We start from the raw sequence: 56670 nt of genomic DNA, 5'->3' as shown, positions 1-56670 counted from the left end.
GGACCGGACCTGCTCGCGCCCTTCGCGCGGCACGCCGGCGCGGGCACCGTCCTGGCCGCCAACCTCCCCGTCGTCTCCGGCCTGGGCGGCCGTCCCGCCGCGTTGGCCCGGGACGCCGCACGCGCCCGCAGCCTCGGCGCCACCGAGCTGCGCCTCTACCACGCGGGACTGGCCTCGGACGCCGACCTGGAGGCGGTCGCGGCCGGGCTCGCCGCGCTGTGAAAGAGGCGGCGCCGCCCCGCCGGGCACCGATGAGTTCCGGCGCTCCGGGCGGTCTGCCTCCAGGAGAGATGCCCCACGCGATCCCAGGAGCAGACGATGACGACCGGCACCCTTCTCGACCTCGGCCCGCAGGCCCGCATCGTGGCGCGGCTCGCCCTGGACGTGCGCGACGACCAGCTCGCCGCCCCGACGCCCTGCCCCGACCTGGCCGTCCGCCATCTGCTGGGCCATCTGCTGGGCCTGTCCGCCGCCTTCTGCGACGCGGGCCGCAAGGAGCTGGGCCCGAGGACCGACACCCGCCCGGACAGCACCCGGCCCGACATCGGACCCGGCTGGCGCGAGGAACTGCCCCGGGTCCTGGGCGAACTGGCCGAGGTCTGGCGCGATCCGGCCGCCTGGACCGGCATGACCCGGGCGGGCGGCGTCGACCTGCCCGGCGAGGTGGCCGGTGCCGTCGTCGCGGACGAACTCGTCGTCCACGGCTGGGACCTGGCGCGCGCCACCGGCCGCCCCTACGAGCCGGATCCGGCCGCGCTGCGGGCGGCGTTCGGCTTCCTGTGCGCGGCGGCCGACGGCAGCCCGGAGGAGGGCAGCGGCATCTTCGGACCCGTCGTGCCCGTTCCGGGCCGGGCCCCGCTGCTGGACCGCACGGTGGGCCTGAGCGGGCGCGACCCGGGCTGGCGGCCCGGGTCCTGACCCGGCGCCGGCCGCCGCCGCGCGGGCCCGGGGACGGCGTCCGCGCGGCAGCGAGCGGCCCGCTCGCGCGGAACCGGTAGATATCGATCAGGCAACGGTGCTCGCGCTCACCGGGGTGACGCGCGTAGAAACCTGTCATGAATAAGCCACTGCGTCTCGCGGCGATCGCCGCCACCTGCGCCCTCACCGCCACCGTCGTCTACGGTGCCGGAGCGGCCACCGCCGGGCAGTCCACCGCCAACTCCACCCGTGAGCCGTACAACATCGGCCTGCTCACCAAGGACATCGACACCTACTACGGCACCACGCTCGACGCGCACGGCGTGTACCAGGCGTCCCCCGACAGCCAGTACGCCAAGGACCTGGCGCGCGTCGACGCCGCCGCCAAGCGGCAGATCGACAAGGCGGCGCGCGCGGCGCAGCACCACGGCCACCGGGGCAAGAAGCCGGCCGTCGTCTTCGACATCGACGACACGCTGCTGCTCAGCCTCGACTACGAGAAGAAGAACAACTACGGCTACAACGGCACCACCTGGGCCGCCTACGTCGACAAGGCCGACCGGCCGGAGGTCTTCGGCAGCCCGGACCTGGTGCGCTACGCCGCGAAGAAGGGCGTGGCCGTCTTCTACAACTCCGGTCTGAGCGAGGCCCAGCGCACCGCCGCCGTGCAGAACCTGAAGAAGGTCGGCGCCGACGTGAACCTGGACGCCGGGCACATGTTCCTCAAGGACGCCGCCAACCCGCCCGCCTATCTGCGCGACTGCGCGGCGCCGGGCGCCTGGAAGTGCACCACCGTGCAGTTCAAGGCGGGCACCCGCAAGCACATCGAGAGCCTCGGGTACGACATCGTCGCCAACTTCGGCGACCAGTACTCCGACCTGGAGGGCGGCTACGCGGACCGCACCTACAAGCTGCCCAACCCGACGTACTACGTCGCGTAGGGACGGACGGGCCACCGTCCGGGGTGCCCGGCGGCGCCCCGGGCGGGGCTCACTTCAGCGCGGCCTCGGTCATGGCACGGGCCACCGGCGCCGCGAGACCGTTGCCGCTGACCTCGGAGCGGGCCGCGTCCGACTGCTCGACCAGCACCGCGACCGCGACCTGCCGCCCGGTGCGCTGCGAGGTGCCGAACGAGGTGAACCAGGCATACGGCACCTGGCTGTTGTTCTCGCCGTGCTGCGCGGTGCCCGTCTTGCCGCCCACCGTGACCCCGTCGACGCGGGCGTTGGTGCCGGTGCCCTGCTCGACCACCGTGCGCATGGCCGATTGCAGCTGGGCGGCGGTGGCGGCGCTGACGATCCGCTTGCTGTCCGGATGGTCGTCATAGTCCCGCACCACATCGCCGTTGCCGTCCGTAGTGCGCGACACCATGTGCGGTGAGACGAGAGTGCCGCCGTTGGCTATAGCTGCCGACACCATGGCCATCTGGAGTGGTGTGGCCGTCACATCGAACTGCCCGATGCCGCTCAGCGCGGTCTGAGCCTTGTCCATCCCGGACGGGTACACACTCGGGTAGGCCCGTACGGGCACGTCCTGCGCGCTGTCGTCGAAGCCGAACCGGTCGGCCATCGCCCGCACCTTGTCCTGCCCGAGGTCGACGGCCAGCTTGGCGAAGACGTTGTTGCACGAGTAGCGCAGCGCGGTGCGGATCGTGGCGTTCTCGCAGGGCGCGGACGGATTCTCGTTGGCCAGGTCCCGGGTGGTGCCCGGCAGCCGGTACGGGTCGGGGCTGTCGGTGGGGGTGTCCACCGAGGCGTAGCGCCCGTCCTCCAGCGCCGCCGCCGCGACGACCAGCTTGAACGTCGAGCCCGGCGGCAGCGGCTGGCGCAGCGCCCGGTTCGTCATCGGCTTGTCCGGATCCTCGGTCAGCTTCTTCCAGGCGGCGCTGTCGCCCGTGCTGAGCACGGACGGGTCGTACGACGGTGTGGAGACCACCGCCAGGATCCGCCCGGTGGCCGGGTCGATCGCCACGGCCGCGCCCTTCTTGCCGCCGAGCGCCCGGTAACCGGCCTGCTGCACCTCGGGGTCGATCGTCGTGACCACGTCCCCGGGCGCGGCCCGCTTGCCGGTGAGGGTGTCCAGCGGGTCGCGCAGCCGGCTGTCGGAGCCGTTCAGCAGATCCTTGTAGACGCCCTCCAGCTGGGTCGTGCCGTAGACCTGCGAGCTGTAGCCCGTGACCGCCGCGTACAGCTTGCCGTCCTCGTAGGTCCGCCGGTAGGCGAGGTCACCGCTCGTGGTCCGCGCGGAGCCGGTGACGGCTCTGCCGCCCACGACGATGTTCCCCAGCGGCTGCGCGTACGTCGCGATCGCCCCGCGCCGGTTGTCCTTGTCGTCCGCGAGCGCCCTGCCGTCGTAGAACTGCACCCAGGTCGCCCTGACCAGCAGCGCGAACACCAGCAGCAGTGTGAAGACGGACGCCCGCCTGATCGTCTTGTTCATCCCGTTCATCGCGTTCATCCCGGTCAGGACGACGAACGGGAGGGGACGAATCGTTCCGGTCCGGCCCTTTTCTCATCGGACGCTCATGAAACCGGCCTCGAACGCGGCGATGACGGCCTGGGTGCGGTCCCGGGCGCCGGTCTTGGCGAGGACGGCCGCCACATGCGACTTCACGGTGGCGGGGCCGACGCCCATCCGCCGGGCGATCTCCGCGTTGGTCAGGCCCGCCGCCATCAGCCGCAGCACCTCGCCCTCGCGGCCGGTCAGCCGGGCCACCCAGGGCGCGGGAGCTCCCCGCGCGTGCTCGACGGCCAGCGCCCGCACCGCCGCCGGGAACAGCAGGGTGTCGCTGTGCGCGACCAGCCGCACCGCCCGCACCAGCGTGTCCGCGTCGGCCCGCTTGAGCAGGAAGCCGGAGGCCCCGGCGCGCAGGGCCGCGTACACGTGGGAGTCGTTCTCGAAGGTGGTGACGACGACGATGCGGGGCGGTTCGGGCAGGGCCGCCAGGATCCGCTCGGTGGCCCGGATGCCGTCGAGCTCGGGCATCCGGACGTCCATCAGCACCACGTCCGGCCGCTCCGCCAGCACCACGGACACCGCCTCGGCCCCGGTGGCGGCCTCACCGACGACCGCCAGATCCGGTTCGGCGCCGAGGATGGCGCGCAGCGCGGTGCGCACCATGCGCTCGTCGTCGGCGACCACGATGCGCAGGGGCGGGGAGCCGGGCGGTGCGGCGGTCATACGGGTCCTTCCAGCGGCAGCGGCAGCGGTAGGGGTGGGGCGTCGGGCGGGGGCCGTGCGGGCGGTTCGTCGGGTGGGTGTCGTGTGGGCGGGTTGTCCGGCGTGGGGCGTACCGGCGGTCCGTCAGGCGGCAGCGGTAGGGGTGGGGCGTCGGGCGGGGGCCGTACCGGCGGTTCGTCGGGCGGGAGTTGTGCGGGCGGTTCCTCCGACGGCGGCCGGGCGGCGGGTCCGTCCAGCGGGAGGCGTACGGACAGCCGCCACACCCCGCCGGCCGGGCCCGCGTGCGCGGAGCCGCCCAGCAACCGGGCCCGGTCCGCGACCCCGCGCAGCCCGTGCCCGCCACCGGGCCGGGCGGCGCCGGTGCGCCCGTCCGCCGGTACGAACGGGTTCTCCACGGTGATCTCCACCCGGCCGCCCGCCGTCACCACCCTGACCCGCACCGCGGCCTCCCCGCCCGCGTGCCGCAGCGCGTTGCTCAGGCCCTCCTGGACGATGCGGTACGCCTCGCGGGAGACGGCGGGCGGCAGCGCGCGGGGATCCGCCGGCACCTCGGCCGTGACCCGCAGGCCGCCCGCGCGGGTGCGGCGCAGCAGTCCGTCCAGATCGGCGGCGAGCGTGGGCGCGGGGGCCGTGTCCGGGGCGTCACCGCCGCGCAGCACGCCCAGCACGGCGTCGAGTTCGCCGACCGTGCGCCGGGTGGTCTCCTCGATCGCGGCCAGCGCCTCGCGTGCGAACTCCGGGTCGGTGTCGAGCACCCGGCGGGCCGCGCCCGCCTGGAGCGTGACGGCGCTCAGGGCATGGCCCACCGCGTCGTGCAGCTCGCGGGCGAGCCGGTTGCGGACCGCGAGGTCGGCGGCGCGGGCCTCGGCGGCGGCGAGCCGGTCCTCGGGGCCCGGCCCGAGCAGCAGGGGTGCCCAGCGGGCCAGCAGCCGTCCCGCGCCCGCCGCGCAGGCGGCCGGCGCGAGCAGCGTCAGCGCCCCCGTGACCGGCGCGAGCACCGGCCCCCAGGGGCGGTCGAAGGAACCGAGCACGGGGACCGGGGTGTCGCGCAGCCCCGGCACCAGCGGCAGCACGAGCAGCACCGCCCCGAACGGCGGCACCGCGAGGGACATCCCGGAGACGATGCCGCCGAGCGCCAGATGCAGGGTGAACCACAGGGCCGTACGCCCCCGCGCGGCCCGGGTTCGCGCGGGTCCCCCGGCCAGCGGCCCGGCCTCCGCTCCGCACAGCGCGCGCACCGCCGCCACCGACATCGGCCGGGTCGGCGGGAACAGCGACGTCACCGCAGCCAGCGGCAACCCGACGCCGAACGAGGCGAGTTGCAGCGGGAAGGAGGTCAGCACGTCGGAGGAGCCGCTGACCGGTCCGACGACGACCGCGCCGACCAGCACATAGGGCATGGCGAGGGCGCCGCCCAGGACCAGATGGATCCAGCGGCGGCGCGCCCGGCGCCCGAGCAGCGGCCGCAGGAGCCCCCTCATGCCCGCCGCCCGCGCGCCGCTGCCGGGCGCGGGCCGGGGAGACGGGCGCCCTGGGTACGGGGCACAGAGCCGACGGTCATCCGGTCAGCGTAGGCGGGCCGCGCCGGCCGCGCGGGCCGGCCGGCGGGTTCCGCCGCGCGGCCCGGTCCGCCCGGACGCCCGGGGAGGGGCGGCGTTCTCATGCGGCCAGGCTTCCGTGCCCGCGGCCCCGGCGCGTCCTGCCCGGTGACGATCCGCCTCCGCCGCGCGGCGGAGAGGACTCTCCTCCCGGACCGGGAGCGCGGCCGCGCGGGGTCAGCCGCGCAGGGTCAGGACGACCTCGTCGATCTCCTCGCCGCGCGCCTGCGCGTAGCCGCGGGCGGTGGCCGTCAGGCGGAAGCCGCACTTCTCCAGGACCCGGCGGGAGGCGGTGTTGTCCGCCGCGGCCCGTGCGTACAGGGGGCGTTCGGGGACCTCGGCCAGCAGGGCGCGCAGGGCGGCGGTCGCCACGCCGCGGCCCCAGTGGGCGCGGTCCACCCAGTAGGTGACCTCGCGCTCACCGGGCTCGCCGTACACCGCGGCGCTGCCGACCACGTCCCCGTCGGCCAGGATCGTGCGCTGTACGTCGGGGGAGGCGCGCAGCCTCGCCCAGTGGGCGGCGAAGGCGTCCGCGTCGGCCGGGTCCTTCGGGGTGAAGGCGGCCATCCGCAGCGCCTCGGGGTCGTTGAGCTGCCGGAAGAACACCGGCAGGTCGCTGTCGTGGACCTCGCGCAGGACGACGTGCATGGTTCAGAGCCTCCGGGTGGCGAGCGTCAGGCGGTCACGGGCGTCGAAGAGGGCGTCCTTCACCAGCTGCTCGTGCGCGGGCGTCAGGCGCGCCACCGGGATCGAGCAGCTGACCGCGTCCCGGGCCGGGGTGCGGTACGGGATGGCCACGCCGAAGCAGCGCAGGCCCAGCGTGTTCTCCTCGCGGTCCACGGCGAAGCCCTGCTCGCGGATCTGGTGCAGCTCCTCGATGAGCTTCTCGCGGTCGGTGAGGGTGTGCTCGGTCAGCGCGGGCAGCGTCTCGGGGAGCATCTTGCGCACCTGCTCGTCCGAGTACGTGCTCAGCAGCGCCTTGCCGAGCGAGGTGGAGTGGGCGGGCAGCCGGCGGCCGACACGGGTGAACGGCCGCAGGTAGTGCTGCGACTGGCGGGTGGCCAGGTACACGACGTTGGTGCCGTCCAGCCGGGCGAGGTGGATGGTCTCGGTGGTGTCGTCGGAGAGCCGGTCCAGGGTGGGGCGGGCCGCCGCGACCACCTCGTCGCCGTCGATGTAGGAGGTGCCGACCAGCAGGGCGCGCACCCCGATGCCGTACCGCGTGCCGGTCGCGTCGGTCTCCACCCAGCCCAGCTCGACCAGGGTGCGCAGCAGCATGTACAGACTGGACTTGGGGTAGCCGACGGCCTCCTGGACCGAGGCCAGGGAGTGCATGCCGGGCCGGCCGGCGAAGTACTCCAGCAGTTCCACGGTCCGCACGGCGGACTTGACCTGTGATCCGCTGCCTGTGTCGCCTGCCGGCATCGCCCTTGACCCCTTCGTTCGGCGGGAAATAGTCTCCTGGTCATTCATCATCAGAGACAGCGTTCAGTATATCGAACGACTCTGGCGGATGACCCACGGATGAGCGACGGACGACCTACGTCCTGCGGCGCGAGCGGCAGGCAGGTGGAGGGACCCGCGGTGGCAGCAGCACCAGTCTGGAGTGTCGATCCCCGAACCGGGAAGCAGCGCGAGCGGGTTGCGGCCGAGGCCACAGCCCAGGACGTGGACGCCGCCGTGCGCGCCGCCCGCGGCGCGCGCGGCGCGCTCGCCGACCGGGCCGTCCGGGCGGCCTTCCTGCGCACCGCGGCCGACCGCCTGGAGACGGCCCGGGACCGGCTGGTGGCGACCGCCGACGCCGAGTCCGCGCTCGGCCCGGCCCGGCTCACCGGGGAACTCGCCCGCACCTGCCACCAGTTGCGCTTCTTCGCGGACATCGCCGACGAGGGCGCCTTCCTCGACGTGATCATCGACCATCCGGACGACACGGCCACGCCGCCCGTCCCCGACCTGCGCCGCTACAAGGTGCCGCTCGGTGTGGTCGCCGTCTACGCCGCCTCCAACTTCCCCTTCGCCTTCTCCGTCGCCGGCGGCGACACCGCGAGCGCGCTCGGCGCCGGCTGCCCGGTCGTCGTCAAGGCACACCCGGACCACCCGGCGCTGTCCGAGCAGGTCGCCGAGGTGCTCCGCGGCGCGGCCGCCGAGCACGGCGTACCGGCGGGCGTGCTCGGCCTGGTCCACGGCTTCGAGGCGGGCCTGGACCTGATCCGGCACCCGCTGGTCGCTGCCGCGGGCTTCACCGGCTCCGTACGCGGCGGCCGGGCGCTGTTCGACGCCGCCGCGGCCCGCCCGGCGCCGATCCCCTTCCACGGCGAGCTGGGCTCCCTCAACCCGGTCCTGGTCACCGAGGCGGCCGCCGAGGAGCGGGCGGAGGCCGTGGGTACCGGACTCGCCGGTTCGGTGACCCTGGGCGCCGGGCAGTTCTGCGTCAAGCCCGGCCTGGTGCTCGTCCCGGCGGGCGCGGCCGGCGACCGCCTGGTCAAGGCCCTGGCGGACGGCGTCGGCGCCACCGCGCCCGGTGTCCTGCTCGACCACCGCATGCGCGACACCTTCGTCGCCGGGGTCGCCGAGCGCGCCGCGCTGCCCGGCGTCGAGGCGCCCCTCGCCCCGGGCGCGGCCGGCGAGCACACGGTGCGCGCGGGATTCCTCACCGTCCCGGCCGCGGAACTGACCGGCGGGGGCGCCCACGACCTGCTGCTGGAGGAGTGCTTCGGGCCGGTCACCGTGGTGGCCCGCTACAGCGGCGCGGACGAGGCGACGGCCGTGCTGTCCCGGCTCCCGGGCAACCTCACCGCCACCGTCCACCTCTCCGCCGACGAGGCGGCCGGGCGGGGCCGCGGCGCCGGGATCCTCGCCGAGCTGACCCCGCTCGCCGGACGCGTCCTGGTCGACGCCTGGCCCACCGGCGTGGCGGTGGCCCCGGCCCAGCACCACGGCGGCCCCTACCCGGCGACCACCTCCACCTCCACCTCGGTCGGCTCCACCGCCGTGGAACGCTGGATGCGCCCGGTCGCGTACCAGAACACCCCCGAGGCCCTGCTGCCCCCGGAACTGCGCGACGACAACCCGCTCGGCCTGCCGCGCCGCTGCGACGGGCGCCTGGAGCGCTGAGGGCCGGCCGCCGCGGGCCCCGTGGCGGCCGGGCGGAGCCGGGCTGCGAGACTGCGGCGATGGACGCCGAACCTCTCGCACTGCCCGGACTCCCCTTCGCGCTGCGCCCGTACGGGCCCGACGGCCGGTGGGTGTACGCGGACGGGACCCTCACCGGCCGGGCCGGTCCCCGGCAGGACCGTTTCGTGCCGCCCGCCGGGGAGTCCCTGGAGTCCGTCTCCGACGCGCCCCGGCTGCTCGGCGCGCCCCCGGAGGGCGACTTCCAGCTGATCGCCCACGTCACGGTCGGCTTCGGCGCGGCCTTCGACGCGGGTGTGCTCTATCTGCACGCGGGCGAGCGGACCTGGGCCAAGCTGTGCCTGGAGCTGTCCCCGGACGTGCCGACCGTGTGCACGGTGGTCACCCGCGGCCACTCCGACGACGCCAACTCCTTCACCGTGGACGGCGACGCGCTGTGGCTGCGGATCAGCCGCACCGGCCGCGCGTACGCCTTCCACGCCTCCCGCGACGGCGCGCGCTGGACCTTCGTCCGCGTCTTCAGCCTGGCCGGAGCCGAGCGGCCGGAGGAGACCCTGGTCGGCTTCCTGGCGCAGTCGCCGACGGGCGAGGGCTGCACGGTGACCTGGGACGGCATCGAGTTCCGGCCGTACGGGCTCACGGACCCGCGGGACGGCAGCTGAGGCGGGCCGGTCCGCCCGGCCCGGGGGACCGGTCCCTCCTGCCCGGGGAACCGGCCTGCCCGGTGAGCCGGTCCCTCCTGCCCGGTGATCCGGTCCCGGTCGCCGGGGCGCCCTGCGCCGTATGACCGGCGAACACGCGTACGACGCCCTGGTGATCCGCCCCGCGCTGCCCGCCGGGGCCGAGGCCGGGGCCGGGGCCATCGCCGAGCTGCCCGTCCGGGCCCGCTCCGCCTACTGGCGCGCGGGGTGGCGGCGGCCGGGGAATGAACCCGGCTGCTTGAACGTTCACACATGCGCGCGGAGAGTCCCTCCGCACCCGTACGACCGGAGAAGAGCCGAGAGCATGCGTGTCGAGATCTGGACGGACATCGCCTGTCCCTGGTGCTACGTGGGCAAGGCCCGCTTCGAGAAGGCGCTGGCCGCCTTCCCGCACCGCGACCAGGTCGAGGTGGTGCACCGCTCCTTCGAACTGGACCCGCACCGCGCCAAGGGCGACGTCGAGCCCGTGCTCACCATGCTCACCAGGAAGTACGGGATGAGCCAGGCGCAGGCAGAGGCGGGCGAGGACAACCTCGGCGCCCAGGCCGCCGCCGAAGGACTCGACTACCGCACCCGGGACCGCGACCACGGCAACACCTTCGACATGCACCGCCTGCTGCACCTCGCCAAGGAGCACGGCAGGCAGGACGCGCTGCTGGACGCGCTGTACCGGGCCAACTTCGCCGAGGAGCGCTCCGTGTTCGCCGAGGGCGACGAGCGGCTGGTCGACCTGGCCGTGGCGGCGGGCCTGGACGCCGGGGCCGTGCGCGCGGTGCTCGCCGACCCGGACGCCTACGCCGACGACGTGCGCGCCGACGAGCAGGAGGCCGCGCAGCTCGGCGCCTCCGGGGTGCCCTTCTTCGTCCTCGACCGCGCCTACGGGGTCTCGGGCGCCCAGCCCGCCGAGGTGTTCACCCAGGCCCTCACCCAGGCGTGGGGCGACCGCGCGCCGCTGACCCTGGTCCAGGACGGCTCCGCCGACGCGGCGGCCTGCGGCCCGGACGGCTGCGCGGTGCCGGGGGCCTGAGCCCCGGCGCGGACCTTCCCGGCGCTCACATAAGCGTTCCTTCGGGGAACCGCGCAGAACGACGCGATGGACTCCGACCCGGACCGGCCGCACAGTGGTCCCATGGAGACCTTCGAGAGCCGCGTCCGAGCCGAGTTCGCCCCGAAGAACACCTATCTGAACACCGCGAGCTGCGGGCTGCTGCCGGCCCGCACGGTGGAGGCGCTGCGCGTCGCCGTCGAGGCGGCGGCCGACGGCAGGCCCACCGACATGTTCGCCGACGTGGAGGCGGCCCGCGCGAGCTTCGCCCGGCTGGTGCGGGTGCCGGCGCACCGGGTGGCCGCCGGTGCCTCGGTCGCCGTCTACAGCGGGGTCGTCGCCGCCTCCCTGCCCGAGGGCGCGGAGGTCGTCACCGCCGAGGGCGACTTCAGCTCCGTGGTGAACCCCTTCCACCTGCGCGGCGACCTGAAGGTGCGCACCGTTCCGCTGGAGGGGGTCGCCGAGGCCGTACGGCCCGGCACCGCGCTGGTCGCGGTCAGCGCCGCGCAGTCCGCCGACGGCCGGATCGCCGATCTGCCCGCCGTCCGCGCGGCGGCCCGCGCCCACGGCGCCCGCACCTACATCGACGCCTCCCAGGCCGCGGGCTGGCTGGACCTCGACGCGGACGCCCACGACTACGTGGCCGCCGTCGCCTTCAAGTGGCTGATGTGCCCGCGGGGCGTGACCTTCCTGGTCGTCCCGGAGGACCTCGGTGACCTGCGCCCGCTGTTCGCCGGCTGGGTGGCGGGGGAGCATCCCTGGGACAGCTGCTACGGCCCGATCGCCGAACTCGCCCACTCCGCCCGCCGGTTCGACGAGAGCCCCGCGCTCTTCTCCTACGCGGGCGGCCGCCGCTCCCTGGAACTCGTCGAGGAACTGGGCGTGTCCGCCGTACGCGCCCACGACCTGGCCCTCGCCGACCGCTTCCGCGCCGGGCTGCGCTCCCTGGGCCACGAACCGGTCCCGGCGCCGGGCTCACCGATCGTCTCCGTGCCTGGACTCGGCGACCGGCAGGGCGAGTTGAGCGCCGCCGGGGTGGAAGTGTCCGCCCGCGCGGGCCGGCTGCGGGCCGCCTTCCACCTCTACAACACCGAGGCGGACGTGGACCGGCTGCTGGACGTCCTGGCGGGCTGACCGCCGGACGCGTCCCCGGGGAAGCGCGGACACGGGAAGGGGCCTCCCGTCCCACACGAGGAGGCCCCTTCCCGGCTCGGTGTCAGCGCACGGGCGTGAAGTCCCGCGCCCCGATGAAGTCCGGCCTGCGCACCGGCGCCGCGAACGGCTCCACCGCCGCGTTCTCCACGCTGTTGAACACGATGAAGACGTTGCTGCGCGGATACGGCGTGATGTTGTCGCCGGAGCCGTGCATGCAGTTGCAGTCGAACCAGGTGGCCGAGCCCGCCTTACCGGTGAACAGCTTGATGCCGTGCGCGTCGGCCAGCGCGGTCAGCGCCTCGTCGGACGGGGTGCCCGCGTCCTGCATCTGGAGCGACTTCTTGTAGTTGTCCTCGGGCGTGGCGCCCGCGCAGCCGAGGAACGTCCGGTGCGACCCCGGCATGATCATGAGGCCGCCGTTGGTGTCGAGGTTCTCGGTCAGCGCGATCGAGACGGACACCGTCCGCATGTTCGGCAGCCCGTCCTCGGCGTGCCAGGTCTCGAAGTCCGAGTGCCAGTAGAAGCCGCTGGCGCCGAACCCCGGCTTGACGTTGATCCGCGACTGGTGGACGTACACGTCCGAGCCGAGGATCTGCCGCGCCCGGCCGACCACTCGCTCGTCGCGCACCAGCCGGGCGAACACCTCGCTGATCCGGTGCACCTCGAAGACGGAGCGGATCTCCTGGGACTTCGGCTCCACGATGGAGCGCTCGTCGGCCCGGACCGCCGGATCGGCCACCAGCCGGTCCAGCTCGCGCCGGTAGACGGCGACCTCGTCGGGGCCGATCAGCTCCTCGACGGCGAGGAAGCCGTCGCGCTCGAACGACTGGAGGCCGGCGGACGTGATCGGGCCGGGCGTGTCCGGGGCGCCCCAGACGACCGGGTCCTGGCGCGGGACGGACACCTCGGTGGCGCCGCGGGTCGGGTAGAGGTCCTGCACGGTGGCGGTGGTCATGGGTTCCTCACACCTCCTCGGGCTCGGTGAGCAGGGGGTAGACGCCGTTCTCGTCGTGGTCCTCCCGCCCGGTGACCGGCGGGTTGAACACGCAGATGCAGCGGAAGTCCTCCTTGACCTTGAGCGTGTGCCGCTCGTGGCCGTTCAGGAGGTACATGGTGCCGGGCGTGATCGTGTACGTCTTCCCGGTCTCGCGGTCGGTCAGTTCGGCCTCGCCCTCGACGCAGACCACGGCCTCGATGTGGTTGGCGTACCACATCGACGTCTCCGTGCCCGCGTACAGGATCGTCTCGTGGACGGAGAAGCCGACCTTCTCCTTGGCCAGGACGATGCGCTTGCTCTCCCAGGTGCCGGACGCCGCCTTCACGTGCCGGTCGGTGCCTTCGATCTCCTTGAACGATCGGACGATCACGGTGGTACGTGCCTCCTTGCAGAGTGTTCGCGATGGGTCGGGGGACGACCCGGGTCAGGCGGTCTCGCGGACCGCGCGGGCGAGGGTGCTCATGCCCTCGTCCAGTTCCTCGGGGGTGGTGGTCAGGGCCGGCAGCAGCTTGACGACCTCGCTCTCGGGACCCGAGGTCTCGATGAGCAGGCCGAGGGCGAAGGCGCGCCGCGCCACCCGCTCGGCGCGGCCCTTGTCGTGGAACTCCAGGCCCCACACCAGGCCGCGGCCCCGGTACTCCTTGATGTCGGCGGCGTTCTCCTCGGCGATCGAGACGAGCCACTGCTCGACGCGCTCACCGCGGGCGCGGGTCTGCTTCTCCATCGCCGCCCCGTCCGCCCAGTACGCCTCAAGGGCGGCGGTCGCGGTGACGAAGGCCGGGTTGTTGCCGCGGAAGGTGCCGTTGTGCTCGCCCGGCTCCCACACGTCCAGCTCGGGCCGGAACAGGCACAGCGACATCGGCAGGCCGTAGCCGCTGATGGACTTGGACACCGTGACGATGTCGGGGACGATCCCGGACTCCTCGAAGGAGAAGAAGGCGCCGGTGCGCCCGCAGCCCATCTGGATGTCGTCGACGATCAGCAGCATGTCCTGGCGTTCGCACAGCTCCTTGAGCGCGCGCAGCCACTCGGGCCGGGCGACGTTGATGCCGCCCTCGCCCTGCACGGTCTCCACGATCACGGCGGCCGGCTTGTTCAGACCGGAGCCCTGGTCCTCCAGGAGCCGCTCGAACCAGAGGAAGTCGGGGACCGTGCCGTCGAAGTAGTTGTCGAACGGCATCGGCGTGCCGTGCACCAGCGGGACGCCGGCCCCGGCCCGCTTGAAGGCGTTGCCGGTCACGGCGAGCGAGCCGAGCGACATGCCGTGGAAGGCGTTGGTGAACGACACGATGGCCTCGCGTCCCTTCACCTTGCGCGCCAGCTTCAGCGCGGACTCCACGGCGTTGGTGCCGGTCGGGCCCGGGAACATCACCTTGTACGGCAGGTCGCGGGGGCGCAGCACCAGGTTCTGGAAGGTCTCCAGGAAGCGGCGCTTGGCGGCGGTGGACATGTCCAGTCCGTGGGTGACGCCGTCGCGTTCGAGGTAGTCGATCAACGCCCGTTTCAGCACGGGGTTGTTGTGGCCGTAGTTGAGGGAGCCGGCACCGGCGAAGAAGTCGAGGTACTCGTGGCCGTCCTCGTCGTACATCCGGCTGCCGCGCGCGTGGTCGAAGACGGTGGGCCAGCCGCGGCAGTAGCTGCGCACCTCGGACTCCAGGGTCTCGAAGACGCTCAGGTCGGGCTGGGTGATGGTCACGACGAATCGCTCCTCGGGGGGTGGGGAGTGGAAGACCGGTCGGGTCGGCGGTTCGGGCGGGGCCTGCGGGCGCGGTGGTCCGGTGCGCCGCGCGGGTCCCCGGTGGGTCCGTGGGCCGGGGGTCAGTGGTTCAGCGGGCCTATCCGGTGCAGGACCTCGGGGTCGTGCGGTCCGTCCGGGAACTCGGCGGTGCGGAACAGCACCTCGCGCTCGACGCGGGCGCCGTGCCGGGCGGCGAAGGAGGCGAAGAGCCGCTCGGAGGCGGTGTTGCCCGGAGCGATCGTGGTCTCCAGGGCGGTGAGCCCGCTCTCGGCGGCGACGCGCGCGGCGAGCGCGTCCAGCAGCCGGGCGGCGAGTCCGCGTCCGCGGTGGCCGGCGTCGACGGCGACCTGCCACACGAGGAGGGTGCCGGGGCGGTCGGGCCGCACGTACCCGGTGATGAAACCGACCGGCTCGCCGTCGGCGCCACGCGCCACGGCGGAGGTGGCGGCGAAGTCGCGGCACCACAGCAGGTAGCTGTACGAGGAGTTCACGTCCAGCGTCCCGGAGTCCTTGGCGAGCCTCCAGAGCGCGGCGCCGTCGGCGACGACGGGGCGCTCGATGGATACGGGATCTGTCTTTTCCGTGGAGTCGGTTCGCAGGTCTGCTTGTGCGGCAGTCATGCGAATTGAACTTACCGAGCTGAATTGGAAAATGCATCGCCCGGCACTCTTACGTGGCAACGCCACGTGTGTTATCGCGCGAGCGCGCGTCCGCGCGTCCGGCCGCAACTTGCGGGGGTTTGCCCGTTAATTACGGGGCAAAAGGGGCGCGTCTGTGGAGTGCGTCACAATGGCGTAACTCCCGGGGCCGCCTTGCCGGGGCCCCGGAATTACGTCTTCGAACGTTCGTGAAAACGTGGTGTTTAGGGATGAGGAAACGGGGCAGAAGAGAACGGGAAGCTGCCCTGAATTCAATTCCTGGAATTACTGTGCTTTCACGGCTCTCACCGATACCGAAGCTGTCGAGACCGAAGTCGTCGATCCCACAGGTGCCGCGGCTAGCCCCAGGCCCCTGCGGCGGCCCGGCGGGCGGCCTCCGGGTCGAGACCGTCCGCGGTGCCGCGTTCGGCGGCCAGGGCGGCGGCGAGGGCCGTCAGACAGGCGTCGACGGTCCCGGGGGTGGCGTCCGGGCCGTAGTGGTTGACCCGGATCATCTCCTTGGCCAGCGGACCGCCGCCCGCCGCCAGCGGGAGCGCCGGATCCGCCGCCAGGGCGCGGGCCACCAGGGCGGACGCCGCGACATCGGCGGGCGCGCGCAGGGTCGTGGCGACCGGGGCCGCCTCGGACGCCTTGCGGACGTACGGTTCGAGGCCGCCGCCCAGCGCGCTCGCCCCGGCCCGGGTCGCCGCGGCGGCGGACCGGTGGCGGGCCGTCACCGCGTCCAGGCCGGTCTCCTCGATGCGTTCGACGCACGCCTCCAGGGCCAGCATCTCCAGCTGCGCGGGGGCGTGCAGCAGCGTGCGGCGCCCGCCGTCGATCCAGCGCTCCTTCCAGTCCAGCAGGGACAGGTAGGAGCGGCGGGGCGCGTGCGGATTGGCCGCCATCCGGGCCCAGGCGCGCTCGCTGACCGACACCGCCGACACCCCGGCGGGACCGCCCATCGCCTTCTGCGCCCCGATCACGCACAGGTCCACGCCCCACGCGTCCGGCAGCACCGGCTCCGCGCCGATGGAGGCCACCGCGTCCAGGTAGAACAGGGCGCCCTGCTCCCGTACCGCCTCGCCGATCTCCGCGACCGGATTGGTGTTGCCGGTCGCCGCCTCCGCGTGCACCAGCGACACGAAGTCGATCTCCGGGTGCTCGGCGAAGGCCGCGCGGACCTGCGCGGCGGTCACCGCCGTGTGGTACGGCACCGACAGGTCGTGCACCGTCGCGCCGCAGTCCCGCAGCCAGTCGCCGAACGTCTGGCCGTAGGGACCGGTGATCACGTTCAGCGCCACCGTGCCGGGCCCCGCCGCCGCGCGGATCGCGCCCTCCAGCGGCAGCAGCGCCTCGCCCTGGGTGATCACGACGTCCTGCTCGGTGGCGAGCAGCCGTGCCACCCGGTCCTCGATGGAGGCGAAGCGGGCGGCGCTCAGCGGGGCGAGGTCCAGGAAGGGATGGGTCACGGCGGTGCTCTCTTCTCGGTCACGAGGTACGACGGAGTCGAGAGTATCCGGCGGCCCGGCCCGGGACGCCCGCCGCCCGCCCCCTGCCGGGCCGGGTGGGCCCGGGGCGGCCCCGGCCCACCGGGGAGTGGGTCACTAGGGTGCGGGGCATGAGCGATGGCGCGGTGCTGCATGTGAAGGGGCGGGTCCTCGTCGGCCCCGGCGACGACCAGGTCCGTGACGAACTGTGGGTGGTGGGCGGCCGGATCACCTACACCCGCCCGCCCGGCGCCGGGGAGGCGCGCACCGTCGAGGGCTGGGCGCTGCCCGGCCTGGTCGACGCGCACTGCCACGTCGGCCTTGACGCGCACGGCGCGGTCCCCGACGAGGTGGCCGAGAAGCAGGCGCTCACCGACCGGGAGGCCGGAGCGCTGCTGCTGCGGGACGCCGGTTCGCCCGCCGACACCCGCTGGACCGACGACCGCGAGGACCTGCCGAAGATCATCCGCGCGGGCCGGCACATCGCCCGCACCCGCCGCTACATCCGCAACTACGCCCACGAGATCGAGCCCGAGGACCTGGTCGCGTACGTCGACCGGGAGGCCCGGCGCGGCGACGGCTGGGTCAAGCTGGTCGGCGACTGGATCGACCGCGACCTCGGCGACCTGTCCGCCTGCTGGCCCCGCGAGGCGGCCGGGGCGGCGATCGCGCGGGCGCACGAGCTGGGCGCCCGGGTGACCGCGCACTGCTTCGCCGAGGACTCCCTGCGCGACCTGGTCGAGTCCGGCATCGACTGCGTCGAGCACGCCACGGGCCTCACCGAGGACCTGATCCCGCTGTTCGCCGAGCGCGGGGTCGCCATCGTGCCCACCCTCGTCAACATCGCCACCTTCCCCTCGCTCGCGGCGGGCGGCGAGGGCAGGTTCCCGCGCTGGTCGGCCCATATGCGCCGGCTCCACGAGCGCCGCTACGACACCGTCCGCGCCGCCCGCGACGCCGGGATCCCGGTGTACGTCGGCACCGACGCGGGCGGCTCGCTGCCGCACGGCCTGGTCGCGGCCGAGGTCGCGGAGCTGGTCAAGGCGGGCATCCCGCCGGTCGAGGCCCTGTCGGCGACGGCCTGGGGCGCCCGGTCCTGGCTCGGCAGGCCCGGCCTGGAGGAGGGCGCCCCGGCCGACCTCGTCGTGTACGAGACGGATCCGCGGGCGGACGTACGGGTGCTGGCGGCGCCGCGGCGGGTGGTGCTGAACGGGCGGGTCGTCGGCTAGGGCGGGTTCCGGCCGGGAGCGCCGACCGGGAGCACCGGCCGGGCGGCGGGCGGCGGTTGTCGCGCGGTTGACGGGCGGGTGACTGCCGCCCCGGCCGGTCGTTGTGCACGCCTTCACGCGCGCCGGGTGCGCGCAGTCGGTACGCGTGTCCGGTGTGTGCGGGGGACATGAGGGTGACGCGAGCGAACATTCGTACCGGACAAATCGAAAACAGGGCCGGAAACCCCACGAAGGAGTGAAGTCACGCAGGATCGCCGCCCGTTCACTCTCGGTGCGTAATTCTGTCCGGGTCCCAAGCATCACTCTCTGGGGGTCCCACTCCGTGAACGGCAACAACTTCCGCATGCCCGCACGCCGCTGCGCCGTCGCAGCCGCGGCCACCGTCCTCGCCGCAGGCCCGGTGGCGCTGGCCGGCGCGGGCTCCGCCCACGCGAGCGACGGCCACGGCCGCGCGAGCGCGTCCGTGCTGCGCACCGGCCTGGACGTGTCCCTGCTCAACAAGACGGTGAACGTCCCGCTCACCGTCTCCCTCAACGAGGTCCAGGCACCGGCGAGCGCCCGGCAGACCGCGCTGAGCGCCCGCCTCGACGGCGTCGACGGCGGCAGGCCGTTCACCGTGCTCAGCGCGGACGTGGCGACGGCGGACGCGAAGGTCTCGGCGAGCGGGGCCGAGGGCAGCGTGCGCCTCGCCCACGCCCGCGTCCACCTGCCCGGACTGCCCCTGCTGTCGGTCATCGAGGTCGACCAGGTCACCTCCAGGGCGACCTGCGCGACCGGCCGGACCCCGGCCGCCACCAGCGAGGTGCTGGGCGCGGTGACGGTGCTCGGCAAGAAGGTGACGCTGTCCGCGGGCGGCACCACCCGGGTGCGGGTCCCGGCGGTCGGCGAGGTCCGCCTCGACCTCTCGCAGCACGAGACCACCTCCCGCACGGCCGCGGCGACGGCCCTGCGGCTCAAGGTCTCCGTCAACCCGCTCAAGCTCAACGTCGCCGAGGTCGAGGGCACCGTCACCCTCGCCCACGCGAGCTGCGAGTCGCCCGCGGCCCCGGAGAAGTCCCCCGAGCCCGCCGCCACCCCCGCCTCCGAGGTGAAGCCCCAGGGCGCCCCCGCCACCGAGCCCGCCGAACCCGCGAAGGCCGACCTCGCCGAGACCGGCGGCAGCTCCCTGACGCCCTACCTCGCGGGGGGCTCGGCGGTGCTCCTGGCGGCGGGCGGCGCAGTCCTGGCGCTGCTGCGCAGGCGCAGGAGCTGACGCGAGGAGTGACGGGGCGGGTGCGGGGGCGCCGCGAGGACCGGGCCCCGCACCCGCCCGGACGCGTCTTCGGCCAGGTCAGGAGCCGGGAACCGGGTGATAGCATCCGGTCCTCGTGCTGGGGAGCGCGATGGGGGATCCCGGGGACGGGCGGGGAGAAGGCCGAGACGCCGGCCGGACCGGCTCGGTTCTCCTCTCGGACGACGCTCATTCTTCTGTTTCTCCGGCTCGGTTGTTGTTCGGGTCCGGTCTGCTCCTCCGTTCACACTCCGTCGCCCCGGTACGTTCCGGTGGCCCCCGGCTGTGCCGGGCGGGCGGGCCGTCCCCTTTGGACGAAGCGCGAAGGAAACGAGATGGGCTCCACACCGGCGGCCGGACGCGACCGGTTGCCCTCGCTGACCGGGCTGCGGTTCTGGGCGGCCCTGCTGGTCGTGCTCTACCACCTGTCACGCCAGGTGGGGACCGTCCCCTGGGTCAGCGAAGCGGTCTGGTACGGCCGGAGCGGTGTGACGTTCTTCTTCGTGCTGTCGGGCGCGGTCCTCGCCTGGAGCTACGACGGGGTGCGGGTGCCCGCCCGGATCTTCCTGTGGCGGCGGTTCGCCCGGATCTGGCCGATGCTCGCCGTCAGTGTCGCCGCGTCGGTCGCCGTGTACGTCGCCATGGGGCGGGCGGTGTCGCTCAAGGCGGTCGGAGCGAACCTGCTGCTGATCCACTCCTGGTTCCCGCAGCCCGTCATCTTCAAGGGCGGCAACCCGGCGGCCTGGTCGCTCAGTGACGAGGCGTGGTTCTATCTCACCTTCCCGCTGCTGCTGGCGCTGCTCGCCGGCCGTCGTACCCGGGTGTGGGGCTGGACGGCGGCCGCCGTCACCTGCGCCGCGTTCGTGCTATGGCCGGCCCTGTCCGGTCTGACGCCTGCGACGCGCAACTGGGCGCTCGACTACCTGCCGCTGACCCGCCTCCTCCAGTTCGTCCTCGGCGTGGTGGCCGGTCTCGCCCTCAAACGGGGCCATCGGCCCCCGCTGCCCCTGCCGGTGGCCGCCGCCCTGGTCGTCGGCTGGCACCTGGTGCTGATCCCCTGGCACCACGCGGTCCCCGACGGCCTGTGGTACAGCCCCTACGTCGCCTCGCAGTGGCTCTCCGCGCCGCTCTTCGCCGCCCTGATCTGCGCCGCCGCCCGCGCCGACCTGAACGGCACGCGCACCGGTCTCGGCGGCCCCTGGATGATCCGGCTCGGACACTGGTCGTTCGCCTGGTACCTCATCCACGAGATCGTTCTGCGCAGCGCGGTGTACCACTGGGGCAAGCCCGCTCCCGGCGCCGCCACCCTCGTGTTCTGGGCAGGGGTGCTGGCCGTCAGCCTGGCCCTGGCCGGGCTCTGCTACCAGTGGGTGGAACGGCCCGCCGAGCGGTGGCTGCGGTCCCGCTTCCCCTTCGCGGCCGCCCCCGCCCGGACACCGGCCCACGCCCGCCCGGCCCATGCCGTCCCGGCGCCCGGTGCCGTCCTGGCGCCCGGGGACAGGGAGCCGGGAGTGCCGTCGGCACACTGAGCCGCCGGTACCGGGCGGCCCCCCTTCCTCCGGGCCGCCGCCCGGGAGCCGTTCCGCCCCGTTCACCCGCAGTCACCGGACCACCCGTCGGTCGCCGGCCACCGGCCACCGAACCCGCGGACCGGCCGTTCACCGCCTGCGGGCCGGCCGTTCACCGTCACCGGGCCGGTCCGAGCGCGGCGTCCAGCGCCGTCAGGAACCCGTCCGTCGTCCCCCGGTCCCGCACCGCGACCCGTATCCAGTCGGGTCCGAGCCCCGGGAAGGTGTCCCCGCGGCGGACCGCGTACCCGAGGGTGCGCAGCCGTCGGCGTACGCCTGCCGCGTCCGGTGTCCGCACCAGGACGAACGGGCCCTCGGCGGGCCCGGCCACATGGAGGCCGCGGTCAGCGAAGGCGGTCAGGCCCGCCACCAGGTGGCCGCGGTCCGCGGCGATACGGTGCGCCGCGTGCGCCGCCTCGGCCAGGGCGCGCGGCTCGACGCACGCCGTCGCCGCCGCCAGCGCCGGGCCGGACACCGGCCACAGCGGCTGGGCCCGCTCCAGCGCGGCGACGGTCTCCGGCGCGGACAGCACGTAGCCGATGCGCAGTCCGGCCAGCCCCCAGGTCTTGGTGAGGCTGCGCAGCACCACGAGGCCGGGCACGTCGGTCCGCCCGGCCAGCGCCTCCCGCTCGCCGGGCACCGCGTCCATGAACGCCTCGTCGACCACCACCGTGCGGCCCGGCCGGGCGAGCCGGGTGAGCGTCCGTGCCGGATGCAGCACCGACGTCGGGTTGGTCGGGTTGCCGACCACCACCAGGTCCGCGTCCCCGGGCACGTCCGCAGGGTCGAGCCGGAAGCCGTCCCGCTCCCGCAGCAGCACCCGGTCCACGGAGTGCCCCGCGTCCCGCAGCGCCGCCTCCGGCTCGGTGAACTGCGGGTGCACGACGACCGGCCTGCGCACCTTCAGCGCCCGCGCCAGCAGCACGAAGGCCTCCGCCGCGCCCGCCGTGAGCAGCACCCGGTCCACCGGCAGCCCGTGCCGGGCGGCCACCGCGGCCCGCGCGGCCCGCCCGTCCGGGTAGGCCGCGAGCGAGTCCAGTGACGCGGCGATCCGCTCCCGCAGCCACGGCGGCGGGGTCCCGGTCCGCACGTTCACGGCGAGGTCGGTCAGCGCCGCGCCGTCGTCGCGCACCTCCGCGTCCCCGTGGTGCCGCAGATCGTGCCCGCCGGTCTCGCCGGCCCCGGCCGCCCCGTCGGCCCCGGCCGCCCTGTCCGGCACCGCGTGCTCCTCGGCGCGCATGTCAGTGCGCATGCTCGTGCGAGTGCCCGCCATGGTGGTGGCCGTGCCCGTGGCCGTGATGGTGGCCGTCGTCGTCCGGGTGGAAGTGCGGCTGCTGCGGCAGCCCCACCTTGTCCTCGAAGCCGGGCAGGGCGATGCGGTAGACGCAGGAGTCGCAGTTCATGCGCACCATGCCCCCGGCCGCCTCCTCGTAGCGCTCCATCACCAGGTCGAGCAGTTCGGGCTCCGGTCCGATGACGTCCGCCGAACGCACCTCGACGTCCGGGTGGGCCGCCGCCCAGTCCTCGGTCTGCCGCCGGACCCGGTCCGGCAGGATGCCGGTGAACAGGAAGTACGGCAGGACGACGATCCGCCGGGCACCCAGCCGGACGCACCGGTCCAGACCGCTCGGCACGTCCGGCGCGGCCAGCGACACGAACGCGGTCTCCACGCCCGCGTACCCGCGCCCCTCCCACAGCAGCCGGGACGCCTTGAACACCTCGGCGTTGGCGTCCGGGTCGGTCGAACCGCGCCCGACCAGCAGCACGGTCACCTCGGAGCGGTCGTCGCCCGTGCCCTGGAGAGCCTCGTCCAGCCGCCGCTCCAGCACCCGCAGCAGCGCCGGGTGCGGGCCCAGCGGACGGCCGTAGGTGTACGAGATCCCCGGGTGCCGCTCCTTCTCGCGGGCCAGGGCCGCCGGGATGTCCCCCTTGGCGTGCCCGGCGGACACCAGCATCAGCGGCACGGCGGCGAACCGGCGCGCACCGCGCTCCACCAGTTCGGTGACCGCGTCGCCCAGCGGCGGCGGGGACAGCTCGATGAAGCCGCCCGCCACGGGCAGTTCGGGATGGCGGCGGCCCAGCTCCCGCACGAAGTCGCGGAAGGCCGCGGCACCGGCGTCGTCCCGGGTGCCGTGTCCGGCGATGAGCAGGGCGGGCGGCGTCGGGGTGGTCACAGGATCTCCTCGGGTGAAAGGGGGTGGTGCGATGGGTGGTACGGGGTGCGGCAGGGGAGGCGGGTGGTGGCCGCCGGGGCACCGGCGCTCACGCGTGCTCCCCCTGCCAGCGGTAGCCGCGCGGGGTCACCATGCGGCCCGCGATCCGCCGGGTCGCCGTGTTGCCCACGGTCACGACGGTCATCATGTCCACGGTCGCCGGGTCGAGCGCGGCCAGCGTGGTCAGCCGGCTCGACTCGTCGGGCCGTGAGGCGTTGCGCACGACACCGACCGGTGTCTTCGGGTCCCGGTGCCCGGCCAGGATCGCCAGCGCCTCGGGCAGCTGCCAGTCCCGGCCCCGCGAACGGGGGTTGTAGAAGGTCACGACGAGATCGGACTCGGCGGCGGCCCGCACCCGCCGCTCGATGACCTCCCACGGGGTGTGCAGGTCGGACAGGCTGATCGAGACATGGTCGTGCCCGAGCGGCGCGCCCAGGATCGCCCCGGCCGCGAGCGCCGCCGTGACCCCCGGCACCCCGGCCACCTCGATGTCGTCGGACGCCTCGGCGAGCGCGGGCGAGGCCATGGCGTACACCCCGGCGTCGCCGCTGCCGATCAGCGCGACGGCGTGCCCGGCGCGGGCCTCGGCGACGGCGGTCCTGGCCCGCTCCTCCTCGGCGCCGAGCCCCGACTCCAGGATCCGGGTGCCCGGCCGCAGCAGGTCGCGGATCTGGTCGACGTACTGGTCGAGCCCCACCAGGACGGAGGCGCGGCGCAGTTCGCCGCGGGCGCGCGGGGTCAGCAGGTCCCGGGCGCCGGGGCCGAGCCCGACCACCGCGAGCCGCCCGCGCACCGGCCGCCGTACGACCGCGCACGTCGCCATCGCGGGCCGTCCGTCCGCCCGCGCCGACTTCCGCTTGGGGACGAGGAGTTCACCGCCGCCGAGCAGGGCGGCGGCCTCGGCGACCGAGGGGGTGCCGACGGCGGCGAGCGGCGCGTCGGACGGGTGGGGCACGTCGACCCCGGCCAGCTCGGCGGCGGAGTACGTCACGAGGGGCACGCCCAGCGCCTCGGCCGCGGCGACGATGCCGGGTTCGCCGGCCTTGGCGTCCACCGTGGCCAGGTGGGCGACGCTGCGCGGGGACAGCCCGGCCTCGCGCAGCGCGTCCTCGACCAGGTGCAGCACCTCTTCGGCGGGCGCCCCGGCGGAGGCGCCCACGCCGACGGCCAGGGACGGCGGTCTGAGGACCACCTCGCGGCCGCCCGCCGCGACCGCCCGGTCCGTCACCCGTACGGCGTAGTCGGCCGCCGTTCCGGGGGGCGCGAGGGGCAGCGCGGGCAGCGGCCAGGGCACCTCGGCGTCGAGCCGTACCGGCACCCCGTCCAGCAGCGCCCGCGACACCCCGGCCACGTCGCCCTCGACGGGCAGGCCGAGGGTGTCCAGACCGGCCAGTCCCGCGGCGTCCGTCGCGGTCGTCACCACCGGCGCGGCGCCCAGCACCCCGGCGACCTCTCCGGCCAGCTGGTTGGCGCCGCCGCCGTGCCCGCCGACCAGCGACACGGCGAACCGGCCGCCCTCGTCGACGCAGACCACGCCCGGGTCGGACGCCTTGTCCGCCAGCAGCGGCGCGATCAGCCGGACCACGGCGCCCGTGGCCAGGAAGCACACGAGCTGCTCGCACTCGGCGAACGCGGCCCGTACGGCGTCGCCCGCGGGCCCGTCGTAGACCTGGGTGCGCTCCGGCCACGCGGCCGCCAGCCGGTCCCGCGCCACCGCGCCCGCCGCGGTGGCGGAAATGAGGCCGATCACTGGACAACTCCTTCTTCGGATTCTTCTTCGGATCCGTTTTCGGGCAGGGCCGCCGGGGACCCTTCGCCGGGGGCCGCCGGGGGCCGTACGCCCCACAGCAGGAAAACGGGATGGGTTGCCGCGAGCCGGGTCACGTCCCCCGGCAGCGGCGCGAGCCGGGACGCCTGGAGCAGTACGCCGTCGCAGGTCAGCCCGGCGTCGAGGAGCGCCTGCCGGGCGGTGGGCACCCGGTCGAGGGCGGCCAGCGCGACCACGACCGTACGGCGGGCCCGGCGCGCGCACACCCCGACGACGGCCGGCAGGTCGCGCCCGCCGCCGCCGACGAACACGGCGTCCGGATCGGCGTCGAGCCCGGCCAGCGCGCCGGGCGCCGTCCCGTGGACCACGGCCACGTCCACGCCGTGCGCGGCCGCGTTGGCCCGCACCCGCTCCACGCCGTCCGCGGTCTTCTCCACCGCGACGACCGCCGCGCCCAGCCGGGCGCACTCCACGGCCACCGAACCCGAACCGGCGCCGACGTCCCACACCAGGTCGCCGGTGCGCGGCCCGAGCCGGGCCAGGGCCAGCGCCCGCACCTCCGCCTTGGTGATCATCGAGTCGCGGTGCGCGAAGGCGTCCTCCGGCAGCGCCCAGCCCGGGGCGGGCGGCGGCGGCCCGGCGAGCGTCCGCACGGCGCCCAGCGCCCGCGCCTCGTCCAGGCAGAGCACCACGTTGACCGCCGTGCCCCAGTCCCGGGCGGCGGCCTCGGCGGGCGTGACCCGCTCCACGCGCTCGCGGTCGCCGCCCAGCGCCGAGGCCACCACCAGCACCCGGTCACCGGCCGGATGCCGCGTCAGCGCGGCGCCCAGCTCGGCGGGGCCCGCGCCCGGACCGGTCAGCACGGCCACCTTCGGCCGGGCCCTGCACACGTTGACCGCGGTCCGCAGCTCCCGTCCGTGCGCGCTGACCACCACGGCGTCCTCCCACGGCAGCCCCACCCGCGCGAACGCGGCGGCCACCGAGGACACCCCCGGCCGCACGTCCAGCGCCCTGGGCCCGAACCGCTCCGCCAGCGCCCGTACGATCCCGAAGAACCCCGGATCGCCCGAGGCCAGCACGACCGCGCGCCGTCCCGCCCCGGCGCACTCGGCGATCGCGTCCAGCGCGGGCGCCAGCGGCCCCAGCACCACCCGCCGGGTGCCCTCGGGCAGCGCGGCGGCGTCCAGGTGCCGCCGCCCGCCCACGACGAGCGCGGCCCCGGCGACGGCGTCGGCGCCCACGCCCCCGGAGACGCCCGTCCCCGTGCCGACGACCGTGATCACGTGCTCGCACCCCGCGCGCGCAGGGCCTTGCGGGCCTCCGGGTCGGCCTTGCGGAAGCCGTGGAAGTGCCCCGGGTGGTACAGGTGGGAGCGGGTGCCGTGCGCGCCGAGCGCCGGGCCGACCAGGAAGAGGGTGTGCTTCCAGAGCCGGTGCTCCTTGACGGTCTCCTCCAGGGTGCCGATCGTGCACTTGACGACCAGCTCCTCCGGCCAGGTCGCCTGGTGGGCCACCACGACCGGCGTCGACGTCGGATAGCCGCCCTCCAGCAGCTCCCGCACCAGCTGACCGCTGCGGGCCGCCGACAGGAAGACGGCCATGGTGGTGCCGTGCCGGGCGAACTCGCGCACCTCCTCGCCGGGCGGCATCGGCGTCTTGCCGCCGCCGAGCCGGGTCAGGACGACCGACTGCGCCACCTCCGGGATGGTCAGCTCGCGCCCGGCGAGCGCCGCCACGGCGGAGAAGGACGACACCCCGGGCACGATCTCCGTCTCGATGCCGAGGTCCGCGCACCGGTCCAGCTGCTCCTGCGTACCGCCCCACAGCGCCGGGTCGCCGGAGTGGATCCGCGCCACCCTCAGGCCCTCGGCGCGGGCCCGCTCGTACACGGCGACGACGTCCTCCAGGGACATGGTGGCCGAGTCCAGGATCTCCGCGTCCGCGCGGGCGTGCTCCAGCACCTCGGCCTGGACCAGGCTGGCCGCCCAGATCACCACGTCGGCCTCGGCGATCGCCCGTGCGGCGCGGAAGGTCAGCAGGTCGGCGGCGCCGGGACCGGCACCGACGAAGGTCACCTTGCCGGTGGGGGCATCGGCCATGGGGTCGGGTCCTCTCGTACGGAATGTCATGGTGTGTGGTGGTCGGGAAGTGGCCGGATGTGCGCGATCGGGGGTTGATCGGATAGCAAGGGCACATGGCGGTCTTCGTCGCGCTCGGCGCGTTCCTGATGACGCTGGCCGGCGGCTGGACGGCACAGCGGGTCACCGACCGCCGCCATCTGGTCCTCGGACTGGCCGGCGGCCTGATGCTCGGTGTGGTCGGACTCGATCTGCTGCCCGAAGCGCTCGACGCGGTGGGCCGGGAGGTGTTCGGCGTCCCCGCGGCCCTGCTGCTGTTCGTGGCCGGATTCCTGCTGGCCCATCTCGTCGAGCGGCTGCTGGCCGCCCGGCAGGCCGCGCACGGCGGCGAGGAGGGCCACCGGCACCGCTCGGCCGAGGTGGGCCTGACCGCAGCCGCCGCGCTGGTCGGGCACAGCGCCATGGACGGCGTGGCGATAGGCGCCGCCTTCCAGATCGGCGGCGGCATGGGCATCGCCGTCGCCCTCGCCGTGATCGCCCACGACTTCGCGGACGGTTTCAACACCTTCACCCTGACCAGCCTGTACGGCAACGCCCGCCGCAAGGCGATCGCGATGCTCGTCGCGGACGCGCTGGCCCCCGTGGTCGGCGCCGCCTCGACCACGTTCGTCACCATCCCCGAGTGGTTCCTCGGCGGCTATCTCGGCCTCTTCGCCGGCGTGCTCCTCTACCTCTCCGCCGCCGAGATCCTGCCCGAGGCCCACCACGAGCACCCGGCCCGCTCCACCCTGCTGTGCACGGTGGCGGGCGTCGCGTTCGTCTGGCTCGTGGTGGGCCTGGCGGCCTGAGCGGCCCCGGGCACGCTCCCGGACGGCGGCACTCACAGCTTGCCGCCCCGCCCGCCCGCGCGCCGCGCCGGTGCGATCAGCGTCGACAGATACGGCAGCGGAGCACCGTCCAGCTCGGCGGCCGGCCGCACCGACTCCTCCGGCAGCCCCAGCGCCGAACCCCATACGGCGTCGTCGAGCCGCCCGCTGTCCCGCAGCGCCTCGGCGACCTCGGCCGCCTGCCGCCCGAACTTGTACGCCACGACCGTCCCCGGCCCGTTCAGCGCGTCCTTGAGCACCGCCGCGCCGGCGGTCACCGGCACCAGCGTCAGCGGCTCCGTGCCCTCGGTCAGCACCGCGCCCGAGCGGGCCGCCAGGTCCTGCATCGCGGTGATCCCCGGCACCGTCTCCACCACCGTGCCCGGCACCAGAGCGGCCACGGTCTGCGCCAGATACGTGAACGTCGAATAGACATTCGGGTCGCCGATGGTCGCGAAGGCCACGCTCCCGTGCTCCCGCAGCAGCCCGGCGACCCGCTCCCCGGCCGCGTCCCACGCCGCCTCGCGCCGCGCCCGGTCGGTCCGCTCGTTCAGCGCGAACACCACCCGCACGACCTTGTCCGACGGCACGTAGTGCAGCACGGTCGCCTCCGCGCGCCCGCGCTCCCCGGTGTCCATGACCGGCACCACCACGACGTCGGCCGCGCGCAGCGCGTTCACGCCCTTGACGGTCACCAGCTCCGGATCACCCGGCCCGACACCCACTCCGACCAGCCTGCTGCTCATGACGTCCGGCACCTTTCCACGAACCGACGGGCCACACCGGGCTCGGACGCCCAGTGCGTGTGCAGATAACTCGCGTGCACGCCCCGGCGCACGAAACCCTCGACCCGGCGCACCGGGGCCCGCAGGCCCCAGGCGGCCGCCTCACCGGCACCGGGCTCCACGGCGGTGCGGTGGAACTCGTGCCCCCGCATCCGCGTACCGGCCGGCGCCAGCGCGCTGTCGGAGACGGCCACCGCGTCCCGGTAACCGAGGGTCAGCCGGTCCGTCATCCGCGCGGTGGCGTCCAGCACCCCGCACATCGGCTTCCCGTCCAGCTCCCGGCACAGATACAGCAGCCCGGCGCACTCGGCGGCCACCGGGGCCCCGGACAGCGCCAGCGCGGCGACCGCCTCGCGCAGCGGCTCGTTGGCCGACAGCTCGGCGGCGTAGACCTCCGGGAACCCGCCGCCGACGACCAGCCCGGCGGTGCCCTCCGGCAGCTTCTCGTCCGTCAGCGGATCCAGGGCGACGACCTCCGCGCCGGCCGCGGCCAGCAGCTCGGCGTGCTCGGCGTAGGAGAAGGTGAACGCGGCCCCGCCGGCCACGGCGACCACGGGCGCGCGCCCGCCGCCGGGGCCGGGCGCCGGGCCCCCGGGATCCCAGGGGGCGCGGTCGCCGGGCAGCGGCCCCGCCGACCGCGCCAGCGCCTCCAGCGCGGCCAGGTCGCAGCCCCGCTCGACCTGCGCGCCCATCGCGGCGACCGCCTCCACCGCCGCGCCCTGCCGCTCGGCGACCGGCACCAGACCCAGATGCCGGGACGGCGTGTCCACCTGCGGCGCCCGCCGCAGCACCCCCAGCACCGGCACCCCCACCGACTCCAGCGCCTGGCGCAGCAGCTCCTCGTGCCGGTCGGAGCCGACCTTGTTGAGGATCACGCCCCCGATCCGCACCAGCGGGTCCCACGTCACGAACCCGTGCACCAGCGCCGCCACCGACCGCGACTGCGAGGACGCGTCGACCACCAGCACGACCGGCGCCCGCAGCAGCTTCGCCACCTGCGCGGTGGACGCCAGCTCGCCCTGCCCGGCCGCCCCGTCGTACAGCCCCATCACGCCCTCGACGACGGCGATGTCGCATCCGCGCGCCCCGTGCAGGAATAGCGGCGCGATCAGCTCGGGGCCGCACAGGAAGGCGTCGAGATTGCGCCCGGTCCGCCCGGTGGCGAGCGCGTGGTACCCGGGGTCGATGTAGTCCGGCCCCACCTTGTGCGGGGACACGGCGAGACCGCGCCCGGCCAGCGCGGCCATCAGACCGGTGGCCACGGTGGTCTTGCCGCTGCCGGAGGCCGGCGCGGCGACGACCAGCCGCGGCACGGACGCGGGGGACGAGGCGGGGGAGGGGGAGGTCAGCACGGCGTCACCACTCGATGCCCCGCTGGCCCTTCTGCCCCGCGTCCATCGGGTGCTTGACCTTGGACATGTCGGTGACGAGGTCGGCGGCCCCCACCAGCTTCTCCGGCGCGTTGCGCCCGGTGATCACCACGTGCTGGTTCCCCGGCCGGCCGCGCAGCACCTCCACGACCTCGTCGGTGTCCACCCAGCCCCAGTGCATCGGGTACGCGAACTCGTCGAGCACGTACAGCCGGTACGTCTCGGCGGCCAGGTCGCGCTTGACCTGCTCCCAGCCCTCGCGGGCCTTGGCCTCGTTGTCCGTCTGCGCGTCCCGCTGGACCCACGACCAGCCCTCGCCCATCTTGTGCCAGACGACGCTGCCGCCCTCGCCGGAGTCGCCGAGCACACGCAGCGCCCGCTCCTCGCCGACCCGCCACTTCGCCGACTTGACGAACTGGAACACCCCGATCGGCCAGCCCTGGTTCCAGGCGCGCAGCGCCAGCCCGAACGCGGCCGTCGACTTGCCCTTGCCGATCCCCGTGTGCACGACCACCAGCGCCCGGTTGCGGCGCTGACGCGTGGTCAGCCCGTCGTCCGGCACGGCACTCGGCTGTCCCTGCGGCACTACGCGGCCCTCCTCGACGTCCCCTGCACATCCCGGACCAGACCGGCGATGCTGTCGGCCCGCAGCTCGTCCAGCGTCACCGGCGTACCGCCCAGCTCACCGGCGAGGCGTCCGGCCAGCCCCAGCCGCACCGGACCCGACTCGCAGTCCACGACCACCGAGGCGACCTGTTCGGCCGCCAGCAGCCGCGCCGCCCGCTCGGCCAGGGCGACCGGCTCGGGGCCGCCCGTCGCCCGGCCGTCGGTGACGACCACGAGCAGCGGACGCCGCGCCGGATCGCGCAGCCGCTCCACCCGCAGCACCTCGTGCGCCCGCAGCAGCCCGGCCGCCAGCGGCGTACGCCCGCCGGTCGGCAGCGACCGGAGCCGGACCGCCGCCGCGTCCACCGACGAGGTCGGCGGCAGCGCCACCTCGGCCGAGGACCCCCGGAAGGTCACCAGACCCACCTTGTCCCGCCGCTGGTAGGCGTCCAGCAGCAGCGACAGCACGGCACCCTTGACCGCGCTCATCCGCTGCCGCGCCGCCATCGACCCGGACGCGTCCACCACGAAGAGCACGAGGTTGCCCTCGCGCCCCTCCCGGGTCGCCTGCCGCAGATCGTCCCGGCGGACCACCAGACCGGGCCCCGACCGGCCCCGCGCCCGCTGGTGCGGCGCCGCCGCCCGCACGGTCGCCGCCAGGTGCAGCTTGGTCAGCGTGCCGCGCGGCCGCCGCGCGCCGGTCGTCCGCCCGTGCTCGGTCCGCGCCCGGGAGCGCCGCCCGGCGGCACCCTCGCCGAGCCCCGGGACACTGAGCACCTTGGTACGGAACGGCTCCGCCGCCCCCACGGCGGCCTGCTCGCCCGCGCCCGCCCCGGACGGCTGCGGCTCGCCGCCCTGCTCGTCCTTCCGGTCCTGCTCGGGCCGCGCGCCGCTCTCGCCGTCCTGCCCACCGCCGTCCTCGGGCTCCGGCTGCCCGCCGCCCCCGCCCGGCCCGTCCGTCCCCGGACCGGGGTCCGGGTCGGGGTCCGGGTCGGGATCGTCGTCGTCCTCGGGACCGGCGTACTCCTGGAGCGTCTCGTCCAGCTTGTCCTCGTCCAGGCCCGGGGCGTCGAACGGATTGCGCCGCCGCCGGTGCGGCAGCGCCAGCAGCGCGGCCTGCCGCACGTCCTCGGCGAGCACATCGGTCCGCCCCGCCCACGCGGCCAGCGCGGTCGCCGTGCGCGCCATCACGATGTCGGCGCGCATGCCGTCGACCTCGAAGGCCGCGCAGGTCGCCGCGATCTGCCGCAGCGCCGCGTCACCGAGCCGCACCCGCGGCAGCAGCTCCCGCGCCGCCGCGATCCGGGCGCGCACCGCGGCCTCCTCGTCGGCCCAGCGCGCCGCGAAACCGGCCGGATCGTCGTCGTACGCCAGCCTCCTGCGCACCACCTCGACCCGCTGGTCCGGCTCCCGCGAGGCGGCCACCTCCACGGTCAGCCCGAACCGGTCCAGGAGCTGCGGGCGCAGCTCGCCCTCCTCCGGGTTCATGGTCCCCACCAGCAGGAACCGCGCGGCGTGCCGGACGGAGACGCCCTCGCGTTCCACGTAGGAGGCGCCCATGGCGGCGGCGTCCAGCAGCAGGTCGACCAGATGGTCGTGGAGCAGGTTGACCTCGTCGACGTACAGGATGCCGCGGTGCGCGTCGGCGAGCAGCCCCGGCTCGAACGCCTTCACGCCCTCCGCGAGCGCCCGCTCGATGTCCAGCGCGCCCACCAGCCGGTCCTCGGAGGCGCCCACGGGCAGCTCGACCATCCGCGCCGGACGCGTCTCGAACGCCCCCGGCTCGTGCGGTCCGTCCGGGCAGGACGGGTCGGGCGAGTCCGGGTCGCAGGAGAACCGGCACCCGGCGACCACGTCCACCGCGGGCAGCAGCGCCGACAGCGCCCGCACGGCGGTGGACTTCGCGGTGCCCTTCTCGCCGCGGACCAGCACCCCGCCGACCGCCGGGGAGACGGCGTTCAGCAGCAGCGCGAGCCGCAGGTCGTCCTGACCCACGACCGCCGTGAACGGAAACGGGGTACTCACTTCTCGTCACCCTCCAAGTCGCCCTCCAGCTCCAGATACGTGGCGCGCAGCCGCTCCAGCGTGTCCGCGTCCGGCTCCGCCCACAGCCCGCGCTCGGCGGCCTCCAGGAGCCGTTCGGTGATGCCGCGCAGCGCCCACGGGTTGGACTTGCGCATGAACTCCTGGTTCTCCGGCGAGAACACGTACTCCGCCGACAACTTCTCGTACATCCAGTCGTCGACCACGCCCGCCGTCGCGTCGTACCCGAACAGGTAGTCCACGGTCGCGGCCATCTCGAAGGCGCCCTTGTAGCCGTGCCGGCGCATGGCGGCCATCCAGCGCGGGTTGACCACCCGGGCCCGGAAGACGCGGTGGGTCTCCTCGCCCAGCGTGCGGGTCCTCACCTGGTCGGGCACGGCGGAGTCGCCGACGTACGCCTCGGGGCTGCCCCCCGTCAGATGCCGCACCATGGCGACCATGCCGCCGTGGTACTGGAAGTAGTCGTCGGCGTCGACGATGTCGTGTTCCCTCGTGTCGACGTTCTTCGCGGCCACCGCGATCCGCCGGAACGCCGTCTCCATGTCGCCGCGCGCCGCCCGCCCGTCGAGCCCGCGCCCGTAGGCGTAGCCGCCCCACACCGCGTACACCTCGGCGAGGTCCGCGTCCGAGCGCCAGTTGCGGGCGTCGATCAGCGGCAGCAGGCCCGCGCCGTAGGCGCCCGGCTTGGAACCGAAGATGCGGGCCGTGGCCCGGCGCCGGTCGCCGTGCTCGGCGGTGTCCTCGTCCGCGTGCGCCCGTACGTAGTTGGACTCGGCGGGTTCGTCCAGCTCCGCCACCGCCCGGACCGCGTCGTCGATCAGCCCGACCACGTGCGGGAACGCGTCCCGGAAGAAGCCGGAGATACGGACCGTGACGTCGACGCGCGGCCGGCCCAGCTCCTCCGGCGGGACGATCTCGAAGCCGGTGACCCGGCGCGAGGCGTCGTCCCACACCGGGCGGCAGCCCAGCAGCGCCAGGATCTCCGCGATGTCGTCGCCCTGGGTGCGCATCGCGGAGGTGCCCCACACCGTCAGACCGACCGACCTCGGGTACGCGCCGGTGTCCTGGAGGTACCGCTGCACCAGCGAGTCCGCGAGGGACTGCCCGACCTCCCAGCTCAGCCGCGACGGGATCGCCTTGGGGTCGACGGAGTAGAAGTTCCGGCCGGTCGGCAGCACATTGACCAGACCGCGCGTCGGCGAGCCCGAGGGACCGGCCGGGACGTAGCCGCCGTCCAGCGCCCGCAGGATGTGCCCGATCTCGTCGGTGGTCCGGGCCAGCCGGGGCACCACCTCCGTGCAGGCGAACTCCAGCACGGCCACGGCCTCGGGGAGTTCACCGCCGAGCACCCCGGCCACCAGCGCGGGAACGGCGGCCCGGTCCCAGCCGCGCTCCTCCATGCCCTCGGCGAACCGCCGGCACAGCGTCTCCAGCAGATCGATCGTGTCCGCCGCCGTCCGCGCCGGGCCGTCCACCAGGGCGGTCAGCTCCGCCGGCACCTTCACCGCGGCGCCCGGCTCGGCCAGCAGCTCCTTCTCCACCAGCCCGAAGTGCGCGGCCAGCGCCGCCCGCAGGCCCGGCAGCGCGTTCGCCTGCCCGCCCCACACCTGTGAGGCGCGCAGCACGGCCAGCACCAGGTTCACCCGGGGCTCGCCGACCGGTCCGCCGCCCAGGATGTGCAGTCCGTCGCGGATCTGCACGTCCTTGATCTCGCAGAGGTAGCCGTCGATGTGCATGACGAACTCGTCGAACGCCTCGTCGTCGGGCTGCTCGTCCACATGCAGGTCGTGGTGGAGCTCGGCGGCCTTGACCAGGGTCCAGATCTGCGCGCGCACGGCCGGGGCCTTGACCGGGTCCAGGTCGGAGACGAGCGCGTACTCGTCCAGGAGCTGTTCCAGCTTGGCCAGGTCGCCGTAGGTGTCGGCGCGGGCCATCGGCGGCACCAGGTGGTCGACGACGGTGGCGTGCCCGCGGCGCTTGGCCTGGGTGCCCTCACCGGGGTCGTTGACGATGAACGGGTAGATCAGCGGCAGATCGCCGAGGACCGCGTCCGGGGCGCAGCCGCCGCTCAGGCCCAGGCCCTTGCCCGGCAGCCACTCCATGGTGCCGTGCTTGCCCATGTGCACGACCGCGTCGGCGCCGAAGCTGTGGTCCAGCCAGCGGTAGGCCGCCAGGTAGTGGTGCGAGGGCGGCATGTCGGGGTCGTGGTAGATCGCGATCGGGTTCTCGCCGAAGCCGCGCGGCGGCTGGATCATCACGACCACGTTGCCGAACCGCAGGGACGCCAGCACGATGTCGTCGCCGTCCACGTACAGGCTGCCCGGCGGCTCGCCCCACGCCTCGGTCATCGCCTCCCGCAGCGCCGGGTCCAGCGTCTCGAACCAGGCCCGGTAGTCGGCCAGCGGCACCCGCGCGGGCGCGGCGGCCAGCTGGTCCTCCGTCAGCCACTCCACGTCGTGGCCGCCGGCCTCGATCAGCCGGTGGATCAGCTCGTCGCCGTTGTCCGGGTACTCCGTGAGCCCGTACCCGGCCTCCCGCAGCGCGTCCAGGACCCGTACCGCCGAGGCGGGCGTGTCCAGGCCGACGGCGTTGCCGACCCGGGAGTGCTTCGTCGGGTACGCGGTGAAGACCAGCGCGACCTTCTTCTCGGCGTTCGGCGTGTACCCGAGCCGGGCGTGCCGCACGGCGATCCCGGCGACCCGGGCCGCCCGCCCGGGGTCGGCGACGTACACCGGTACGCCGTCGGGTCCCTGCTCCTTGAAGGAGAACGGGACGGTGATCAGCCGTCCGTCGAACTCGGGGATGGCGACCTGCATCGCCGCGTCCATGGGGGACAGGGCCGCGTCGGAGGCGTCCCAGGCGGCCCGCGAGGAGGTCAGGCACAGCCCCTGGAGCACCGGGACGTCGAGGTCGGCGAGGGCGCCGATGTCCCACGCCTCCTCGTCGCCGCCCGCCGACGCCTGCGAGGCGTGGGTGCCGCCGGCCGCCAGGACGGTGGCCACCAGGGCGTCGGTCTGCCCGAGGATCTCGTACAGCCCCGGGTCGGCGCCGCGCAGCGAACCGCAGTACACCGGCAGCGCGTTGGCGCCGTGCGCCTCGATCGCCTCGCACAGGGTGTCCACGAAGGCGGTGTTGCCGCTCAGTTCGTGGGCGCGGTAGAAGAGCACACCGACCGTGGGGCGGCCCGGCACGCGCGGGCGCTCCCCGCGCACCCCGAACTCCGGCATCCGGCGCGGCTCCTCGAAGCCCTCGCCGGTCAGCAGCACCGTGTCGGACAGGAACCGGGCCAGCTCGGCGAGGTTGGCCGGGCCGCCCTCCACCAGGTAGCGCAGCGCCTCGGCGACCACACCGGCGGGCACCGACGACTCGGCCATCAGCTCCGCGTCCGGCACGCTCTCGCCGCCCAGCAGCACGGTCGGCACACCGGACGCCCTCAGCGCGGCGAGCCCGTCCTCCCAGGCACGCTTGCCGCCCAGCAGCCGCACCACGGCGAGGTCCGCGCCGTCCAGCAGCGCGGGCAGCTCACCGGTCACGTCCACCCGGGTCGGGTTGCCGATCCGGTAGGACGCCCCGCAGGCGCGGGCCGCCAGCAGATCGGTGTCGGCGGTGGACAACAACAACACTGTGCTCATGCGGGCGCTCCCGGTGGAATGAAAGGCAGTCCTTGCGGCGCGCCGGACTCGATGAGCCGCCACAGCGCGTCCGTGTCCGCGTGCTGTTCGATCAGGTCGCCGAGCCGGTCGAGCTGCTCCTCGCGCAGCGCGGCGAACGACGTGGTGGGCGAGGGCACGAAACGGCGGCCCGCGGCGGCGGCGACCACCCGCAGGAAGGCCCGGCGGAAGCCGTCCGACTCCAGCGAGCCGTGCCAGTGCGTGCCCCAGACCGAGCCGGCCCGGCAGCCGTCAAGGAAGGGTTCGCCGCCGGTGACGTCGGCGACGCCGTGATGGATCTCGTAGCCCTCGACCCGCTCGCCGAGGGCCGTCCCCGCGGGCCGGGCGAGGGTCTTGTCCGGGGCGAACCGGACGCGTACGGGCAGCAGTCCGAGCCCGTCGACCCGGCCGCGGCGGCTCTCGACGTCGTCCTCGATGTGCTCGCCGAGGAGCTGGAAGCCGCCGCAGACGCCGAGGACGGGCCGTCCCTCGGCGGTCCGGCGCCGCAGCGCGTCCGCGAGGCCCCGCTCGCGCAGCCAGTCCAGCGCCCGCACGGTGCCGCGGGTGCCCGGGACCACCACGAGATCGGCGTCGGCCAGTTCCTCGGGCCGGTCCACGAACCGCACGACGACGCCCGGTTCGGCGGCCAGCGCGTCCACGTCGGTGAAGTTGGACATCAGCGGGACGGCGCAGACGGCGACCCGCAGCACGTCCTCGCCGACCGGCGGCGCCACGGCGGACTCCCGTACGGCACCGCGCAGCGACACCCGCAGCCCGTCCTCCTCGTCGATGCCGAGCCCGTGCCGGAAGGGCAGCACCCCGTAGGTGTGCCGCCCGGTGAGCCCGTGCAGCATGCCGATGCCGGGTTCGAGCAGTGAGACGTCGCCGCGGAACTTGTTGACGAGGAAGCCGGCGACCAGCTCCTGGTCCTCGGGGGAGAGCAGGGCCACGGTGCCGAAGAAGGAGGCGAAGACGCCGCCGCGGTCGATGTCGCCGACGACGACCACCGGCAGCCGCGCGCCGCGCGCGATGCCCATGTTGACGATGTCGGTGCGGCGCAGATTGATCTCGGCCGGGCTGCCCGCGCCCTCGCAGATCACCGCGTCGTAGGAGCCGCGCAGTTCGGCCAGGCAGTCCAGCACCGTGCCCAGCAGCCGCTGCTGGCGCCCGCCGTGGTAGCCGCGCGCGCTCAGCTCGCCCACCGGCCTGCCCAGCAGCACCACTTGGCTGCTCTGCTCGCCGCCCGGCTTGAGCAGCACCGGGTTCATCAGCGCGGTCGGCTCGATCCGGCACGCCTGCGCCTGCATGGCCTGTGCCCGGCCGATCTCGGCGCCCTCGCGGGTGACGAACGAGTTGAGGGACATGTTCTGCGCCTTGAACGGCGCGACCTTGACACCCTGGCGCACCAGCCACCGGCAGATCCCGGCGGTGACGACGCTCTTGCCGGCGTCGGAGGTGGTCCCGGCGACGAGCAGCCCGCCGCCCCGGCCACCGCTCATGACGTACGTCCCTTCGTCCGACGGTCGCGACGGCCGCACAGGAGCTTCACGGCGGCACACGTGCCGAGCGCGAGCCAGCTCACGCGCCGTGAGAGCCGTACGGCCCGGTCGATGTCACCGGCCTGCACCGCGCGCCCCGCCGCGCCGTTCAGCACCGGCCGGTGCTCCACGCGCCCGGCGTACGACAGCGTGCCGCCGAGGCGGACGCCGAGCGCGCCCGCGAACGAGGCTTCCACCGGCCCGGCGTTGGGGCTCGGGTGCCGTCCGGCGTCCGCGCGCCAGGCCCGTACGGCGCCGCGCGGATCGCCGCCCGCGGCGGTGGCCAGGACGGCGGTCAGCCGGGCGCCCGGCCAGCCGGCCAGGTCGTCGAGGCGGGCGGAGGCCCAGCCGAAGCGCCGGTGGCGGGGCGACTTGTGGCCGACCATGGCGTCCAGGGTGTTGACGGCACGGAAGCCGAGAAGGCCGGGCACGCCCGCGACGGCACCCCAGACGAGGGCGCCGACCACGGCGTCGGAGGTGTTCTCGGCGACCGACTCGACGACCGCGCGGGCGATCTGGGCGGCGTCCAGCGCCTGCGGGTCGCGTCCGCACAGATGCGGCAGCCGCGCCCGTGCGGCCTCGATGTCGCCGGACTCCAGGGCCCGTCCGACGGCGCGGGCCTCGCGGGCCAGCGAGGTGCCGCCGACCACGGCCCAGGTGGCGGCGCCGGTCAGCAGGACGGAGGCGGTGTACGGGAAGCGGGGGGCGCGGGCGGCGCGGGCGGCGGCGGCCCCCAGCGCGACGGCGCCACCGGCGCACACGGCGGTGTGCAGCGCGCCCCAGCCACGGTGGTCGTGCCACAGCACACGTTCGACGGCGCCCGCGGCCCGCCCGAACACGGCGACCGGATGCCCGCGGCGCGGGTCGCCGAGGAACAGGTCACCGAGGAGGCCGGCGGCGGCGCCGTACGCGAAGACGCGATCGGCACCCATCGGGTCAGCCGGCCGCGGGGTCGGTCAGGGAATCGCTGATGAACCTCGGTCGGCAGCCGCGCATGGCGATGGTCCTCACTCAGGGTGTCCGCGCCCTGGTTCGACGTGACCGGCGGCGAGAGTTCCTGGCTCCCGGGGATGTTCCTCCCCGGTGACAGTGGCGGGACCGCGCCGGATTCGCACCGGCTTCCTCTTCTGCCGCCGTACATGGCCCCGGAAGTCCACCACGGCCCCGGAACAGCCGTCAACTTGCCGTTGACCTGCGGCGGGGTGGTGTGCCGAGGCTCATATCCCCGGCCTGGGCCCGCGGACTTGAAACGGCTCCTTTTGGCCTCTTTCCCGGCATGGAAGCCGGGAAGACTCCTGTCATGAACACCCATGGGGGCTGAAGGAGGTGGGCGTTGGCAGGCAGGGAGCCGACGGGGCGCGCTTGGGTCAGGAGCAGCTACTCGGGCGACGGACAGGAATGCGTGGAGGTGGCCGCCGAACGAGGCCGCACGCTCGTGCGCGACTCGAAGTGCCCGGGGAGCGGACGGCTCGCCTTCGGGCGGACGGCCTGGTGTGGTTTTCTGGAGGAGCTTGTGGACCCGGAAGCGGACGGCTCATGATCCGTCCGGGGGGACGGGAGGGACGCACATGCGAGAACGAGCCGGACGAACGGCCCCGGCAGGAGTGAGGGCCCCGGGCTCGGCGGGGGGCCACGCCTCGGCGGTGGCCTCGTTGATCCTCTTCTCCTCGGCGACGGGCGTCGTCGCGGTGGGGGCGGGGGCATTGGCGGCCCTCCTCGTTCCGGGGGGTGTCGCCAGGGGGGTGGTCTGGCTGGTGGTGACCGTGCTGGTCGCCGTCGCCGCGGGCCTGTGGTGGGGGATGACGCCGCTCACGGACCGGCTCCGGGTGCTGAGCCGTGCCCTTGCGGCGGTTCAGCCCCGGAGCGAACCCCCTCGCTGATCTCCCGCCGGCCGGTGCCGCCGGAGCGCCGCCCCATCGCTCTGCCCAGTCCCGCGCCCGCCGCCGCGACGACCGCCGCTCCGCCGGCCCCCGCGATCGTCGTGGTGAGCGGAGTGGCGGCGCCGAAGGGCAGGCTGGGCGCGACCCGGGCGGCCAGGGCGACACTCAGCAGCAGGACGCTGCCACAGGCGGTGCCCAGCAGCAGCCGCACCGACATCAGCCGGATCTCACCGGCGACCCGCGCGCTCTCCAGCCGGATCAGAGCGTCGGTCAGGTCCGGACTCTGCATGGCCTCCTTCTTGAGCGAGTTGTCGTCGAGAGCCACGGCGCCCTCCGGCTCCGTACCTGCGCGCAGGCGCTGCCACCACGCCCGTATTCCGAAGACCGCCATGGGGCCTCCCCCGTTCCCGCCCGGGTCGTCCCCGCCCGGTTCAGCTGTTGTCCAGACTCTCCCTGACCGACGCCAGCAGCTCACTCATCCGGTCGCCCTCGTACGCCCTTGGACCGATCTCCTCGAAGCACTCCTGGTAGCGGACCTCCAGCCCCAGGTCGCCCCGGCTCGACAGACCGCCTCCCGGACCTTCGATGAAGGTGAGGTCGTCGTCGTCCTTGAACGTGAGCAGGATGAACGCGGTGGTGACGCTGAAGTGCGCTCCCGCCGAGAAGGGCAGCACCCGGAGCGTGGTGCGCGGGTGCTCCGCCAGGGTCGCCAGGTGGTCGAGCTGCCGGCGCATCACCGAGGGACCGCCGATCTGACGCCGGACGGCCGCCTCGTCCAGGATGATGTTCATCTCGGGACCGTCGCCCGTGTCGAAGAACCGCTCCTGACGGGTGAGCCGCAGGTCCACCTGCTGCCGGACCCGTGACTCGGGGGCCATGGGGGCCAGCAGCGCCGTGGCGTAGTCCTCCGTCTGCACGAGCCCCGGCAGGATGGTCGGGTTGTACATGCGGATCGTGTCCGCCGACCCCTCGTACCCCAGGTACAAGGCGTACTGGGGCGACACCACGTCGCTGTACTGCGCCCACCATGACTGTCCTTTCGAGCCGCGTGCCGCGTCCTCCAGCTCCGCGACCAGACCGGCGTCCGTGACCTCGTACAACTGGAGCAGGGCCCGCAGGTCCGTGACCCCGAGACTGACCGTCCCGGCCTCGATCCTGATCAGTTTGGAGAGCGACCATTCGAGGGCCTTCGCGGTGTCCCGCTGGGTCAACCCGGCGTTCTCGCGTGCCTTGCGCAGTTCGATTCGCAGCCTGCGTCGGTTGAGGCTCGGATCGATGTCTCTTGGCATGGTGCTCCCTGCCACATGTCGGCGTTGACTTGTCGGGCTGCCACCATCGAACAGTTAACTACCCACTAGAGTAGGTGACTTAGACCACGGCGACCAGCCTCTGTCAGTATGACATGTGTCGTTTCGCTGAGGTCGTGAAGAGTGGTCGAAGACAGCAAAAACCCCCGTAAGCGTCATAGAACGACTCACGGGGGTTGATGCGGTCGGTGCGGCCGGGGGCTGAGTGGCCGCAGGGCTTCCTGTGGTCAGCCCAGAATCAGGGAAATTCCGTAGGCGACAGCCGCCGCACACAGCGCGAAGCACGCATAGGCACCGGCGGTGGCGGCGAGGGCCGACTCGCCGCGGGTCGACGCGGCCTCGCGGCGGGACAGGCCCGCGATGCCGAGGGTGAACAGGACCACCAGGCCGACGGTGGCCACGAGGCTGACGCCGAAGACGGAACCGAGGGCCGCCCAGTCGATCTTCATGTCGGAGCTGCTTTCTTGATTCTCGGGAGCCGGGTGGGGCGCGCGGTCAGACGGCGGCGGCGGGCGGGGTGGCCGCCGCCGGGGCCGCGACCGGGCTCGGGTCGAGGACGGGGACGGGCGCCGGGGCGGGGATGGTGGCCATGAGGCCGTCGGCCGCCGCCGCGCCCGCCAGGGGCGCCGCCGGTGCCGCGGCCGGGGGCGGGGCCACCGCGGCGATCGCCTGGGTCACCACGCCGGCCGGTTCCCCGGCGGCGGGCTCGGTCGCGTTGACGTTGGTGTGGTCGACGACCTGGCGGCGGGAGATCTTCCAGATCGCGAAGCTCGCGGCCACCAGGAACACGGCGACCAGCGCGGTGCCCCAGTCACCCAGGCCGGTGACGACCTCGGCGCCCGCGCCGACCACCGCGGCGGCCGGCAGCGTCAGCACCCAGGCGACGGCCATGCGGCCCGCGGTGGACCAGCGGACCACGCCGCCCTTGCGGCCCAGGCCCGCACCCATCACCGAGCCGGAGACGACATGCGTGGTGGAGAGCGAGAAGCCCAGGTGGGAGGAGGCCAGGATGGCCGCGGCCGAGCTGGTCTGGGCGGCGAAGCCCTGCTGCGGCCGGAGGTCGGTCAGGCCCGTGCCCATGGTGCGGATGATGCGCCAGCCGCCGATGTAGGTGCCGAGCGCGATGGCCAGACCCGCGGAGAGGATCACCCAGGTGGGAGGGTTGGCGCCGGGGGAGACGGCACCGCCGGCGATCAGGGCGAGGGTGATGATGCCCATCGTCTTCTGCGCGTCGTTGGTGCCGTGCGCCAGCGAGACCAGGCCCGCGGAGGCGATCTGCCCGACCCGGTGGCCCTTCTCGGCGGCCCTGCCGTCCGTCTTCGCGCCGATCCTGTACGACAGCCGGGTCGCGACCACCGCGGCGACGCCCGCGACGACCGGCGCGGCGACCGCCGGGATCATGACCTTGGTGACCAGGACGTCGCCGTGCACGGCACCGACGCCGGCCGAGGCGATGGTGGCGCCGATCAGACCGCCCAGCAGGGCGTGCGAGGAACTGGACGGGAGCCCGACCAGCCAGGTCAGCAGATTCCAGAGGATCGCGCCGACCAGGGCGGCGAAGATGACCTCGGGACGGATGCCGGTCTCGTCGACGAGACCCTTGGAGATCGTGTTGGCGACCTCCACGGAGAGGAACGCGCCCACCAGGTTCAGCGCGGCGGACATGGCCACCGCGACCTTGGGCTTGAGTGCGCCGGTGGAGATGGTGGTGGCCATCGCGTTGGCGGTGTCGTGGAAACCGTTCGTGAAATCAAACGCGAGTGCGGTTACCACCACAATCGCGAGGATCAGCGAGAAGCTTTCCATTTACCCAGGCAATCGTTCGAGCGTCATTGGCTCGTCGAACGTAGGTAACCCGGGTGAACGGAAGGTGAACTGGGACGGTCGCGGTGGTGTCCGAACCTGTGGCTTGTCTCCCACTTCCGGGAGATCCGCTTCCGGTCCGGACCCCCGCCGGGCTGGCAGGATCGCCGCATGGCTGAACGACGGCGGGAGATCGGGCACACGGGACGCGCGAGCGGCACGCGCGGGACTCAGGAGCACCAGGGGGCACGGGAGACACACGAGACCCGGGCGACGGGGGAGGCGCCGCCGGACGAGGACGAGTTGGCCCGCGCCTGGCGGGACCTGGTGGACACGGCCCGCCGCACCGTCGTCGACGGCCTGGTTGTCGGGACCTCGGGCAATGTGTCGGTACGGGTGGGGGACACCGTCCTCGTCACCCCGTCGGGCGTCCCCTACGACCGGCTCACCCCGGACGATGTGACGGGCGTCGCACTCGACGGCCGACAGGTGCTGGGCACCCTGGTCCCGACCAGCGAACTCCCCATGCACCTGGCCGTCTACCGCACCACGGACGCGCGCGCCGTCGTGCACACCCACGCCGTGCACGCCACGGCCGTCTCGACGCTGGTGTCCGAGCTGCCGCTGATCCACTACATGGCGGGCGCGCTCGGCGGCCCGGTGCGCGTCGCCCCGTACGCGGCCTACGGCACCGAGGAACTGGCCGCGCACGTGCTGGCCGCGCTCGACGGCCGCTCCGGCTGCCTGCTGCGCAACCACGGCACCCTCACCCACGGCGCCACCCTCGACCAGGCGTACGACCGCACCGCCCAGCTGGAGTGGATGTGCCGCCTGTGGCTGACCGCCTCCTCGGTGCCGGGCCTGACCCCGTCCCTGCTCTCACCGGAGCAACTGGCCCAGGCGTCGGACCGGCTGCGCGGGTACGGGCAACGCGGCGGGGCGCGCGGCACGGTCCGGTGACGGTGACGGCTCGCCGGGGTGGGCGGACACGGGCCGGTGACGGCTCGCCGGAGCGGGCGGACACCGGCCGGTGAAGGCTCGCAGGGGTGAATTCCGCCGTTCCTGGAACTCGCGAGGACATGTCACCCCGACCGCACCTTCCGCTGGCCGGTGACCCGGTACGCCCGGACACTGGACCCGTGCGCACAGTCAAAGCGGCGGCCGCGGCCGTCACCGCGGCCCTGGCGGCCGGCGCGGCGAGCGTCGCCGCCGGCCGGCTCGCCAGCGACGCCGCGCTCAAGTCGCCCCCGGGCCGGCCCCTGCCCACCGAGCCCCGGCTCACGGTGCACAGCACGGCCGCCGGTCAGATCACCCTCACCCGGGACCTGGCCTCGCAGCGCCCCGGCACCTACGGCCTGGCCGGCAACGGCTCGCACGCGGTCGTCGGTCCCGTCCTGCGGGACGCGCCGCACCTGCCCGACACCGTCGTACGCCGCCTCGAACGCGTCACCCACGGCTCGCTGCACCCCCGCGACCGGGTCTGGCTCACCCCCAACCTCCACGTCGGCAACCCCGGCACGGCCCTCGGCCTGAAGTACGCCGACGTCGACGTGCCCGGTGAACTCGGCCCGCTGCCCGCCTGGTTCGTGCCCGCGGTGCGCGAGACCTGGGTGATCACCGTGCACGGCCTGGGCGCCACCCGCGAGCACCCGCTGAACATCATGGAGTTCCTGCACCGCAGGCACTTCCCGGTGCTGGACCTCGCCTACCGCGGCGACCTCGGCGCCCCCCGCCCCCCGGACGGTCTCAGCCACCTCGGCGCGACCGAGTGGCGCGACCTGGACGCGGCGATCCGCTACGCCGTAGGGAACGGCGCCGAACGCGTCGTCCTGCACGGCTGGTCCACCGGCGCCACCATGGCGCTGCGCGCCGCCCTCCACTCGAAGCTGCGCGAGCGGGTCTCCGGACTGATCCTGGACTCGCCCGTGCTCGACTGGGAGGCGACGCTGCGCGCCCTGGCCAGGGCCCGGCACACCCCCGGCCCGCTACTGCCGCTCGCCGTGCGCGCCGCGCAGGGCCGCACGGGCCTGTACGCCGACGGCGACACCGGCACCCCGGCCCCGCTCACGGTCCCGACCCTGATCTTCCACGGCCCCGACGACGAGGTCGCCCCCTGGCAGGCATCCCGCCGCCTCGCCGCCGGCCACCCCAACCTGGTCGCCCTCCGCCCGGTCCCGCACGCCTCCCACGGCGCCATGTGGAACGCCGACCCGGAGGCGTACGAGGAGACGCTCCGGCGCTTCCTGACCCCGCTGATGTGAGGCGGGCCGGGTCCCGGCCCCGAAGCGAGGTGCTCCGGGCCCGGGGCCCGGCCCCTCCGGCCTCTCTTCTCCGTCCTCCCCGCCGCCTCCCCGCCTTCCTCCGCCCAGCTCCCGCGACCCTCTCCGGAGGTTCCGGTTGAGGGGCGGCGGGATGGCCTGAATGCGGTGTGTCGCGGCCGTCCCGGAGGTCTGCCTTGGCCCTCTCCGTCGCCCGCCGTGACATTCCGTTTGGGTTTTCGGACCGTCAACCGGAAGACTGCACCCGTGACGTCCCGTATCCCGCGCGACTCCAGGCTTCGACTCGTCCGCCCACGACCCCTGGCCGCCGCCCCCCGAGCCGTGAACCAGCGGCGCCCGCCCCGCCCCGCCCCGCGTCCACCGGAGGGCACCCCGGCGCCCGCGGAGCTGGCCAGAATGGCGCGCTCCGGCCTGGCCGGGGCAGCCCGTGTCGCCCGCTGGGCCGACGCCGCCCTCGGACCCGGCCGGGCCGGGGCGACCGCGGACGGCAAGGCCACCCTCTCCCCGGCCACCGCCGAGCGCGCGGCCGGCGAACTCGACCTGACCGCCGCCCAGGTCCGGGCCGAGTGGGACACCGCCCGCCTCGCCGGTCTCATCGAGGTGCACGGCGACAGGGCCCGCCCCGGCTGGCGGCTGCGCGCCTGGGACCGTGACGACAGCGCCGTGCTGCGCGGCTGGGTCGCCCTCTTCGACGCCTGGTCGCTGGCCTGCCCGGAGCCCGACGGCCATGAGGCCGCGGCGGTCGCCGAGGTCGTCTCGGCCATGCCGCAGGTGCTCTCCTTCCTCCAGCTCTCCGCCGGTCCGGTCCCCGTCGACCAGCTCCTCGACCTGCTCCAGCAGCGCGTGACCGAGCTGCGCACCGAACGCTGCGAGGTCCCCTACGGCCCGCGGCCACAGGAACCAGAACCGGCACCGGCACCAGAACCGGCACAGGGACAGGCGCAGGAGCCGCCCCCGGCCGCCCTCGCCCCGCTGCTCGACTGGGCCCTGCGCGCCCTCGGCGCCGTGGGAGCGCTCACCTACGGCGAGGGACAGGCCACGCTCACCCCGCTGGGCAGCTGGGCGGTCTGGGTCAAGCTGGAGCAGATCTGCGTCGCCGCGCAGAGCCCCGCCGGCAACATCGAACAGGCGGCCGAGGGCATGCTGCGCGGCTGCGCCCAGCTGCGCCCCAACGCGGCCCGTGCCGAGTACCGCGCCTGGCTCGCCGCCCGTCCCGTGGGCAGCGCCATCACCGAACTGCTCGGGGCCGCCCGCGGTGAGGACGCCCTGCTGCGCGGCCTCGCCTTCGAGGCGCTGCGCGTCGTCGGCGCCCCCGCCGAGCCCGAGGTGCGGGCCGTGCTCGACGAGCCCGCGCTGCGCCCGTACGCCCTGCTGTGGCTGGCCGAGCACGACGGCGTGGACCCGGAGGACGCCCACGAGGTCCTGACCCGCGAGGAGGCCACCTGGCTGTGGGTGGACACCGCCGCGGCCGTCGCCGACCACGGCGAGGCCCCGATGCTGGTCCGGCACCTGGAGTCGGCGCTCCAGCCCACCGTCCCCGCCCTGCTCGACGAGGTGCGGGCGGTGGGGCACCCGCGCACCGTGCAGGTGCTGGTCGCCCTCGCCGCCGCGCACCCGGACCCCGCTCTGGCCAAGGCCGTCCGCAGGGCCGCCTTCCAGGTGCACACCGGCGGGAGCTAGCCCCCCCGCCGGGCCGCGCGCCGTCAGCCCTCCGTGCGAGGGGCGTACGTGCCGAAGCTCCAGACGTTGCCCTCGGCGTCCCGGGCCATGTAGTCCCGGGAGCCGTACTCCTGGTCCGTCGGGGGCATCAGGATCTCCGCGCCGTGGTCCACGGCCCGCTGGTAGTGGCCGTCCACGTCGTCCACGACGACATAGACCCCCACCGGGCCGGAGCCGCGCATCGCCTCGTCGAAGCGTCCGCCGTGCCCCTTGGAGCCGAGCATCACCGCGCCGTTGCCCTGCACCAGCTCGGCGTGCTGTACGAGCCCGTCCTCGCCCTCGTACACGGACAGCTCGGTGAAGCCGAAGGCCTCGGTGAGCTGCCGCAGGGCCGCCCTCGCGTCCGCGTACAGCAGCGTCGGGTAGATGCTCGGACGTCCGCCGGCCGTGTCCGCCATGCCGATCACTCCCTTGTGTGTCGTGCCGCGCGAGCCGCCGCCCGCCCGGTTCCGCCCTGTCCATCCGGTTCGCCGACCAGTGTGGCACCGGCCACTGACAACGCCCCGCCGCGCCCGCCGCACCTCTGGGCAAACACCCGGGAAAACAGCTTGCACACCCCCGTTAGACTGTTCCGTATGGCCTTTCTCCTCGCGCATTAGACGGCGGGAACGTCCTCAGCCGCCCAACCCGCCAACGACCCGCCCTGGAGTCTGTCCGTGATCTCCGCTTCCGGTATCGAGCTGCGCGCCGGTGCCCGCATCCTCATCGAGAGCGCCACCTTCCGCGTCGCCAAGGGCGACCGCATCGGCCTCGTCGGCCGTAACGGCGCAGGCAAGACCACGCTCACCAAGTGCCTGGCCGGCGAGGGCATCCCGGCCGCGGGCACCATCACCCGTTCGGGTGAGGTCGGCTATCTCCCGCAGGACCCCCGCACCGGCGACCTCGACGTGCTCGCCCGCGACCGTATCCTCTCCGCCCGCGGCCTGGACGTGCTGATCCGCAAGATGCGCGAGAACGAGCAGCGCATCGCCAACGGCAAGGGCGCCACCCGCGACAAGGCGATGAAGCAGTACGAGCGCCAGGAGACGGAGTTCCTCACCAAGGGCGGCTACTCCGCCGAGGCCGAGGCCGCCACCATCGCCGCCGCGCTGAACCTGCCCGACCGGGTGCTCGGCCAGCCCCTGCACACCCTCTCCGGCGGTCAGCGCCGCCGGATCGAGCTGGCCCGGATCCTGTTCTCCGACGCGGACACCCTGCTGCTGGACGAGCCGACCAACCACCTCGACGCGGACTCGATCATCTGGCTGCGTGACTATCTGAAGACCTACCGCGGCGGCTTCATCGTGATCTCCCACGACGCGGACCTGGTCGAGACGGTCGTCAACAAGGTGTTCTACCTGGACGCCAACCGCTCCCAGATCGACATCTACAACATGGGCTGGAAGCTCTACCAGCAGCAGCGCGAGGCCGACGAGAAGCGCCGCAAGCGCGAGCGCGCCAACGCCGAGAAGAAGGCCGCCGCGCTCAACGCCCAGGCCGACAAGATGCGCGCCAAGGCCACCAAGACCGTCGCCGCGCAGAACATGGCCCGGCGCGCGGACAAGCTGCTCTCCGGCCTTGAGGCGGTCCGCCAGTCCGACAAGGTCGCCAAGCTGCGCTTCCCCGAGCCCTCGCCCTGCGGCAAGACCCCGCTGACGGCCGAGGGCCTGTCGAAGTCGTACGGCTCGCTGGAGATCTTCACCGACGTCGACCTGGCCATCGACAAGGGCTCCCGGGTCGTCATCCTCGGCCTCAACGGCGCGGGCAAGACCACGCTGCTGCGGCTGCTCGGCGGGGTGGAGAAGCCCGACACCGGCCAGGTCGTCCCCGGTCACGGCCTCAAGCTCGGCTACTACGCCCAGGAGCACGAGACCCTGGACCCGGAGCGCACCGTCCTGGAGAACATGCGTTCGGCAGCGCCCGACATGGACCTCGTCGAGGTCCGCAAGGTGCTCGGCTCGTTCCTGTTCTCCGGCGACGACGTCGACAAGCCGGCCGGAGTCCTCTCCGGCGGCGAGAAGACCCGGCTCGCGCTGGCCACCCTGGTCGTGTCCTCGGCCAACGTGCTGCTCCTGGACGAGCCCACCAACAACCTCGACCTGGCCAGCCGCGAGGAGATCCTCGGCGCGCTGCGCACCTACAAGGGCGCCGTCGTCCTCGTCACGCACGACGAGGGCGCCGTCCAGGCGCTCCAGCCGGAGCGCATCATCCTGCTGCCCGACGGCGTCGAGGACCTGTGGGGCGCGGGCTACGCGGACCTGGTCGCCCTCGCCTGACCCCGTCCGGCACCGCGTCCCCGGCCCCGTCCGCCGACCCGGCCGGGGCGCTGATCAACAGGGTATGGATCATTCGGCCCATCGGTGATCCATCATCTGCGTGAGATCTCCTCGTATCGAGGTGTGTCTGCCACGTATTTCCCGGCCGAGCCCTTATGTGCCAAGGGCTCGGCCGTCGTGCGTCTCTGACCTGGCACTTCGCGGAACAACCCGTTCGGCCGTACGGACGGTGACGTGCGGAATCGGCAATTCCGCATGTGGGGACGTGCTCCTGTCGTCACAAGCCTGTCTCACGGACCTTGCCGAATGGGTGGCCATGCGGCCCCGGAGGGGTGATCATGAGGAGACCAGAGCGCACTTCCCATGAGGAGGCACGGGTGGCCGAGACTCTGAAGAAGGGCAGCCGGGTGACCGGCGCCGCGCGCGACAAGCTCGCGGCAGACCTGAAGAAGAAGTACGACGCCGGTGCGAGCATTCGGGCGTTGGCCGAGGAGACCGGCCGCTCGTATGGCTTCGTGCACCGGATGCTCAGCGAGTCGGGCGTCACGCTCCGTGGGCGTGGCGGGGCGACGCGCGGCAAGAAGGCCGCTTCGGCCTGAGCGACCGCGGGCGGTCCATCGGCTCCTACGGTGGCCACCCGGTCGGTCGACCGGCCGGCCGGGTGGTTACTGTGCAGTCACTTACGGGCGCCCGTACGTCTCGCACGACAGTGCGACCGTACGGCGTCCCGAGCTGACCGCACCCATCGGAGGCGCCCCATGGCTTCGCCCGGAAACGAGCACAACCTCGAACCAGTACGCGACACAGTTCTCGACAAGGACGGCGTACGGCTCACCGTCGACGACACGCTCGCCACGGTGACGCTGACCAACCCGGCCAAGCGCAACGCGCAGAGCCCCGCCCTGTGGCGCGCGCTCGCCGAGGCCGGGCGGCTGCTGCCGGGCTCCGTCCGCGTCGTCCTGCTGCGCGCCGAGGGGAAGTCCTTCTCCGCCGGGCTCGACCGGCAGGCGTTCACGCCCGAAGGCTTCGACGGCGAGCCGTCCTTCCTCGACCTGGCGCGCGGCGGCGACGCCGAGCTGGACGCGGCCATCGCCGAGTACCAGGAGGCGTTCACCTGGTGGCGGCGCCCGGACGTGGTGTCCGTCGCCGTGGTCCAGGGACATGCCATCGGGGCCGGCTTCCAGCTGGCGCTCGCCTGCGACCTGCGGGTCGTCGCGGACGATGTGCAGTTCGCGATGCGCGAGACCAGCCTCGGCCTGGTCCCGGACCTCACCGGCACACATCCGCTGGTGGGGCTCGTCGGCCAGGCCCGCGCGCTGGAGATCTGCCTGACGGGCCGCTTCGTCACGGCCGAGGAGGCGGTCGCCACCGGGCTGGCCAACCTCGCTGTGCCCCGCGACCAGCTGGACGCCACCGCGCGTGATCTGGCCTCGGCGGTCCTCGCCGCGCCCCGCGGCGCGGTCATCGAGACCAAGGCCCTGCTCCAGGGCGCCCGGGAGCACTCCTACGAGGAGCAGCGCGCCGCCGAGCGGCAGGCCCAGGCCCGCCGCCTGCGCGACCTGGCCGGCCTCGGCGAGTAGCCCCCCCCGCCGAGCGGCCCGTGCGCCGCGCCGCCGCAGCGCACCCTGCCACCGCACCGCACCGCACCGCACCCCGCCGTCGCATCGCGATCCGGCGGGACGGCGGCGGTCCGGCGGTGGCGCGGCGGCGGGTACCCGGCCGGAGGTCAGAAGCCGTGCCGGAACCCGCCGTCCACGGGCAGCATCACGCCCGTGACGTAGGAGGCGGCCGGGGAGAGCAGGAAGGCCGCGGCCCGGCCGAACTCCGCCGGGGTGCCGTACCTGCGCAGCGGGACGCGGGACTCGTTCGCGGTCCGCGTCGCCGTCGGGTCCGCCGACAGACCGTCCAGCTCGCGCATGCGGTCGGTGTCGATCCGGGCGGGCAGCAGGCCGACGACCCGGATGCCGCGCGGGCCCAGCTCGTCCGCCAGCGACTTGGCGAACCCGGCGAGTCCGGGCCGCAGACCGTTGGAGATGGTCAGCCCTGCGATCGGCTCGTGCACCGAACCCGACAGCACGAAGCCGATGACGCCGCCCTCCTCCAGCTCCGCCGCGGCGGCCCGCGCCAGCCGCACCGCGCCCAGGAACACCGACTCGAACGCCGACTGCCACTGCTCGTCGGTGGTGTCGGCGACAAAGCCCGGCGGCGGTCCGCCGACGCTGACGAGGATGCCGTGGAAGCCGCCGAAGTGCTCGCGTGCCACCGCGATCAGGCGCTCGGCCGCGCCGGGATCCGCGTTGTCCACGGCCACCCCGACGGCGTTCGGGCCCAGCTCGGCCGCGGCCTCGGCGGTCCGCTTCCCGTCCCGCCCGGTGACGACCACCTTCGCGCCGTCCGCGACCAGCTCGCGCGCCGCGGCGTTGCCCAGCCCGCGGGTGGCCCCGGTGACGACGTACACCCGGTCCTTCAGTCCAAGATCCATGGCCCTATCCTGCCCGCTCGTCCCGGTGCGGGGCGAGGGCGGGGCGGCGGCCGTGCCGTGCGGCTACACCGCGGCGGGTGCGGACTCCTCGCGCGCGGGTTCCTCCTGCGCCCCGCCCGTCCGGTCCCGCAGCTCGCGGCGGACCAGGATCAGCCAGCCCACGGGGACGCAGGCGGCGAACAGCCACCACTGGATCGCGTACGGCAGGTTGATGTCGTCCACGCCGATCCAGCTCGTGTCCTCCTTGGGCGACGGGACCGGCTCGGGGCTGCCGCCCTCGGGCGCGGGCGCCGTCAGCTCGACATAGCCGCCCAGCACCGCCGACGCGGAGGGGAGGCCCCGGTCGCGCAGGAGGGCGCCGACCTGCTCGCTGTTGATCAGCATGATCTGGCGGTCCGGCAGCCCCTTGACGTTCTTGATGCCGCTGGCGGCCGTCGTCTGGTCCTGCATCAGCCGCCCGGTGACCGTGAGGTCGCCGGAGGGCGGTGCCGGGATCTTCGGGAAGGCGGACTGCGAGGTGGGTGACGGGACCCAGCCCCGGTTGACGAGGAGGACCTTGCCGTCGTTCGTCACGAACGGCGTCAGGACGTGGTAGCCGACCCGGTCGTCCGCGTTGGTGCGGCGGCGCACCACGAGTTCGTGCGCGGTGTCGAAGTGGCCCTCGGCGGTGACCCGGCGGTAGATGTCGTCGTGCGCGACCTCGCCGCCGACCGAGGTCAGCGACTCCACGGGCACGGGCGGGGCCGCCAGTGAGGCCTCGATCACCTGGTTCAGTGCCTGCCGGTGGTCGTGGCGGTGCAACTGCCAGAAGCCCAGCCAGGCCATCGTCGGGATCAGCGCGATCGCGAAGAGAGTGAGGATCACCCACTGGCGGGTCAACAGGAAGCGGTACACCCCACGACGGTACCTCCCGCGCCACGGTGTGTTTCCGGCAGGGGTGTCCTCGGGCGGCGCCGCGCCCCCGGGCGCGGGGGCGTCCTCAGACACTGTCGACGATGCCGGCCCTCCCCTCGGCACGGGCGCAGTGGCCGCCGCAGTACCAGTGCCCCTCGACCTCGACGCCCTGCCCGATGACCTGGACCCGGCAGTGCTCGCAGATCGGTGCCATGCGGTGGATCGCGCAGGCGAAGCAGTCGAAGACGTGCACGGCGCCCTGGGCGTGCACCTCGAAGGTCATACCGTAGTCATTTCCGCATACTTCACATCTCGCCATGCGCCACAGAGTGAGCCGTGGCCACCGCGCGGGCGAGCGCACGCCGGGCGCGTCGCCCGGCAATCACCCGTACGCCGCCAGTCACCCGTATGCCGCCAGTCACCCGTACGCCGCCAGTCACCCGTACGCCGTCAGTCGCCGTCCGCGGGCTCCACGTCCCGCAGGAGCTGCCCGAACGCCGCCTCGTCGACCACCGGTGTGCCGTACTGCCGGGCCTTGGCCGTCTTCGACGTGCCCGAGTCCGGGTCGTTGGTGACGAGCAGGCTGGTCAGCCGGGACAGGCTGGTGGCGACATGCAGTCCGGCCTCGGTGGCGCGGTCCTCCAGGAGGTCGCGTTCGACGGAGGTGTCACCGGAGAAAGCCACCCGCATGCCCTGTTTGAGTCGTTTGCCCGCTTCGTAGCGCCCCGGGTTGGGGTGGGGGCATGCGGGCCTCTTGCGGGACGGGCGCCAACTCCCCGCGCGGTAGCCGCCGTAGCCGCCCGACTGCTGCCGGGGCACCGGCCGGTCCGACCACTCCGTCAGCGGCCGGCACTCCAGCAGCGGCAGCCGGACACCGCCCGCCGCCGCGGCCCGCAGACTCGGCCGGAACGCCTCCGCCAGGACCCGGGCGTCGTCCAGCGCGTGGTGCGCCCGCTGCTGCACCACGCCGAAGTGCGCGGCCAGCGTCTCCAGCTTGTGGTTCGGCAGGGGCAGCCCCAGCTCCTTGGAGAGCGCGATGGTGCACAGCCGCTGCCGCACCGGCGCCTCGCTCTTCGCGCGCGCGTACTCGCGGGCGATCATCTGCCAGTCGAAGACCGCGTTGTGCGCGACGAGCACCCGGTCCGCCAGCCGGGCGGCGAACTCCTCGGCGACGTCCGCGAAGAGCGGCGCGCCCTCCAGCACGTCGCTCGTCAGCCCGTGGATCCACACCGGACCGGGATCGCGCTCCGGATTGACCAGCGTGTACCAGTGGTCCTCGACCTCGCCGCGCGCGTCCAGCCGGTAGACCGCCGCGGAGATGATGCGGTCGTCCCGGGCCAGGCCGGTGGTCTCCACGTCAACGACCGCGTATCCCCGGGGATACGCGGCCGGCCACGGTGTGGGGGAGGGCCCTGCGAGGGTGCGGTCTTCGAGCATGGTCAATGAGGATACGGGCCACGACCGACAGCCCGGTCCCGCAGGTGCCCTCCACGCCGTCCACGCGCCCGCGCGCGGGCGCGTTCCGGCCACCGCGGAGGTGAGACCGCGTCAGGGGCGCCACCGGGGCCGCGCGCGGGCGCGCGCCACTCGCCGCCCGGGTTCGTCCGTACCGGGACGCGGTCGTGCGATCCTCCCTGCTGTGACCGGACCCACGCACGACGAGGCGCACGGCGGGGCGCTCGGCTCCCGCCTCAACTGGCTGCGGGCCGCCGTCCTCGGGGCGAACGACGGCATCGTCTCCACCGCCGGGCTGGTCGTCGGCGTGGCCGGTGCCACGGACTCCCGTACGGCGCTGCTCACCGCCGGGCTGGCCGGCTTGCTGGCCGGTTCGATGTCGATGGCCGCGGGGGAGTACGTGTCGGTGTCCACCCAGCGGGACTCGGAGCGGGCCGCGCTGGCGCAGGAGCGGCGCGAACTGCGTGAGCAGCCGGAGGCCGAACTGCGGGAGCTGACCGAGCTGCTGCGGGCGCGCGGCCTGTCGCACGAGGTGGCCCACGACGCGGCCCGCCAGCTCACCGCCCGGGACGCGCTGCGGGCCCATGCGAGCGTCGAGCTGGGCATCGACCCCGACGCGCTCACCAACCCCTGGCACGCCGCCTGGGCCAGCTTCCTGGCGTTCACGGTGGGCGCGCTGCTGCCGCTGCTGGCGATCGTGCTGCCGCCGCCCGGCCTGCGGCTCGCGGTCACCGTCCTCTCCGTCCTCGCCGCCCTCGTCCTCACCGGCTTCAGCAGCGCCCGCCTGGGCGCGGCCCGGCCCGGCCGGGCGGTCCTGCGCAACACGGCCGGCGGCGCCCTGGCCATGGCGGTCACCTACGCGGCGGGCGCCCTGCTCGGCGCGGCGGGGGCGTGACGCCCGGCCCGTCCGCCCCGCCGCCCGCCGCCCCTCGCGGCCGAGCCACCCACCCTCCACGCGCGCGTGCGGCGCGCGAGGACGGGGTGCGGGTGACGCAGGGCATACGGCCGCCCTCCACGCGCGCGTGCGGAGGCGTCGACGCGCGCGTGCGGAGGTGTCGTCGGGACCCGCATCCCGCCCGGCGATGCCCCGCTCGGGCGCGGCCTGTCCGCCCGCCCCGCCCAGCCCCCGGCGGAGCGGTCCGCGCCCCAGTGGCCAAGTGCCGTGGCCTGTCGACGTCGCCGCTCGTGACGTGACGGGCGGCCGGGCGGGGCGCGGCCCGCTGATCCGGCTGCCCGTCAGGTGCCCGGCACGCCCGCGTACCGGCTCACCAGGCGTTGCGTGCCGGGCCGACCGCTCAGCTCCAGTGCGGCGCGTCCGTGCCCCAAGGGCCCGGGGGGCGGGGCCAGATGGTGGGCCCGTCGGTGAAGGCGAGGGGGGACCGGGCGTGGCGGAGCCTGCCGATCCGGCTGTCGGTCTCGTCGAGCCAGGGGGCGGGACTGTCGTACGGGGCGCCCTGGACCTGTTCCGGCCCCCGCGCGGCCCCGGGGGCGGCCTCCGTCAGCCAGGCCGCCGTCCGGGCCAGGGCCAGGCGTACGAACCGGCCGCCGCCGTCGTGGGACTGCTCGGTCAGGGCCCGCAGCACCGCCGCTGCCAGCAGATAGCCCGTGCCGTGGTCGAGGGCCTGCGCGGGCAGCGCGCCCGGCTGCCCGTCGCCGCCCTCGACGGTCGCGATGCCGGTGGCGACCTGTACGAGGCTGTCGAAGCCCCGGCGCCGCGCCCACGGCCCGTACGCGCCCCATGCCGACAGCTCGGCCACGACCAGACCGGGCCGGCGCTCGGCCAGCGCCTCGGGGGAGAGGCCGAACCGGTCCAGGGCACCCGGCCGGTAGCCGGTGACGACGACGTCCGCCCCGGCGAGCAGTTCCTCGAAGGCGGCCCGGTCGGTGGCGAGGTCCAGCGCCGCCGAGCGCTTGCCGAAGCCCGTGTCGGCGTGCTGGTCGGCCAGTTCGGGCAGGTGCGGCGGGTCCACCCGCAGCACGTCCGCGCCGAGGAGGGCGAGCGTGCGGGTGGCGACGGGACCCGCGATGACCCGGGTCAGGTCGAGTACGCGTACTCCGGCGGCGGGCAGCAGCGGGGTGCCGGTGAGGGACGGCAGCACGCGCGCGCGTGCCGTACCGAGCCGCCCGCGCTCGACCAGGGGCCGGGCGGCCAGCTCGGCGTGCTGCGGGTGCGCCGCCCACTCCTCGGGGGTGCGCAGCGCCACCGCGAGACCGCCGGCGGCGTACACGGCCTCCTCGACGTCGAGGGCGGACCGCTCGGCGAGCGCGGACCCGACGGCGGCCACCAGGGCGTCCTGGTCACCGCCCCCGTTCCCGTCCCTGTCCCCGTTCCCGTCCCTGTCCCTGTCCCCGTTCCCGCCGTGACCCTCCCCGGACGGCAGCAGCCCGAGCGCGGACAGCAACCGGGCGCGGTGGTGCGGGTAGTTGGCGTGCGTGCGCACCCAGCCGTCGGCGGTCCGCCAGAACCGTGACAGCGGCGCGAAGGTGACCGGCGCCCGCCCGTCGATCAGCAGATGCCGTTCACTGACGAACGCGGTCGCCAGGGCGCCGTCGTCGACGCGCACCGCGGGCACCTCGGCGAGGGCGGCCCGCCGCGCCGCCAGTTCGGCGGCGGCCAGCGCGCAGGCGCCCACGCACGCGCGTGCCAGGTCCCGTACGGGAAGGCGGGCCGTGAGCGCGCCCTCCCGTTCCACCGTGGTGATCCGCTGCACGAGGCCGGGATCGCCGCCCAGCGCGGACCATGCGAACGAGATGTCGGTCATGACGGCACTATGCACCCCCGGACGGGTGCGTCCCGTCCGGGGGTGCGATCAGTGCCACCGGCGGCGCGGTGCGCCTACCGAGTCACCGTGTCACCGAGTCACCGCGGTCAGCACCGTGTCACCGAGTCACCGCGGTCAGCACCGCGTCACCGCGTCACCGCGGCCAGCGCGTTCGCCGTGCCCCAGCCGTAGAAGCCGTTGCGGTTCTTCGGGCCCTTGCACACCGCGTCGATCTTGCCGTCCCCGTCGATGTCGTAGGGGT

General features: G+C 74.5%; 51 protein-coding genes, 1 pseudogene and 1 riboswitch (2 of these 53 cut by a window edge). Of the genes and pseudogenes, 19 read left to right on the top strand and 33 right to left on the bottom strand.

The window, feature by feature from the left end; genetic code table 11:
- The 3 genes from R4Z62_RS07080 to R4Z62_RS07070 all read left to right on the top strand — a co-directional run.
- Positions 1-222: the 3' end of a hypothetical protein gene (locus R4Z62_RS07080; RefSeq protein ID WP_491519357.1), read on the top strand. The gene continues 942 nt to the left of window position 1, outside the view; only the last 222 of its 1164 coding nucleotides appear in the window; its start codon lies off the left edge, out of view; it ends in the stop codon at positions 220-222.
- Between the two features lie 96 nt (positions 223-318).
- Complete coding sequence (locus R4Z62_RS07075; protein ID WP_064532232.1) at positions 319-918, top strand: TIGR03086 family metal-binding protein; 600 nt, start codon at positions 319-321, stop codon at positions 916-918.
- 137 nt (positions 919-1055) lie between these two features.
- Entirely contained in the window at positions 1056-1859 is an 804-nt protein-coding gene (locus R4Z62_RS07070; RefSeq protein WP_064532230.1) for an HAD family acid phosphatase, read from the top strand.
- 49 nt (positions 1860-1908) lie between these two features.
- Here the strand turns inward: R4Z62_RS07070 and R4Z62_RS07065 are convergent, their stop codons facing one another.
- The 5 genes and pseudogenes from R4Z62_RS07065 to R4Z62_RS07045 all read right to left on the bottom strand — a co-directional run bounded on the left by R4Z62_RS07065 (position 1909) and on the right by R4Z62_RS07045 (position 7121).
- Positions 1909-3357, bottom strand: a complete 1449-nt coding sequence (locus tag R4Z62_RS07065) for a peptidoglycan D,D-transpeptidase FtsI family protein (protein WP_355481628.1) — start codon at positions 3355-3357, stop codon at positions 1909-1911.
- A gap of 72 nt (positions 3358-3429) precedes the next feature.
- A complete protein-coding gene (locus R4Z62_RS07060; protein WP_064532228.1) occupies positions 3430-4098 on the bottom strand; it encodes a response regulator transcription factor in 669 nt (222 codons plus the stop codon).
- Between the two features lie 221 nt (positions 4099-4319).
- Positions 4320-5579: pseudogene (locus tag R4Z62_RS07055) on the bottom strand (sensor histidine kinase); the annotation flags it as partial.
- Positions 5580-5873: 294 nt separating this feature from the next.
- Positions 5874-6344 (bottom strand): GNAT family N-acetyltransferase, encoded by a 471-nt coding sequence (locus tag R4Z62_RS07050; RefSeq protein ID WP_064532226.1) that lies wholly within the window; start codon positions 6342-6344, stop codon positions 5874-5876.
- Between the two features lie 3 nt (positions 6345-6347).
- A complete protein-coding gene (locus R4Z62_RS07045; RefSeq protein ID WP_064532224.1) occupies positions 6348-7121 on the bottom strand; it encodes an IclR family transcriptional regulator in 774 nt (257 codons plus the stop codon).
- Between the two features lie 159 nt (positions 7122-7280).
- Between R4Z62_RS07045 and R4Z62_RS07040 the strand changes: the two genes are divergently transcribed.
- The 4 genes from R4Z62_RS07040 to R4Z62_RS07025 all read left to right on the top strand — a co-directional run bounded on the left by R4Z62_RS07040 (position 7281) and on the right by R4Z62_RS07025 (position 11708).
- On the top strand, positions 7281-8810 hold the full coding sequence (locus R4Z62_RS07040; RefSeq protein ID WP_355481555.1) for an aldehyde dehydrogenase family protein: 1530 nt from the start codon (positions 7281-7283) through the stop codon (positions 8808-8810).
- 59 nt (positions 8811-8869) lie between these two features.
- Positions 8870-9490 carry a DUF1349 domain-containing protein gene (locus R4Z62_RS07035; RefSeq protein WP_355481557.1) on the top strand — a complete coding sequence of 207 codons (621 nt, stop codon included), beginning with the start codon at positions 8870-8872 and terminating at the stop codon, positions 9488-9490.
- A gap of 343 nt (positions 9491-9833) precedes the next feature.
- Positions 9834-10556 (top strand): DsbA family oxidoreductase, encoded by a 723-nt coding sequence (locus R4Z62_RS07030; protein WP_064532220.1) that lies wholly within the window; start codon positions 9834-9836, stop codon positions 10554-10556.
- A 102-nt stretch (positions 10557-10658) separates the two neighbouring features.
- Positions 10659-11708 (top strand): aminotransferase class V-fold PLP-dependent enzyme, encoded by a 1050-nt coding sequence (locus R4Z62_RS07025; RefSeq protein ID WP_355481559.1) that lies wholly within the window; start codon positions 10659-10661, stop codon positions 11706-11708.
- Between the two features lie 82 nt (positions 11709-11790).
- Here R4Z62_RS07025 and thpD read toward each other — a convergent pair whose 3' ends face one another.
- The 5 genes from thpD to R4Z62_RS07000 form a co-directional block, all read right to left on the bottom strand.
- The gene (gene thpD, locus R4Z62_RS07020) at positions 11791-12684 is read right to left on the bottom strand and encodes an ectoine hydroxylase (RefSeq protein WP_355481561.1); all 894 of its coding nucleotides are present in this window, start codon (positions 12682-12684) and stop codon (positions 11791-11793) included.
- 7 nt (positions 12685-12691) lie between these two features.
- Positions 12692-13096 carry an ectoine synthase gene (locus R4Z62_RS07015; RefSeq protein ID WP_064532216.1) on the bottom strand — a complete coding sequence of 135 codons (405 nt, stop codon included), beginning with the start codon at positions 13094-13096 and terminating at the stop codon, positions 12692-12694.
- A 54-nt stretch (positions 13097-13150) separates the two neighbouring features.
- A complete protein-coding gene (gene ectB, locus R4Z62_RS07010; RefSeq protein WP_064532214.1) occupies positions 13151-14422 on the bottom strand; it encodes a diaminobutyrate--2-oxoglutarate transaminase in 1272 nt (423 codons plus the stop codon).
- A gap of 122 nt (positions 14423-14544) precedes the next feature.
- Entirely contained in the window at positions 14545-15084 is a 540-nt protein-coding gene (ectA, locus tag R4Z62_RS07005; RefSeq protein WP_355481564.1) for a diaminobutyrate acetyltransferase, read from the bottom strand.
- A gap of 377 nt (positions 15085-15461) precedes the next feature.
- Positions 15462-16571 (bottom strand): pyridoxal-phosphate-dependent aminotransferase family protein, encoded by a 1110-nt coding sequence (locus R4Z62_RS07000; protein ID WP_064532210.1) that lies wholly within the window; start codon positions 16569-16571, stop codon positions 15462-15464.
- A gap of 149 nt (positions 16572-16720) precedes the next feature.
- Here R4Z62_RS07000 and R4Z62_RS06995 point away from each other — a divergent pair, with 149 nt between their 5' ends.
- The 3 genes from R4Z62_RS06995 (at position 16721) to R4Z62_RS06985 (ending at position 20617) form a co-directional block, all read left to right on the top strand.
- Entirely contained in the window at positions 16721-17818 is a 1098-nt protein-coding gene (locus R4Z62_RS06995; protein ID WP_064532208.1) for an amidohydrolase family protein, read from the top strand.
- Positions 17819-18140: 322 nt separating this feature from the next.
- Positions 18141-19070, top strand: a complete 930-nt coding sequence (locus tag R4Z62_RS06990) for an SCO1860 family LAETG-anchored protein (protein WP_385498194.1) — start codon at positions 18141-18143, stop codon at positions 19068-19070.
- Positions 19071-19423: 353 nt separating this feature from the next.
- The gene (locus R4Z62_RS06985; protein WP_491519356.1) at positions 19424-20617 is read left to right on the top strand and encodes an acyltransferase family protein; all 1194 of its coding nucleotides are present in this window, start codon (positions 19424-19426) and stop codon (positions 20615-20617) included.
- Between the two features lie 157 nt (positions 20618-20774).
- On the opposite strand, the gene cobC is transcribed toward R4Z62_RS06985, so the two are convergent.
- The 5 genes from cobC to cobM all read right to left on the bottom strand — a co-directional run bounded on the left by cobC (position 20775) and on the right by cobM (position 26735).
- Positions 20775-21908, bottom strand: coding sequence for an Rv2231c family histidinol phosphate aminotransferase CobC (cobC, locus tag R4Z62_RS06980; RefSeq protein WP_491519355.1), 1134 nt, complete (start codon positions 21906-21908; stop codon positions 20775-20777).
- On the bottom strand, positions 21898-22830 hold the full coding sequence (locus R4Z62_RS06975; protein WP_355481574.1) for a sirohydrochlorin chelatase: 933 nt from the start codon (positions 22828-22830) through the stop codon (positions 21898-21900). The genes cobC and R4Z62_RS06975 overlap by 11 nt, the downstream gene beginning before the upstream one ends.
- An 88-nt stretch (positions 22831-22918) precedes the next feature.
- On the bottom strand, positions 22919-24619 hold the full coding sequence (gene cobJ, locus R4Z62_RS06970) for a precorrin-3B C(17)-methyltransferase (protein ID WP_491519354.1): 1701 nt from the start codon (positions 24617-24619) through the stop codon (positions 22919-22921).
- On the bottom strand, positions 24616-25920 hold the full coding sequence (cbiE, locus tag R4Z62_RS06965) for a precorrin-6y C5,15-methyltransferase (decarboxylating) subunit CbiE (RefSeq protein ID WP_355481576.1): 1305 nt from the start codon (positions 25918-25920) through the stop codon (positions 24616-24618). Before cbiE ends, cobJ begins: the two co-directional genes overlap by 4 nt.
- On the bottom strand, positions 25917-26735 hold the full coding sequence (gene cobM, locus R4Z62_RS06960; protein WP_064532198.1) for a precorrin-4 C(11)-methyltransferase: 819 nt from the start codon (positions 26733-26735) through the stop codon (positions 25917-25919). The genes cbiE and cobM overlap by 4 nt, the downstream gene beginning before the upstream one ends.
- Positions 26736-26830: 95 nt before the next feature.
- Here cobM and R4Z62_RS06955 point away from each other — a divergent pair, with 95 nt between their 5' ends.
- Entirely contained in the window at positions 26831-27562 is a 732-nt protein-coding gene (locus R4Z62_RS06955) for a ZIP family metal transporter (RefSeq protein ID WP_064532196.1), read from the top strand.
- 32 nt (positions 27563-27594) lie between these two features.
- On the opposite strand, the gene cobI is transcribed toward R4Z62_RS06955, so the two are convergent.
- Genes cobI through R4Z62_RS06920 form a run of 7 tightly spaced genes read right to left on the bottom strand, consistent with a single transcriptional unit; the run spans position 27595 to position 38504 of the window.
- Positions 27595-28326, bottom strand: a complete 732-nt coding sequence (gene cobI, locus R4Z62_RS06950; RefSeq protein WP_355481578.1) for a precorrin-2 C(20)-methyltransferase — start codon at positions 28324-28326, stop codon at positions 27595-27597.
- On the bottom strand, positions 28323-29717 hold the full coding sequence (locus R4Z62_RS06945; RefSeq protein ID WP_491519353.1) for a cobyrinic acid a,c-diamide synthase CobB: 1395 nt from the start codon (positions 29715-29717) through the stop codon (positions 28323-28325). The genes cobI and R4Z62_RS06945 overlap by 4 nt, the downstream gene beginning before the upstream one ends.
- Before the next feature lie 4 nt (positions 29718-29721).
- Complete coding sequence (gene cobO / locus R4Z62_RS06940) at positions 29722-30321, bottom strand: cob(I)yrinic acid a,c-diamide adenosyltransferase (protein ID WP_355481582.1); 600 nt, start codon at positions 30319-30321, stop codon at positions 29722-29724.
- The gene (locus tag R4Z62_RS06935) at positions 30321-32366 is read right to left on the bottom strand and encodes a putative cobaltochelatase (RefSeq protein ID WP_491519352.1); all 2046 of its coding nucleotides are present in this window, start codon (positions 32364-32366) and stop codon (positions 30321-30323) included. The genes cobO and R4Z62_RS06935 overlap by 1 nt, the downstream gene beginning before the upstream one ends.
- The gene (cobN, locus tag R4Z62_RS06930) at positions 32363-36016 is read right to left on the bottom strand and encodes a cobaltochelatase subunit CobN (protein WP_491519351.1); all 3654 of its coding nucleotides are present in this window, start codon (positions 36014-36016) and stop codon (positions 32363-32365) included. Before cobN ends, R4Z62_RS06935 begins: the two co-directional genes overlap by 4 nt.
- Positions 36013-37533: a cobyric acid synthase gene (locus tag R4Z62_RS06925; RefSeq protein ID WP_491519350.1), complete on the bottom strand. Its 1521-nt coding sequence runs from the start codon at positions 37531-37533 to the stop codon at positions 36013-36015. Before R4Z62_RS06925 ends, cobN begins: the two co-directional genes overlap by 4 nt.
- The gene (locus R4Z62_RS06920; protein ID WP_491519349.1) at positions 37530-38504 is read right to left on the bottom strand and encodes a cobalamin biosynthesis protein; all 975 of its coding nucleotides are present in this window, start codon (positions 38502-38504) and stop codon (positions 37530-37532) included. The genes R4Z62_RS06925 and R4Z62_RS06920 overlap by 4 nt, the downstream gene beginning before the upstream one ends.
- A gap of 100 nt (positions 38505-38604) precedes the next feature.
- A riboswitch (cobalamin riboswitch) is annotated at positions 38605-38745 on the bottom strand.
- Positions 38746-38905: 160 nt separating this feature from the next.
- On the opposite strand from R4Z62_RS06920, the gene R4Z62_RS06915 reads away from it, so the two are divergent.
- Positions 38906-39112 (top strand): DUF397 domain-containing protein, encoded by a 207-nt coding sequence (locus R4Z62_RS06915; RefSeq protein WP_491519348.1) that lies wholly within the window; start codon positions 38906-38908, stop codon positions 39110-39112.
- Between the two features lie 269 nt (positions 39113-39381).
- On the opposite strand, the gene R4Z62_RS06910 is transcribed toward R4Z62_RS06915, so the two are convergent.
- The 4 genes from R4Z62_RS06910 to R4Z62_RS06895 form a co-directional block, all read right to left on the bottom strand.
- The gene (locus R4Z62_RS06910; RefSeq protein ID WP_491519347.1) at positions 39382-39843 is read right to left on the bottom strand and encodes a hypothetical protein; all 462 of its coding nucleotides are present in this window, start codon (positions 39841-39843) and stop codon (positions 39382-39384) included.
- A 40-nt stretch (positions 39844-39883) separates the two neighbouring features.
- The gene (locus tag R4Z62_RS06905; protein WP_491519346.1) at positions 39884-40741 is read right to left on the bottom strand and encodes a helix-turn-helix domain-containing protein; all 858 of its coding nucleotides are present in this window, start codon (positions 40739-40741) and stop codon (positions 39884-39886) included.
- A 245-nt stretch (positions 40742-40986) separates the two neighbouring features.
- On the bottom strand, positions 40987-41208 hold the full coding sequence (locus R4Z62_RS06900) for a hypothetical protein (protein WP_491519345.1): 222 nt from the start codon (positions 41206-41208) through the stop codon (positions 40987-40989).
- A gap of 46 nt (positions 41209-41254) precedes the next feature.
- Positions 41255-42565 carry an inorganic phosphate transporter gene (locus tag R4Z62_RS06895; protein WP_491519344.1) on the bottom strand — a complete coding sequence of 437 codons (1311 nt, stop codon included), beginning with the start codon at positions 42563-42565 and terminating at the stop codon, positions 41255-41257.
- A 168-nt stretch (positions 42566-42733) separates the two neighbouring features.
- Here R4Z62_RS06895 and R4Z62_RS06890 point away from each other — a divergent pair, with 168 nt between their 5' ends.
- The 3 genes from R4Z62_RS06890 to R4Z62_RS06880 all read left to right on the top strand — a co-directional run bounded on the left by R4Z62_RS06890 (position 42734) and on the right by R4Z62_RS06880 (position 46521).
- Entirely contained in the window at positions 42734-43522 is a 789-nt protein-coding gene (locus tag R4Z62_RS06890) for a class II aldolase/adducin family protein (protein ID WP_491519343.1), read from the top strand.
- Positions 43523-43701: 179 nt separating this feature from the next.
- Positions 43702-44823 (top strand): alpha/beta hydrolase, encoded by a 1122-nt coding sequence (locus tag R4Z62_RS06885; RefSeq protein ID WP_382843317.1) that lies wholly within the window; start codon positions 43702-43704, stop codon positions 44821-44823.
- Between the two features lie 414 nt (positions 44824-45237).
- The gene (locus R4Z62_RS06880; protein WP_491519342.1) at positions 45238-46521 is read left to right on the top strand and encodes a hypothetical protein; all 1284 of its coding nucleotides are present in this window, start codon (positions 45238-45240) and stop codon (positions 46519-46521) included.
- Positions 46522-46544: 23 nt separating this feature from the next.
- On the opposite strand, the gene R4Z62_RS06875 is transcribed toward R4Z62_RS06880, so the two are convergent.
- Positions 46545-46958 carry a VOC family protein gene (locus tag R4Z62_RS06875; protein ID WP_064532167.1) on the bottom strand — a complete coding sequence of 138 codons (414 nt, stop codon included), beginning with the start codon at positions 46956-46958 and terminating at the stop codon, positions 46545-46547.
- Between the two features lie 258 nt (positions 46959-47216).
- Between R4Z62_RS06875 and R4Z62_RS06870 the strand changes: the two genes are divergently transcribed.
- From R4Z62_RS06870 to R4Z62_RS06860, 3 genes are all read left to right on the top strand, one after another.
- Positions 47217-48815 (top strand): ABC-F family ATP-binding cassette domain-containing protein, encoded by a 1599-nt coding sequence (locus tag R4Z62_RS06870; RefSeq protein ID WP_064532165.1) that lies wholly within the window; start codon positions 47217-47219, stop codon positions 48813-48815.
- Positions 48816-49192: 377 nt separating this feature from the next.
- Positions 49193-49414, top strand: a complete 222-nt coding sequence (locus R4Z62_RS06865; protein WP_018567695.1) for a helix-turn-helix domain-containing protein — start codon at positions 49193-49195, stop codon at positions 49412-49414.
- A 159-nt stretch (positions 49415-49573) separates the two neighbouring features.
- Entirely contained in the window at positions 49574-50395 is an 822-nt protein-coding gene (locus tag R4Z62_RS06860; RefSeq protein WP_491519341.1) for an enoyl-CoA hydratase/isomerase family protein, read from the top strand.
- A 146-nt stretch (positions 50396-50541) separates the two neighbouring features.
- Here the strand turns inward: R4Z62_RS06860 and R4Z62_RS06855 are convergent, their stop codons facing one another.
- From R4Z62_RS06855 to R4Z62_RS06840, 4 genes are all read right to left on the bottom strand, one after another.
- A complete protein-coding gene (locus R4Z62_RS06855) occupies positions 50542-51297 on the bottom strand; it encodes an SDR family oxidoreductase (RefSeq protein ID WP_491519340.1) in 756 nt (251 codons plus the stop codon).
- A 63-nt stretch (positions 51298-51360) separates the two neighbouring features.
- The gene (locus tag R4Z62_RS06850) at positions 51361-52191 is read right to left on the bottom strand and encodes an SURF1 family cytochrome oxidase biogenesis protein (protein ID WP_491519339.1); all 831 of its coding nucleotides are present in this window, start codon (positions 52189-52191) and stop codon (positions 51361-51363) included.
- An 85-nt stretch (positions 52192-52276) separates the two neighbouring features.
- Positions 52277-52510: a hypothetical protein gene (locus tag R4Z62_RS06845; protein ID WP_079158860.1), complete on the bottom strand. Its 234-nt coding sequence runs from the start codon at positions 52508-52510 to the stop codon at positions 52277-52279.
- A 131-nt stretch (positions 52511-52641) separates the two neighbouring features.
- Complete coding sequence (locus tag R4Z62_RS06840) at positions 52642-53628, bottom strand: DEDDh family exonuclease (RefSeq protein ID WP_355481606.1); 987 nt, start codon at positions 53626-53628, stop codon at positions 52642-52644.
- 202 nt (positions 53629-53830) lie between these two features.
- Here R4Z62_RS06840 and R4Z62_RS06835 point away from each other — a divergent pair, with 202 nt between their 5' ends.
- The gene (locus R4Z62_RS06835; RefSeq protein WP_355481609.1) at positions 53831-54541 is read left to right on the top strand and encodes a VIT1/CCC1 transporter family protein; all 711 of its coding nucleotides are present in this window, start codon (positions 53831-53833) and stop codon (positions 54539-54541) included.
- A gap of 400 nt (positions 54542-54941) precedes the next feature.
- Here the strand turns inward: R4Z62_RS06835 and R4Z62_RS06830 are convergent, their stop codons facing one another.
- Both R4Z62_RS06830 and R4Z62_RS06825 read right to left on the bottom strand, forming a co-directional pair.
- Entirely contained in the window at positions 54942-56408 is a 1467-nt protein-coding gene (locus R4Z62_RS06830) for a CoA transferase (RefSeq protein WP_491519338.1), read from the bottom strand.
- Positions 56409-56554: 146 nt separating this feature from the next.
- Positions 56555-56670, bottom strand: partial view of a S8 family serine peptidase gene (locus R4Z62_RS06825; protein WP_355481613.1) — the 3' portion only. Its footprint extends 1417 nt past the window's final position; 116 of the gene's 1533 nt are visible here — the last part of the coding sequence; its start codon lies off the right edge, out of view — the gene reads right to left on this strand; the stop codon is at positions 56555-56557.

The sequence above is a fragment of the Streptomyces sp. PL-25 genome (genome assembly GCF_058344915.1).
Note: the sequence above shows the minus strand (reverse complement) of the source record. Positions and strands in the feature narration are given on the sequence as shown.

Bases quoted from the DNA above. Each gene is read 5' to 3' on its own strand.
- R4Z62_RS06925 (WP_491519350.1), bottom strand. From the start codon at position 37,533: ATGAGCGGTGGCCGGGGCGGCGGGCTGCTCGTCGCCGGGACCACCTCC.
- R4Z62_RS07030 (WP_064532220.1), top strand. From the start codon at position 9,834: ATGCGTGTCGAGATCTGGACGGACATCGCCTGTCCCTGGTGCTACGTG.
- cobN (WP_491519351.1), bottom strand. From the start codon at position 36,016: ATGAGCACAGTGTTGTTGTTGTCCACCGCCGACACCGATCTGCTGGCG.
- R4Z62_RS07050 (WP_064532226.1), bottom strand. From the start codon at position 6,344: ATGCACGTCGTCCTGCGCGAGGTCCACGACAGCGACCTGCCGGTGTTC.
- R4Z62_RS06880 (WP_491519342.1), top strand. From the start codon at position 45,238: ATGGCGCGCTCCGGCCTGGCCGGGGCAGCCCGTGTCGCCCGCTGGGCC.
- R4Z62_RS06995 (WP_064532208.1), top strand. From the start codon at position 16,721: ATGAGCGATGGCGCGGTGCTGCATGTGAAGGGGCGGGTCCTCGTCGGC.
- R4Z62_RS07035 (WP_355481557.1), top strand. From the start codon at position 8,870: ATGGACGCCGAACCTCTCGCACTGCCCGGACTCCCCTTCGCGCTGCGC.
- R4Z62_RS07045 (WP_064532224.1), bottom strand. From the start codon at position 7,121: ATGCCGGCAGGCGACACAGGCAGCGGATCACAGGTCAAGTCCGCCGTG.
- R4Z62_RS06910 (WP_491519347.1), bottom strand. From the start codon at position 39,843: ATGGCGGTCTTCGGAATACGGGCGTGGTGGCAGCGCCTGCGCGCAGGT.
- thpD (WP_355481561.1), bottom strand. From the start codon at position 12,684: ATGACCACCGCCACCGTGCAGGACCTCTACCCGACCCGCGGCGCCACC.
- R4Z62_RS06985 (WP_491519356.1), top strand. From the start codon at position 19,424: ATGGGCTCCACACCGGCGGCCGGACGCGACCGGTTGCCCTCGCTGACC.
- R4Z62_RS06875 (WP_064532167.1), bottom strand. From the start codon at position 46,958: ATGGCGGACACGGCCGGCGGACGTCCGAGCATCTACCCGACGCTGCTG.
- R4Z62_RS06920 (WP_491519349.1), bottom strand. From the start codon at position 38,504: ATGGGTGCCGATCGCGTCTTCGCGTACGGCGCCGCCGCCGGCCTCCTC.
- R4Z62_RS06905 (WP_491519346.1), bottom strand. From the start codon at position 40,741: ATGCCAAGAGACATCGATCCGAGCCTCAACCGACGCAGGCTGCGAATC.
- R4Z62_RS06855 (WP_491519340.1), bottom strand. From the start codon at position 51,297: ATGGATCTTGGACTGAAGGACCGGGTGTACGTCGTCACCGGGGCCACC.
- R4Z62_RS06830 (WP_491519338.1), bottom strand. From the start codon at position 56,408: ATGACCGACATCTCGTTCGCATGGTCCGCGCTGGGCGGCGATCCCGGC.
- R4Z62_RS07060 (WP_064532228.1), bottom strand. From the start codon at position 4,098: ATGACCGCCGCACCGCCCGGCTCCCCGCCCCTGCGCATCGTGGTCGCC.
- R4Z62_RS07075 (WP_064532232.1), top strand. From the start codon at position 319: ATGACGACCGGCACCCTTCTCGACCTCGGCCCGCAGGCCCGCATCGTG.
- cobI (WP_355481578.1), bottom strand. From the start codon at position 28,326: ATGAGCAGCAGGCTGGTCGGAGTGGGTGTCGGGCCGGGTGATCCGGAG.
- cobC (WP_491519355.1), bottom strand. From the start codon at position 21,908: ATGCGCACTGACATGCGCGCCGAGGAGCACGCGGTGCCGGACAGGGCG.
- R4Z62_RS07065 (WP_355481628.1), bottom strand. From the start codon at position 3,357: ATGAACAAGACGATCAGGCGGGCGTCCGTCTTCACACTGCTGCTGGTG.
- R4Z62_RS06895 (WP_491519344.1), bottom strand. From the start codon at position 42,565: ATGGAAAGCTTCTCGCTGATCCTCGCGATTGTGGTGGTAACCGCACTC.
- R4Z62_RS06860 (WP_491519341.1), top strand. From the start codon at position 49,574: ATGGCTTCGCCCGGAAACGAGCACAACCTCGAACCAGTACGCGACACA.
- R4Z62_RS07025 (WP_355481559.1), top strand. From the start codon at position 10,659: ATGGAGACCTTCGAGAGCCGCGTCCGAGCCGAGTTCGCCCCGAAGAAC.
- R4Z62_RS07070 (WP_064532230.1), top strand. From the start codon at position 1,056: ATGAATAAGCCACTGCGTCTCGCGGCGATCGCCGCCACCTGCGCCCTC.
- ectA (WP_355481564.1), bottom strand. From the start codon at position 15,084: ATGACTGCCGCACAAGCAGACCTGCGAACCGACTCCACGGAAAAGACA.
- R4Z62_RS06955 (WP_064532196.1), top strand. From the start codon at position 26,831: ATGGCGGTCTTCGTCGCGCTCGGCGCGTTCCTGATGACGCTGGCCGGC.
- R4Z62_RS06840 (WP_355481606.1), bottom strand. From the start codon at position 53,628: ATGCTCGAAGACCGCACCCTCGCAGGGCCCTCCCCCACACCGTGGCCG.
- R4Z62_RS06845 (WP_079158860.1), bottom strand. From the start codon at position 52,510: ATGGCGAGATGTGAAGTATGCGGAAATGACTACGGTATGACCTTCGAG.
- cobM (WP_064532198.1), bottom strand. From the start codon at position 26,735: ATGGCCGATGCCCCCACCGGCAAGGTGACCTTCGTCGGTGCCGGTCCC.
- R4Z62_RS06890 (WP_491519343.1), top strand. From the start codon at position 42,734: ATGGCTGAACGACGGCGGGAGATCGGGCACACGGGACGCGCGAGCGGC.
- R4Z62_RS06900 (WP_491519345.1), bottom strand. From the start codon at position 41,208: ATGAAGATCGACTGGGCGGCCCTCGGTTCCGTCTTCGGCGTCAGCCTC.